This is a genomic window from Microbacterium sp. NPDC007973 (assembly GCF_042958465.1).
Classification (GTDB): Bacteria; Actinomycetota; Actinomycetes; order Actinomycetales; family Microbacteriaceae; genus Microbacterium; species Microbacterium galbum.
This window is the reverse complement of the sequence record NZ_JBIBJJ010000002.1, coordinates 673,422-728,353: the sequence shown is the minus strand read 5'-3', so window position 1 is coordinate 728,353 and position 54,932 is coordinate 673,422. Positions and strand designations below refer to the sequence as shown.

At 71.3% G+C, this 54,932-nt stretch carries 52 protein-coding genes and 1 pseudogene (2 of these 53 cut by a window edge); 22 read left to right on the top strand and 31 right to left on the bottom strand.

Annotated elements, in window-relative coordinates:
• Positions 1-485, top strand: the end of a protein-coding gene (eccB, locus tag ACFZA2_RS08550; protein WP_391403227.1) for a type VII secretion protein EccB. The gene continues 844 nt to the left of window position 1, outside the view; 485 of the gene's 1,329 nt are visible here — the last part of the coding sequence; its start codon lies off the left edge, out of view; its stop codon occupies positions 483-485.
• Complete coding sequence (locus ACFZA2_RS08545) at positions 482-1,813, top strand: S8 family serine peptidase (RefSeq protein WP_391403224.1); 1,332 nt, start codon at positions 482-484, stop codon at positions 1,811-1,813. Before eccB ends, ACFZA2_RS08545 begins: the two co-directional genes overlap by 4 nt.
• Before the next feature lie 108 nt (positions 1,814-1,921).
• Here ACFZA2_RS08545 and ACFZA2_RS08540 read toward each other — a convergent pair whose 3' ends face one another.
• Positions 1,922-3,226, bottom strand: a complete 1,305-nt coding sequence (locus ACFZA2_RS08540; protein ID WP_391403221.1) for an FHA domain-containing protein — start codon at positions 3,224-3,226, stop codon at positions 1,922-1,924.
• A gap of 116 nt (positions 3,227-3,342) precedes the next feature.
• Complete coding sequence (locus ACFZA2_RS08535; RefSeq protein WP_391403218.1) at positions 3,343-3,537, bottom strand: hypothetical protein; 195 nt, start codon at positions 3,535-3,537, stop codon at positions 3,343-3,345.
• 25 nt (positions 3,538-3,562) lie between these two features.
• Here ACFZA2_RS08535 and ACFZA2_RS08530 point away from each other — a divergent pair, with 25 nt between their 5' ends.
• Complete coding sequence (locus tag ACFZA2_RS08530) at positions 3,563-4,078, top strand: CGNR zinc finger domain-containing protein (protein ID WP_391403215.1); 516 nt, start codon at positions 3,563-3,565, stop codon at positions 4,076-4,078.
• A gap of 40 nt (positions 4,079-4,118) precedes the next feature.
• Here the strand turns inward: ACFZA2_RS08530 and ACFZA2_RS08525 are convergent, their stop codons facing one another.
• From ACFZA2_RS08525 to ACFZA2_RS08500, 6 genes are read right to left on the bottom strand one after another with little or no spacing between them, the layout of a single operon-like run.
• The gene (locus ACFZA2_RS08525; protein WP_391403213.1) at positions 4,119-5,573 is read right to left on the bottom strand and encodes a cation acetate symporter; all 1,455 of its coding nucleotides are present in this window, start codon (positions 5,571-5,573) and stop codon (positions 4,119-4,121) included.
• Positions 5,570-5,962 carry a heavy metal transporter gene (locus tag ACFZA2_RS08520; RefSeq protein WP_363387523.1) on the bottom strand — a complete coding sequence of 131 codons (393 nt, stop codon included), beginning with the start codon at positions 5,960-5,962 and terminating at the stop codon, positions 5,570-5,572. The genes ACFZA2_RS08525 and ACFZA2_RS08520 overlap by 4 nt, the downstream gene beginning before the upstream one ends.
• 43 nt (positions 5,963-6,005) lie before the next feature.
• Positions 6,006-6,710, bottom strand: a complete 705-nt coding sequence (locus ACFZA2_RS08515; RefSeq protein WP_391403209.1) for a LytR/AlgR family response regulator transcription factor — start codon at positions 6,708-6,710, stop codon at positions 6,006-6,008.
• Positions 6,707-7,879: a sensor histidine kinase gene (locus tag ACFZA2_RS08510; protein WP_391403206.1), complete on the bottom strand. Its 1,173-nt coding sequence runs from the start codon at positions 7,877-7,879 to the stop codon at positions 6,707-6,709. The genes ACFZA2_RS08515 and ACFZA2_RS08510 overlap by 4 nt, the downstream gene beginning before the upstream one ends.
• 13 nt (positions 7,880-7,892) lie before the next feature.
• A complete protein-coding gene (locus ACFZA2_RS08505) occupies positions 7,893-8,129 on the bottom strand; it encodes a YbdD/YjiX family protein (RefSeq protein WP_391403203.1) in 237 nt (78 codons plus the stop codon).
• An 11-nt stretch (positions 8,130-8,140) separates the two neighbouring features.
• Positions 8,141-10,405, bottom strand: a complete 2,265-nt coding sequence (locus ACFZA2_RS08500) for a carbon starvation CstA family protein (protein WP_391403200.1) — start codon at positions 10,403-10,405, stop codon at positions 8,141-8,143.
• 189 nt (positions 10,406-10,594) lie between these two features.
• On the opposite strand from ACFZA2_RS08500, the gene ACFZA2_RS08495 reads away from it, so the two are divergent.
• A complete protein-coding gene (locus ACFZA2_RS08495) occupies positions 10,595-10,906 on the top strand; it encodes a GNAT family N-acetyltransferase (RefSeq protein WP_315993803.1) in 312 nt (103 codons plus the stop codon).
• On the top strand, positions 10,903-11,925 hold the full coding sequence (locus ACFZA2_RS08490) for a pirin family protein (protein ID WP_391403197.1): 1,023 nt from the start codon (positions 10,903-10,905) through the stop codon (positions 11,923-11,925). The genes ACFZA2_RS08495 and ACFZA2_RS08490 overlap by 4 nt, the downstream gene beginning before the upstream one ends.
• An 88-nt stretch (positions 11,926-12,013) precedes the next feature.
• On the opposite strand, the gene ACFZA2_RS08485 is transcribed toward ACFZA2_RS08490, so the two are convergent.
• Positions 12,014-13,171, bottom strand: coding sequence for a M15 family metallopeptidase (locus ACFZA2_RS08485; protein ID WP_391403194.1), 1,158 nt, complete (start codon positions 13,169-13,171; stop codon positions 12,014-12,016).
• 115 nt (positions 13,172-13,286) lie between these two features.
• On the opposite strand from ACFZA2_RS08485, the gene ACFZA2_RS08480 reads away from it, so the two are divergent.
• The gene (locus ACFZA2_RS08480; RefSeq protein ID WP_391403191.1) at positions 13,287-15,260 is read left to right on the top strand and encodes an AAA family ATPase; all 1,974 of its coding nucleotides are present in this window, start codon (positions 13,287-13,289) and stop codon (positions 15,258-15,260) included.
• A gap of 47 nt (positions 15,261-15,307) precedes the next feature.
• Here the strand turns inward: ACFZA2_RS08480 and ACFZA2_RS08475 are convergent, their stop codons facing one another.
• Positions 15,308-16,000 (bottom strand): hypothetical protein, encoded by a 693-nt coding sequence (locus ACFZA2_RS08475; RefSeq protein WP_391403188.1) that lies wholly within the window; start codon positions 15,998-16,000, stop codon positions 15,308-15,310.
• Between the two features lie 127 nt (positions 16,001-16,127).
• Between ACFZA2_RS08475 and ACFZA2_RS08470 the strand changes: the two genes are divergently transcribed.
• Positions 16,128-17,231, top strand: a complete 1,104-nt coding sequence (locus tag ACFZA2_RS08470; protein ID WP_391403185.1) for an Rv2578c family radical SAM protein — start codon at positions 16,128-16,130, stop codon at positions 17,229-17,231.
• Between the two features lie 148 nt (positions 17,232-17,379).
• A complete protein-coding gene (locus tag ACFZA2_RS08465) occupies positions 17,380-18,558 on the top strand; it encodes a hypothetical protein (RefSeq protein WP_391403182.1) in 1,179 nt (392 codons plus the stop codon).
• A gap of 212 nt (positions 18,559-18,770) precedes the next feature.
• On the opposite strand, the gene ACFZA2_RS08460 is transcribed toward ACFZA2_RS08465, so the two are convergent.
• Positions 18,771-20,879: a DEAD/DEAH box helicase gene (locus ACFZA2_RS08460; protein ID WP_391403179.1), complete on the bottom strand. Its 2,109-nt coding sequence runs from the start codon at positions 20,877-20,879 to the stop codon at positions 18,771-18,773.
• Positions 20,880-21,351: 472 nt separating this feature from the next.
• On the opposite strand from ACFZA2_RS08460, the gene ACFZA2_RS08455 reads away from it, so the two are divergent.
• The 3 genes and pseudogenes from ACFZA2_RS08455 to ACFZA2_RS08445 all read left to right on the top strand — a co-directional run.
• Entirely contained in the window at positions 21,352-21,975 is a 624-nt protein-coding gene (locus ACFZA2_RS08455) for an antibiotic biosynthesis monooxygenase (RefSeq protein WP_391403177.1), read from the top strand.
• On the top strand, positions 21,972-22,877 hold the full coding sequence (locus tag ACFZA2_RS08450; RefSeq protein ID WP_391403174.1) for an aldose 1-epimerase family protein: 906 nt from the start codon (positions 21,972-21,974) through the stop codon (positions 22,875-22,877). Before ACFZA2_RS08455 ends, ACFZA2_RS08450 begins: the two co-directional genes overlap by 4 nt.
• A 241-nt stretch (positions 22,878-23,118) precedes the next feature.
• Positions 23,119-23,745, top strand: a pseudogene (locus tag ACFZA2_RS08445) (DUF998 domain-containing protein); the annotation flags it as partial.
• A 634-nt stretch (positions 23,746-24,379) separates the two neighbouring features.
• Here ACFZA2_RS08445 and ACFZA2_RS08440 read toward each other — a convergent pair.
• The 3 genes from ACFZA2_RS08440 to ACFZA2_RS08430 all read right to left on the bottom strand — a co-directional run bounded on the left by ACFZA2_RS08440 (position 24,380) and on the right by ACFZA2_RS08430 (position 28,369).
• Complete coding sequence (locus ACFZA2_RS08440) at positions 24,380-27,556, bottom strand: efflux RND transporter permease subunit (protein WP_391403171.1); 3,177 nt, start codon at positions 27,554-27,556, stop codon at positions 24,380-24,382.
• Positions 27,557-27,638: 82 nt separating this feature from the next.
• Entirely contained in the window at positions 27,639-28,004 is a 366-nt protein-coding gene (gene crcB / locus ACFZA2_RS08435) for a fluoride efflux transporter CrcB (RefSeq protein ID WP_391403168.1), read from the bottom strand.
• Entirely contained in the window at positions 28,001-28,369 is a 369-nt protein-coding gene (locus ACFZA2_RS08430; RefSeq protein ID WP_391403165.1) for a fluoride efflux transporter FluC, read from the bottom strand. The genes crcB and ACFZA2_RS08430 overlap by 4 nt, the downstream gene beginning before the upstream one ends.
• A gap of 150 nt (positions 28,370-28,519) precedes the next feature.
• Here ACFZA2_RS08430 and ACFZA2_RS08425 point away from each other — a divergent pair, with 150 nt between their 5' ends.
• Both ACFZA2_RS08425 and ACFZA2_RS08420 read left to right on the top strand, forming a co-directional pair.
• On the top strand, positions 28,520-29,014 hold the full coding sequence (locus ACFZA2_RS08425) for a transporter substrate-binding domain-containing protein (protein ID WP_391403162.1): 495 nt from the start codon (positions 28,520-28,522) through the stop codon (positions 29,012-29,014).
• Positions 29,011-30,006 (top strand): cation transporter, encoded by a 996-nt coding sequence (locus ACFZA2_RS08420; protein ID WP_391403159.1) that lies wholly within the window; start codon positions 29,011-29,013, stop codon positions 30,004-30,006. The genes ACFZA2_RS08425 and ACFZA2_RS08420 overlap by 4 nt, the downstream gene beginning before the upstream one ends.
• On the opposite strand, the gene ACFZA2_RS08415 is transcribed toward ACFZA2_RS08420, so the two are convergent.
• Both ACFZA2_RS08415 and ACFZA2_RS08410 read right to left on the bottom strand, forming a co-directional pair.
• Positions 29,981-30,946 carry a DNA topoisomerase IB gene (locus ACFZA2_RS08415; RefSeq protein WP_391403156.1) on the bottom strand — a complete coding sequence of 322 codons (966 nt, stop codon included), beginning with the start codon at positions 30,944-30,946 and terminating at the stop codon, positions 29,981-29,983. The two genes, ACFZA2_RS08420 and ACFZA2_RS08415, sit on opposite strands and share 26 nt — an antisense overlap.
• 5 nt (positions 30,947-30,951) lie before the next feature.
• Positions 30,952-31,221: a Rho termination factor N-terminal domain-containing protein gene (locus ACFZA2_RS08410; RefSeq protein ID WP_391403153.1), complete on the bottom strand. Its 270-nt coding sequence runs from the start codon at positions 31,219-31,221 to the stop codon at positions 30,952-30,954.
• Positions 31,222-31,457: 236 nt separating this feature from the next.
• Here ACFZA2_RS08410 and ACFZA2_RS08405 point away from each other — a divergent pair, with 236 nt between their 5' ends.
• From ACFZA2_RS08405 to ACFZA2_RS08395, 3 genes are all read left to right on the top strand, one after another.
• Positions 31,458-31,622 (top strand): hypothetical protein, encoded by a 165-nt coding sequence (locus ACFZA2_RS08405; protein ID WP_298870623.1) that lies wholly within the window; start codon positions 31,458-31,460, stop codon positions 31,620-31,622.
• Between the two features lie 317 nt (positions 31,623-31,939).
• On the top strand, positions 31,940-32,785 hold the full coding sequence (locus tag ACFZA2_RS08400; protein WP_391403151.1) for a DUF4097 domain-containing protein: 846 nt from the start codon (positions 31,940-31,942) through the stop codon (positions 32,783-32,785).
• Positions 32,785-33,390, top strand: coding sequence for a PadR family transcriptional regulator (locus ACFZA2_RS08395; protein ID WP_391403148.1), 606 nt, complete (start codon positions 32,785-32,787; stop codon positions 33,388-33,390). Before ACFZA2_RS08400 ends, ACFZA2_RS08395 begins: the two co-directional genes overlap by 1 nt.
• Positions 33,391-33,394: 4 nt before the next feature.
• On the opposite strand, the gene ACFZA2_RS08390 is transcribed toward ACFZA2_RS08395, so the two are convergent.
• The gene (locus tag ACFZA2_RS08390) at positions 33,395-33,910 is read right to left on the bottom strand and encodes a universal stress protein (protein ID WP_391403145.1); all 516 of its coding nucleotides are present in this window, start codon (positions 33,908-33,910) and stop codon (positions 33,395-33,397) included.
• Positions 33,911-34,088: 178 nt separating this feature from the next.
• On the opposite strand from ACFZA2_RS08390, the gene ACFZA2_RS08385 reads away from it, so the two are divergent.
• Positions 34,089-34,271 (top strand): DUF3073 family protein, encoded by a 183-nt coding sequence (locus ACFZA2_RS08385; protein ID WP_116537293.1) that lies wholly within the window; start codon positions 34,089-34,091, stop codon positions 34,269-34,271.
• A gap of 150 nt (positions 34,272-34,421) precedes the next feature.
• On the opposite strand, the gene ACFZA2_RS08380 is transcribed toward ACFZA2_RS08385, so the two are convergent.
• From ACFZA2_RS08380 to purM, 3 genes are read right to left on the bottom strand one after another with little or no spacing between them, the layout of a single operon-like run.
• The gene (locus ACFZA2_RS08380) at positions 34,422-35,642 is read right to left on the bottom strand and encodes a CynX/NimT family MFS transporter (protein WP_391403142.1); all 1,221 of its coding nucleotides are present in this window, start codon (positions 35,640-35,642) and stop codon (positions 34,422-34,424) included.
• Complete coding sequence (gene purF / locus ACFZA2_RS08375) at positions 35,639-37,114, bottom strand: amidophosphoribosyltransferase (protein WP_315993820.1); 1,476 nt, start codon at positions 37,112-37,114, stop codon at positions 35,639-35,641. Before purF ends, ACFZA2_RS08380 begins: the two co-directional genes overlap by 4 nt.
• A 6-nt stretch (positions 37,115-37,120) precedes the next feature.
• On the bottom strand, positions 37,121-38,263 hold the full coding sequence (purM, locus tag ACFZA2_RS08370) for a phosphoribosylformylglycinamidine cyclo-ligase (RefSeq protein WP_391403139.1): 1,143 nt from the start codon (positions 38,261-38,263) through the stop codon (positions 37,121-37,123).
• Positions 38,264-38,355: 92 nt separating this feature from the next.
• On the opposite strand from purM, the gene ACFZA2_RS08365 reads away from it, so the two are divergent.
• A complete protein-coding gene (locus ACFZA2_RS08365; protein ID WP_391403136.1) occupies positions 38,356-38,967 on the top strand; it encodes a zinc-binding alcohol dehydrogenase in 612 nt (203 codons plus the stop codon).
• Positions 38,968-38,970: 3 nt separating this feature from the next.
• On the opposite strand, the gene ACFZA2_RS08360 is transcribed toward ACFZA2_RS08365, so the two are convergent.
• Both ACFZA2_RS08360 and ACFZA2_RS08355 read right to left on the bottom strand, forming a co-directional pair.
• Positions 38,971-39,306 carry a potassium transporter Trk gene (locus ACFZA2_RS08360; RefSeq protein ID WP_363387572.1) on the bottom strand — a complete coding sequence of 112 codons (336 nt, stop codon included), beginning with the start codon at positions 39,304-39,306 and terminating at the stop codon, positions 38,971-38,973.
• 305 nt (positions 39,307-39,611) lie between these two features.
• On the bottom strand, positions 39,612-39,968 hold the full coding sequence (locus ACFZA2_RS08355) for a sterol carrier family protein (protein WP_076673345.1): 357 nt from the start codon (positions 39,966-39,968) through the stop codon (positions 39,612-39,614).
• Positions 39,969-40,352: 384 nt separating this feature from the next.
• Between ACFZA2_RS08355 and purD the strand changes: the two genes are divergently transcribed.
• Positions 40,353-41,624: a phosphoribosylamine--glycine ligase gene (gene purD, locus ACFZA2_RS08350; protein ID WP_391403133.1), complete on the top strand. Its 1,272-nt coding sequence runs from the start codon at positions 40,353-40,355 to the stop codon at positions 41,622-41,624.
• Between the two features lie 117 nt (positions 41,625-41,741).
• Here the strand turns inward: purD and ACFZA2_RS08345 are convergent, their stop codons facing one another.
• The 6 genes from ACFZA2_RS08345 to ACFZA2_RS08320 form a co-directional block, all read right to left on the bottom strand.
• Positions 41,742-42,674 (bottom strand): sugar kinase, encoded by a 933-nt coding sequence (locus tag ACFZA2_RS08345; RefSeq protein WP_391403130.1) that lies wholly within the window; start codon positions 42,672-42,674, stop codon positions 41,742-41,744.
• Positions 42,671-43,294: a bifunctional 4-hydroxy-2-oxoglutarate aldolase/2-dehydro-3-deoxy-phosphogluconate aldolase gene (locus ACFZA2_RS08340; protein ID WP_391403127.1), complete on the bottom strand. Its 624-nt coding sequence runs from the start codon at positions 43,292-43,294 to the stop codon at positions 42,671-42,673. Before ACFZA2_RS08340 ends, ACFZA2_RS08345 begins: the two co-directional genes overlap by 4 nt.
• Positions 43,284-44,510 (bottom strand): D-mannonate dehydratase ManD, encoded by a 1,227-nt coding sequence (gene manD, locus ACFZA2_RS08335; RefSeq protein ID WP_391403124.1) that lies wholly within the window; start codon positions 44,508-44,510, stop codon positions 43,284-43,286. The genes ACFZA2_RS08340 and manD overlap by 11 nt, the downstream gene beginning before the upstream one ends.
• Positions 44,511-44,598: 88 nt before the next feature.
• Positions 44,599-45,999 carry an MFS transporter gene (locus tag ACFZA2_RS08330; RefSeq protein ID WP_391403121.1) on the bottom strand — a complete coding sequence of 467 codons (1,401 nt, stop codon included), beginning with the start codon at positions 45,997-45,999 and terminating at the stop codon, positions 44,599-44,601.
• Between the two features lie 44 nt (positions 46,000-46,043).
• A complete protein-coding gene (locus ACFZA2_RS08325; RefSeq protein WP_391403119.1) occupies positions 46,044-47,048 on the bottom strand; it encodes an L-idonate 5-dehydrogenase in 1,005 nt (334 codons plus the stop codon).
• 76 nt (positions 47,049-47,124) lie between these two features.
• Entirely contained in the window at positions 47,125-48,648 is a 1,524-nt protein-coding gene (locus ACFZA2_RS08320) for a mannitol dehydrogenase family protein (protein ID WP_391403116.1), read from the bottom strand.
• An 88-nt stretch (positions 48,649-48,736) separates the two neighbouring features.
• Here ACFZA2_RS08320 and ACFZA2_RS08315 point away from each other — a divergent pair, with 88 nt between their 5' ends.
• Together ACFZA2_RS08315 and ACFZA2_RS08310 are read left to right on the top strand one after the other, a co-directional pair.
• On the top strand, positions 48,737-49,699 hold the full coding sequence (locus ACFZA2_RS08315; protein WP_391403113.1) for a LacI family DNA-binding transcriptional regulator: 963 nt from the start codon (positions 48,737-48,739) through the stop codon (positions 49,697-49,699).
• A gap of 99 nt (positions 49,700-49,798) precedes the next feature.
• Positions 49,799-50,389, top strand: coding sequence for a class I SAM-dependent methyltransferase (locus ACFZA2_RS08310; protein ID WP_391403110.1), 591 nt, complete (start codon positions 49,799-49,801; stop codon positions 50,387-50,389).
• A 67-nt stretch (positions 50,390-50,456) separates the two neighbouring features.
• Here the strand turns inward: ACFZA2_RS08310 and ACFZA2_RS08305 are convergent, their stop codons facing one another.
• The 3 genes from ACFZA2_RS08305 to ACFZA2_RS08295 form a co-directional block, all read right to left on the bottom strand.
• On the bottom strand, positions 50,457-52,034 hold the full coding sequence (locus tag ACFZA2_RS08305) for a DHA2 family efflux MFS transporter permease subunit (protein ID WP_391403107.1): 1,578 nt from the start codon (positions 52,032-52,034) through the stop codon (positions 50,457-50,459).
• Positions 52,031-52,651 carry a PadR family transcriptional regulator gene (locus tag ACFZA2_RS08300; protein WP_391403104.1) on the bottom strand — a complete coding sequence of 207 codons (621 nt, stop codon included), beginning with the start codon at positions 52,649-52,651 and terminating at the stop codon, positions 52,031-52,033. Before ACFZA2_RS08300 ends, ACFZA2_RS08305 begins: the two co-directional genes overlap by 4 nt.
• A gap of 254 nt (positions 52,652-52,905) precedes the next feature.
• Positions 52,906-54,672 (bottom strand): BCCT family transporter, encoded by a 1,767-nt coding sequence (locus ACFZA2_RS08295; RefSeq protein ID WP_391403101.1) that lies wholly within the window; start codon positions 54,670-54,672, stop codon positions 52,906-52,908.
• A 122-nt stretch (positions 54,673-54,794) separates the two neighbouring features.
• Between ACFZA2_RS08295 and ACFZA2_RS08290 the strand changes: the two genes are divergently transcribed.
• Positions 54,795-54,932: the 5' portion of a phosphoribosylaminoimidazolesuccinocarboxamide synthase gene (locus ACFZA2_RS08290; RefSeq protein WP_391403099.1), read on the top strand. Its footprint extends 795 nt past the window's final position; only the first 138 of its 933 coding nucleotides appear in the window; its start codon is at positions 54,795-54,797; its stop codon lies beyond the right edge, outside the window.

The window sequence follows — 54,932 nt, the reverse complement described above, 5'->3', positions numbered from 1 at the left end:
AGCTGTACCAGCTCGGCAGTGGCAGCGCGCTCAAGGGCGAGGTCACGGAAGTGACCGGAAGCGAGATCCGCGGTCTCGCGACGGCTTCGAAGGGCATCGGCGACCAGTGGCCGTCGACGGGCTTCGAGACGGTCCCGAGCGGTCAGCGTCCCTGCGCCGTGCTCGAGGGCGCCGAGGGCCAGGCGGTCACGACCCTGGCCACGCAGCCGACCTCGGCCGCCGTCTCGCCAGGCGTGCGGGTCGACCCGAGCCACGGCGCGCTCGTCCGCGCCGGCGGGCGCGGCGACCAGAACACCAGCGTGCTGACCCTGGTGGATGCCACGGGCACCGCCTACCCGCTCCCGAATGCGAACGACGAGACCATCGCCCGCCTGGGCTACTCGTCCGACGACATCGGTTCGATCCCCGACGGCTGGACGGCCCTGATGGCGACGGGTCCGTCGTTGAGCGAGAGCGCGGCGCAGCGCACCCCGGAGGCGAAGTGATCCGTCGCGCCGGGGCTGCGCGTCTCGGCGCGGTCGCGCTCGTCGCGGGCCTCCTGGCGGCCGCGGTGCCCACGAGTGCCCACGCCGCGCCGCTCGCGCCGCGTCCGGTGCTCTCGGCCTCGGAGGACACGTGCCTCGCCTCGACGCGCGTTCCCGACACACCCCCCGCCCTGGGCGAGCTGCAGAGCGCGGCTGCGTGGGAGATCACCAAGGGCGCCGGGGTGGTGGTCGCCGTCGTCGACTCCGGCGTGGCGCCCAACCCCCACCTCGACGCCTCCGTGCTCCCCGGCATCAACCTCGTCCCCGACGGCACGGACTCCACCGCCCGCACCGACGTCTACGGCCACGGCACGGTGATCGCCGGCCAGATCGCGGCACAGGTCATCTCCAAGTCGGGTGTGCAGGGCCTCGCCCCGGATGCCAAGATCCTCCCCATCCGCGTCTTCGCCGGCACGTCGGACCAGCTGAAGGACGCGGGGTTCGGTCCCAACACCGCGCGCATGGCCGACGGCATCCGGATCGCTGCGGACCTCGGCGCGCAGATCATCAACGTCTCGATGAGCACGACCGCCGAGGACGGCGGCCTCTCCTCCGCCGTCGCCTACGCGCGCGAGAAGGGGAGCCTCGTCGTGGCGAGCGCCGGCAACCGCGACTCGGAGGCCGCGGTCGAGGAGGACGACAAGGACGGCGTGCGCTACCCGGCCGGCTTCCCGGGCGCGATCGGCGTCGCCGCGACCAATACGTCCGGCGCCGTGACCAGCGCCAGCATCCGCGGATCGCACGTCAAGCTGTCGGCCCCTGGTCAGGCGATCGCCTCTTCGTGGCCGCAGGGCGGCGACTGCGTGGTGGCCGGCGACGCCCCCGCGACCAGCTACGCGGCCGCATACGTCTCGGCCGCCGCCGCGCTCGTCGCGTCCGCGCATCCCGACGAGACGCCCGACCAGTGGGCGTACCGCCTCGAGGTGACCGCCGTGCGCGGGCAGCCCGACGCCCGGTCCAACACCTCGGGGTGGGGCGTGGTGCAGCCCTACGACGCCCTCGTGCTCGTCCCGGGATCGGGCCTGCGCGGACCCTCGAACCCCTTCGTGCGGTCGTCCGCCTCACCCGACCCGACGGCGACGCCCGCCCCGGTGAGCATCACGGTGGGCCCGGGTCCGGATGCCGCGGCCATCACGATGGCGACCGGCATCGGTGCGGGGGCGCTGGTGCTGCTGGGCGCGATCGGCGCGATGGCGGTCTTCGTCAGTCGTCGCCGCGATGACACGGGCGCGCGCCGTCCGGCGCCGACCGGGCGCGGACTCTACGGCGACGACACCGCCACGGACTGAGGACGACGGCGCGATCGCGCCAGCGGGTGACGGCGCGGTCGCGCCAGCGGGTGACGCCGCGATCGCGCAGCGGCGCAGACACGCGACGGCGCGGTCGCGCAGCGGCGTTCACGAGACGGCTCGACCGCGCGCCTCCGCAATCGCGAGCGTCGACCCGCGGCCGTCGTCGCGCCGGGCTCCGCCCGCCGCCGGTCGCAATTCGAGACCGGCGTCACCGAGACGGAAGCGGGTCGGCACCGGAGCCGTGGCGCCGCCCGACAGCCGCTCGACGCGTCCGTCGTCGTGGACGAGCGTCACGCCGTTCGTCGAGTCGAGGTCGGTGATCGTCCAGCCGGTGACGGTCCAGTCGAGGCGGGCGTGCTCCTTCGACATCGTGCGGCTGTCGTCGTGCACGGCCACGTACTGCACCGCCTCGTCGGCGTTCGAGGGTTTGCGTCCCAGCACCACCGTGCGACCCGTGAGGGCGACCGCTGCGCCGTCGGGGAGCGCGAGGGTCCACTCCCCCCGCCGGCGCGAACGCGGGCGGGCGGTCTGCGTCGACTCGTCGACGGGAGCGGCGACGTCAGTGCGACCGGCCGAGCGTTCGGCCGTGGAATCCGTGGTCTCCGACACGCGGTCGCCGGTCGGGTCGCCGAGGTGCGCGTCGACCGCCTCCGCCTGAGCTGCGGTGGACGCGTCCGATGGCGTCGCCCCGGCATCCGGAGTCCGCGTCACGGGATCGCCGGAGACCGGCGCGGCGGGTGCAGGCGCCGCGGTCGCCGGAGCCGCTGTCGCCGCCACCCCGCCGTCGAGGGCCGTCGACGCGGCCTGCTCGACGTCGGCCACCGGCCCGTCCGCACCGATCTCGCGGGGCCCCGGCAGCACGGGGAGCGCGTACGGCTCATCGTGCTCCGGGGCGGCGCGGCGTGCTCCGGCTCCGGCGGCGGGAGGCATCGGAGGCGTCGTGGTCGCTCCGGCGGTCGGCATGCCCGGCACCGCCGCGATGGGCCCGTCGGCCTCGTCGGCACGGGCCGACTCGTTGACGGTGATCTGCACGGGGGCCGACGCCCCGGCATCCGCCGTCTGCGGGGTCCGCGCGAGGAGCATCGCCCACGCGGGCGGCAGGACCACCGCGAGCGCCGTCGCTCCGGCCCCGCGACCGCTGCCCTCGCCGATCCGGTTCGCCGCCGTCGCCTTGAGCACGAGCCCGTAGACGTTCACGAACGGCACGATCAGCAGCACGGCACGCACCGGGTCGAGCCGGCCCAGACGGAAGACCTCCGCCTCGTTCACGAGCGGCACCCAGGCACGCCACGGCTCGCCGCCGTGCGCGGCGATCACGCGCGACAGGCCGATCGCGTACCAGACGTGCAGCACGAGCGCGATCGCCAGCACCGCTCCGGCGATCGAGGCGATCAGGGTCAGGGCATCCATGCGTCCTCCGTCGACGGTCTTCATCGACGCTACCGTGCGGACGGCGCCGACGGGTGGCGCCGCACAGCGCCGCGGGACGTCCGACGCCGCGACGGCGCGCGCCGACCCCGTGCGCCTCACACGACGACGCGCGAGACGGCCACGGGCGGCGCCGCCGTCGACGCATCGGCATCCACGCGCCACGCGCCGCACCCCGCGCATCGCACGTAGCGCACGCGACCGACGCTCGTGGCGTGCACCGACGCGGTGACCCAGCCGTGTTCGTGGACGGATGCCGCAGCGGCGGCCGATCGGGTTCGGGAGGCGGTCATGGACCCAGCGTGATGTAATGCCCTTATGCACCTCAACCCTTACGGGGAGTACGCGGTCCTGCTCGCCGCTTCGCTCGCGAACGACTGGCCGGACGACCGCGCGGGGATCGAGGAGCGGACGATCGAGAGGGGGATGACGATGCGCTTCCCCGTGGCATCCGACGACCACGCGCAGACGCGGGCGGTCATCGACGACTGGCTGCGCGTCGTGGACGAGTCCGACCCGGCGGCCCGCGCCGCGATGTTGAACGCGCAGATGGCGGCCGTCGCGGCCTTCCCGCGCCTGACCGACCACGACGGCGAGGGGTGGCACCTGCACTACCGCGACAGCGACGAGGCGCTCCCGCGCGTGCTCGCGGCCGTCATCTCGGTCGGCACCTCACTGCACCTGGTCACCCGCGGAATGGACCGCCTCGGTCGGTGCGCCTCGGAGCCCTGCGATCGGGTCGTGGTCGACGTCACGCGCAACGGCCGTCAGCGCTACTGCTCGGTGCGCTGCGCGAACCGCGCCGCCGTCCGGCGCCATCGCGCCCGCGGCTGAGGATCGCCGCGGTCCCGGCCCGCGGCATCCGCCCTGGGCCTCACGCATCGGGCGTGTGCAACCGGGCGAGGTAGCGCTCCACGCGCACCGGCACGCCCCCGCGGTCGCTCAGCGACACGCCGACGATGACCGCGGTGGTGAGCGGGATCGCCCACGCCGCGGGCTGCGCGAACACCACCGCCCACCCGCCCGCGCCGCGGAGCATCCCGCCCGCCACCAGAGCCGCACCGCACGACACCGCACCCACGATCATGCCCGCGACCGCCCCGCGCGCGGTCAGACGCGACCACCACACCCCGAGCAGCAGCACCGGCGACAACGTCGACGCCGCGAAGACGAACACGAGACCGACGCTCGCGACCAGGCCGGCCGGCTCGGTCAGCAGCGCGACGGCGAGCGGCACCAGGGTGCACAGCACCGCCGACAGACGGAACGACCTCACCCCGCCGCCGAAGAGATCTTGGCTCACCACCCCGGCGAGCGAGACGACGATCCCCGACGAGGTCGCCAGGAACGCCGCGAACGCGCCCGCGACGAGCAGGGCCGTGAGCAGCTCCCCGACGACCCCCGGGAACAGGCGCGAGGGCAGGGCGAGCACGACCGTGTCCGCCAGCCCGGGGAGCGCGAGATCGGGGGCGACGACGCGAGAGATGAGCCCCATGGTCGACGACACCGCGTAGAACGCCCCGATGAGCACGATGACGACCACCGTCGTGCGCCGCGCCGACGCCCCGTCGGGGCTGGTGTAGAACCGCACGAGCACATGCGGCAGGCCGATCGTGCCCAACAGCAGGGCCAGCAGCAGCGACGCGGTGGCGTACACGTCGAGCGCCCCCGGTCCACTCTCGACGGGGAAGACCTGCATCGGGTCGATGTCGCGGCCGCCGCCCGACAGGGCCGCGAGCAGGAATACCGCGGGTACGAGCAGCGCCGTGAGTTTGAGCCAGTACTGGAACGCCTGCACCGCGGTGATCGCCCGCATCCCTCCCGCGGCGACGATCGCCGCCACCAGCACCGCGACGACGACCCCGCCGGTCCACGGGGGGACGTCGGCCACGACGCCCAGCGCGAGCGCCGCCCCGTGCAGCTGCGGCACGATGTAGAGCCACCCGATCACGAGGACGACGATGCTGGTGACCCGTCTGACGGTGCGGGACTCGAGGCGCGCCTCGACGAAGTCGGGGATCGTGTAGGCGCCGCTGCGGCGGAGGGGAGCCGCGACGAACAGCAGCACCAGCAGATAGCCGGCGGCGTAGCCGATGGGGAACCAGAAGCCCTCCGCCCCCGAGAGCAGCACGAGCCCCGCGAGTCCCAGGAACGTGCCCGCCGACAGGTACTCGCCGCTGATGGCCGACGCGTTCCACACGCTCCCGACGCTGCGCGAGGCGACGAAGAAGTCGCTGCGGGTGCGCGAGGTGCGGATTCCGGCGAACCCGAGGACCGCGGTGACCACGACGAGCAGACCGACCGCGGTCAGATCGAACACCGGGTTCATCCGGCCTCCCCGGGGTCGGCGAGCTGCCGATAACGCCGTTCATTGCGCGCTGCGGCGCGCGCATAGATGACGGCGAACACCAGGATCAGCGGATAGAAGCCGTAGGCGTGCAGCAGCCACGACAGGGGGACCGCCCACAGCACCGGGTCTCCGAGCGCGGGTAGAGCCGCGATGACCCCCGTCAGCGCCGCGGCCATCACCACGAACGACGTCGCGCACGCGAGAGCGAGGCGGAGCTGCGCGCGTACGAGACCGCGCGAGAACACCGCGTCGGCCTCGTCGGCCACGCGACCCGGTAGCGCGAACCCGCGCGTGAGCGGCCGGGCGACACGACCGGCGGTGGATGCCGTGACCCGCACGCGCGGCAACGGACGGGGGTCGGGACTCATGGCATCCGCCGTTCCCGTCGCTCCTCCGCGACCGGTTGCGCCCTCATCGCCGCATCGCCTCCCGCACGGCCGCGACGAGGCGGCGGCTGACGGGGAGCTCGATGTCGCCCAGCAGGACCGTGGGGGCCGTTCCCGACAGACGTACCTCCCGCACCGCGTCGCGATGGACGAGGTACGACCGGTGCACGCGCACGAAACCCGCGTCGGCCCAGCGGTCGGCGAGCTCCGAGAGGGTTACGCGCACCAGGTGATCGCCGGTCGGGGTGTACAGCCGCGAGTAATCGCCGTTGGCCTGCACCCAGCGCACCTCGGCCCGTCGCACCCACCGCGTCGCGGAGCCCACCGTGACGGGGATCGTCTCGTCGTCCGCCGCCTCGGCGCCCACCCCGGTGGCGAGGGCTCGCCCGAGCGCGCGGGACAGGCGTTCCACGCGGACGGGCTTGAGCACGTAATCCACCGCTTCGAGGTCGAAGGCCCGCACCGCTCCGGAGTCGTCGGCGGTGACGAACACCACCGCCGGGCGCACGCGCAGCCCCGCGAGGGCTCGCGTGAGGTCGAATCCGGAGATCCCGGGCATGTGGATGTCGAGGAAGGCCACCGCCACTCCTCCCCGCTCGAGCACCTGCAGCGCCTCCGCGCCGCCGCTCGCCGTGTGCACCACGTCGACGCGGGGGTCGGCCGACAGCAGCGCCGCGAGCTCGCGCAGCGCCGGAGCCTCGTCGTCGGCGACGAGCACCTCGACGCTCACGCGTGCGCCGTCTCGTGCAGCGGCTGCGATTTGGGCACGCGCAGACGCACCGAGGTGCCCGAGCCGACGTTCGTCTCGACCACGAGGCCGCCCGCGGGCCCGTACAGCTGGCGCAGACGCGCGTCGACGTTGCGCAGCCCCACGTGCGTCGACGGCGCGTCGAGGTCGAGCAGCGCCGCCAGCTCGTGCGGATCCATCCCCACCCCGTCGTCGTCGACGATCACCTCGGTGTGCGTGCCGTCGTCGATCGAGGTCACGGTGAGCACTCCTCCGCTCTCGCCGGGTTCGAGCCCGTGCCGAACGGCGTTCTCGACGAGGGGCTGCACGGAGAGGAACGGGATGACGGTCGCCAGGGTCTCGGGGGCGATGCGCAGCCGCACGGTGAGCCGCTCGCCGAAGCGCGCCCGTTCCAGTTCCAGGTAGGAGTGGATGCTGCGCAGTTCCTCCGACAGCGTCGTGAACTCCCCCTGCCGACGGAACGAGTACCGCGTGAAGTCGGCGAACTCGAGCACGAGATCGCGCGCCCGCGGCGGATCGGTCGAGATGAACGACGCGATCGCGGTCAGGGCGTTGTAGATGAAATGCGGGCTGATCTGCGCGCGCAGCGCCCGCAGTTCCGCCTCGGCCAACGCCGCCCGCGAGGCGTCGAGGCCGGCGAGCTCGATCTGGGCCGCGCACCAGTCGGCGACGTCACCGGTCGCGCGCACGAGCGGGCCTCGCGCCTGGTCGGCGAACGCGACGACCGCTCCCCACACCCGTCCGTCGACGACGATGGGCGCGCCCACCGCCGACCCGCCCTCCTCGGAGAACACCTGCCGACGTCCCGTGTCGTACACCCGTGCGGCGATGCGGCGCGCGGAGGTCGCCAGCGCCTCGGATCCGTCGAGCGCCACCCGGTCGGCCCCCGATTCGACGATCGCCACGGCATCCGCTCCGAGCAGCGCGCGCAGGTGCGTGGCCGCACGCTCGGCGTCGGGCTCGTCGCGGCCGCCGCGCAGCGCCGCCGCGGCGGCCGCGGCGACGTGCAGGGTGCGGTGCGTGGCGCGGTCGACGTCGCTGCCGAGATCGCGTGAGCCGCGCGCGAAGCGCCGGGCCGACACGAGCGCCAGGGTCAGAACCGCGCCGACCACGACACCCACGGCGCCCGCGAGCAACGGTGCGTCGAGCATCCTGGCAGCCTACTCAGCAGCAGCGGGCGCCGGGGTTGCGGTCCTGCTCGTCGGATCGCTGACGCCAGAACTGCCGCTCCGTGAGCGGCTGCGCCTGAGGGTGGTGCGCTCGGAGATGACGCACGTAGACGTCGTAGGCGCGATCGCCCATGAGGGTCGTCACGTACCACCGGATGCCACGGCCGACCCGCGCGAAGCGGATGCCCATGCTCTCGCGGGGGCCGGGGGCCGTGGCATCCGTGCGGTCCATGATCGACGGCCTCAGTGGTGCGACGACGCGGTCGGACGGTCGGGGTGGTCGGCCGGGAGGGCCTCCCACTGCTTCTCGATGGCGCGCTCCTCCTTCGTGGCGAGGAAGCCCGCCGCGGCGAAGCGGCGCGACGGAACCGGCGCGTCTTCGAGGTTCTCCCCTCCCCCGGCGCGCAGAGCCTTCGCCGTCACGATCACGGCCATGACGATCACGACGATCGCGAGCGTGACGAAGATCACCGACAGCACGCCCTGCACGAAGGTGTTGCGGACGACGGCCTCCATGGCGGCGACGCTCTTGGCGGTGCCGAATTCGGTCTTGCCCTCGGCCAGCGCCCCGCGGAACGCGAAGTGGTTGGCCCAGTACCCGACCGCCGGGACCGGCGAGAAGATCTTGTACATGGATGCCGTGATCGTCACGACCGCGGCGAACGCCAGCGGCACGGCCACGATCCACAGCCAGCGGAAGTACGAGCGGCCGCGCTTTGCGACGATCGCGAGCACCACGGCGAGCGCGATCGCGGCGAGCAACTGGTTGGCGATGCCGAACAGCGGGAAGAACGTGTTGATGCCGCCGAGCGGATCGGTCACGCCGAGGATGAGGATCGAGCCCCAGCCCGCGACCATGATCGCGGTGCAGATCCAGGCTCCGGGCCGCCACGAGAGATCCTTGAACTTCGGGATGACGGTGCCGATCGAGTCCTGGAGCATGAAGCGGGCCACGCGGGTTCCGGCATCCACCGCCGTGAGGATGAACAGCGCCTCGAACATGATGGCGAAGTGGTACCAGAAGGCCATCATCGCCTGACCGCCGAGGGCCTGCTGCATGATGTGCGCGAGACCGAGCGCGAGGGTCGGGGCGCCACCCGTGCGCGAGACGATCGAGGTCTCACCCACCGCTGCGGCGGTGGAGGTGAGCATGTCGGGCGTGAGGTTCACCCCGGCCAGGCCCAGTCCGTTCACGAAGGCGACGGCGCCCTCGACGGTGCCGAGGGTGGCGGCAGGCGAGGAGTTCATGGCGAAGTAGATGCCGCGGTCGATCGAGAGAGCGGCGACGAGCGCCATGATCGCGACGAACGACTCCATGAGCATGCCGCCGTAGCCGATGAAGCGCGTCTGGCGCTCCTTCTCGACGAGCTTCGGGGTCGTTCCCGAAGCGATGAGGGCGTGGAAACCGCTCAGCGCGCCGCAGGCAATCGTGACGAAGAGGAACGGGAAGATCGGGCCGCTGAACACCGGGCCCGTCTGGCCACCGGCGAACTCGCTGAACGCGGGGACCGAGATCTCGGGGCGCACGAGCACGATGGCACCGGCGAGCATCACGATCACGCCGACCTTCATGAAGGTGGAGAGGTAGTCGCGGGGAGCGAGCAGCAGCCAGACCGGCAGCACCGCGGCGACGAAGCCGTAGATGATGATGCCCCACGCGATGACGGAGCGGTCGAGGTGGAAGGCCGCGTAGCCCCACTCGGTCGAGGCCACCCAGCCGCCGGCGACGATCGCCCCGATGAGGAGCACGAAGCCGATGATCGAGATCTCGGTGATGCGGCCCGGGCGGATGTAGCGCAGGTACAGGCCCATGAACAGCGCGATCGGGATCGTCATCGAGACGCTGAACACGCCCCACGGGCTCTCGCCGAGGGCGTTCACGACAACGAGCGCGAGGATCGCGACGATGATCAGCATGATCAGCAGGCTCGCGAGGATCGCGGCGGTCCCGCCGATCTTCCCGAGCTCGTCGCGGGCCATCTGGCCGATCGTGCGGCCGCCCCGGCGCATCGAGAAGAACAGCACGAGGTAGTCCTGCACCGCACCGGCGAGGATCACGCCGACGATGATCCAGATCGTGCCCGGGAGGTAGCCCATCTGGGCCGCGAGCACGGGGCCGACGAGGGGACCGGCGCCCGCGATGGCGGCGAAGTGGTGGCCGTAGAGCACGCGGCGGTCGGTGGGGACGAAGTCCTTGCCGTCGGCCTTCCGCTCGGCGGGGGTCGCGCGGCGGTCGTCGGGGCGCGCGATGTAGCGCTCGATGACCTTCGAGTAGAAGCGATAGCCGATGAGGTACGTGCAGACGGCGGCGAACACGAACCAGATCGCATTGACGGTCTCCCCGCGCACGATCGCGAGCATCGTCCAGCCGAGGCCGCCCAGCAGGGCGATCCCGATCCACAGGGCGATCTTCGCGGGGGTCCACCGGCTCTCGAGCTTGTCGGGCGGGACCGCGACGGGCGGAAGGTTCGGGTCGGTGACGACGTCGTCGTCGACGGATGCGCTCATGATGCCTCCTGTTCGCGGCGCTGCGGACTCGCCGACACTAAGCGGATGCCGTGCCCCGCCGCCCGCGGCATCCGTCGATCGTGCGGTGAGCGGCGCGAACGGTGCGACGAGCGGCGCGGCGTGTCCAGGGATGGCGGAACATCCATGCCAGCGCATACGTTGCTGTGAGCACCGACGACAGGAGACCCCATGGCCGACGAACTGACCGTGACCCGCAACGACGAGGCGCACCGCTACGAGATCCACGTCGGAGACGAGCTCGGGGGGTTCCTGGAGTTCGAGCCCGCCGGTGACCGCGTCGAGCTGCCCCACACCGAGATCGACCCGGCCTTCAAGGGGAAGGGTCTCGGCTCGAAGCTCGCCGGTGAGGCGCTGTCCGACCTCGCGCGCCGCGGCGACACCGTCATCCCCTCGTGCCCGTTCGTCGCGCACTATCTCGGCGAGCACGACGTCGACGGCCTCTCGGTCGAGTGGCCCGAGGGCGCCGACGAGGCGTCGTGACCCGCCTCGACGTCGCCCCGCCCGAGGCGGAGGGCCCGGTCGAGTGCGACGGGCCGCGGGCGCTCGTGGTCGAGGCGCGCGAGGTGCCGCTGGGCGGCGTGCGCGGCATGGAGGTGCATCGCACCCTCCCGCACCGCTCGCTGCCGATGGTCGGCGCGTGGTGCTTCCTCGACCGATTCGGTCCGCAGCAGACCCTCATGCGCGTCGAACCGCACCCCCACATCGGCCTGCAGACGGTCACCTGGCCGATCGTGGGCGAGGTGCGGCACCGGGATGCCGTGGGCAGCGACGTCGTCGTGCGGCCCGGCGCCCTGAACCTCATGACCAGCGGCGCGGGCATCGCGCACTCGGAGTACTCGGTGGGCGAGGGACCGATCCCTCTCGACGCGCTGCAGCTGTGGGTGGCCCTGCCCGAGTCGCGTCGGCACGGCGCTCCCGCCTTCGAGCGCCACGAGGACCTGCCCGTGCTCGATCTGGGCGACGGATCCGACGCGGTCGTCGTGATGGGCGAACTGGGCGGAGTCTCGTCGCCGGCGACCGTGCACACGCCGATCGTCGGCGCGGAGTTGCGCCTGGCCGCCGGCGCCACCGTGCGGATCCCCTTGGACCCCACGTGGGAGTACGCCGTCTCCGGCATGGTCGGCGCCGCCGAAGCGACGACGGGGGTGGATGCCGTCGACGCCGACGCCTCGAGACGACCGGCGCCCGCGATCGAGCCCGGGTCGACGGCATCCGTCGATCACACGCGGCTGGTCTACCTCGGCAACGGACGCGACCACCTGGAGCTGCGCAGCGACGAGGGCGCCCGGGTCTTCCTGCTGGGCGGGGAGCCCTTCGAGGCCGACATCGTGATGTGGTGGAACTTCGTCGGCCGCTCGCACGACGAGATCGCCGAGGCACGCGAGGCGTGGGAGGCCCGCTCTTCCCGGTTCGGCGAGGTCGTCGACCACGGACCCGAGCGCATCCCCGCGCCGCCCCTGCCAGGGGTGCGGCTCACCGCGCGACGACGCCGGGTCTGACGGCCCGCTCGACGGAGGCCGTGCGCAGGGGGCGGGACGGCGGAGCCGCGTGCATCTTGGCAGCGTCGGGACGCCGCCTGCCCGACGCTCAGTACGTCGGCGCCGCCGGGAGCCCGAAGAACTCCTCGAGGGTGGTGTATCCGCCGTCGTGGTACGCCTGGGCGAGCTCCGGCCCGATGAAACGCAGGTGCCACGCCTCGGGCTCGTAGCCGCTGACATCCTCGCGTCCCTCGGCATAACGCGTGATGAAGCCGAACTCCCAGGCATGCTCCCGCACCCAGGCGCCCTGCGCCGACGCCGCCACGTCGTCGAGCGTCGCGCAGGAGCCGTTGCACGGCACGATGTCGACGGCCTTTCCGGTCTGGTGCTCGCTGAACCCCGGGCGTGCGCTCTCGCGATCGGCCTCGGCCACGCCGCCCACGGCGACGCGACCGGCGTACGTGGACTGCTGCGTGGAGTAGGAGCGGAAGGCGCTCAGATAGCCGATCTCGCCCACCCCCGCGTCGGAGGCCGCGCGGACCATCGCGCTGAGGGCTTCGGCGGGAGCGGCGCGCAGGGCCGACTGCTCCAGAGCGCGCACGTTGGACGGCATGACGAGGTCGCCCGGGTAGTAGTCGAGCGGATCGAGCGGGCGCTGCTTGTTGACGACGAGCCACTCGCGATCCGGGTCGCTGAGCGAGACGCAGGGGGCGAGTCCGGATGCCACCGCGGAGCGGAACGCCGCCCCACCGCCCGCGGCGGCGATCGCGGCGGTGTCGTCGCCCTGTGAGAGGGCAGTGGTGAAGGCCGGGTCGTCGCACGGGGTGGCGGTCGCGGCGACGGCGGCGACCTGCGGAACCGGCAGGCCGTCGTCGGGGACGGCGGGGGGCCCGGCGATCGCAGCCGACACCGCGGAGGCGTCCGCCGCGGCTGAGCCCTCGGCATCCGCGCCGCGCCCGAGCGTCGCGCCCCCCACCACCACGGCACCCACCAATACCGCGACCGCCGACCCGGCGACGAGGGCGAGGCGCCGCCGGCGCCGGAGCGGCAGGGCGCCGAGGAGGTCGGGGAGCCGACCTCTCGTCGCGCCCCGCGGCGTCGCGGCCGGTTCGTCGGGCCGCGCCGGGAGCGCGACGGCCCCGGTCGCCGCTTCCCGCAGCTGGCGTCGGGTGGGGGGCGCCGGGGGCACCGCTACAGCCGCCGTCGCGAGACGCTCGGCCTCCGCGCGCGCGGCGCGGCGGGGAGAGAGCTCGGGATCGGGGGACATCACTGCGTCCATTGTCCCCCGGACGCCCGCTGCGGTCGACCCGTGGCGGGCCGGTGGTTGCCCGACTCGCGTCGGACCGGCAGTCTGGGGACACCGTGAGCCGACCGGGGGGACCATGCTCGACGACGACGACCGCGCACTGATGCGCACCATCAGCCGCTACTTCGAGACCGTGAACCGCGTCGTCGCCGACGACCGAGCAGGTGAGCGCACCCCGCTCGGCGAAGAGCTGAGCGCCCATCTTGGCGTGGACGTCACCACACTCCCGGTCACCACCGAGACACTGTCGGCGCACCGCTACGTCGACGCCGACATCGCCCTGGATGAGCTCACCGAACGCGGCGGCGGACGCCTGATCGGCGTGACCGGGGGCGAGCAGCGGTTGCACGTGTCGGCATCCGAGCTGTTCGCGGGCCCCTACTCGCACTTCGCTCCCGGACCGGTGTCGTACGAGTCGCGCGATGTGAGCGCCACCGCCCAGCGGCGGGTCGTCTCGTTCGGCGTGCGGCTGCTCGCCTTCGACGGTCACCCGCTCGCGATCGTGCAGCGCTCGGCGAACCCGCGGTCCATGCCGTCGCAGCCCCAGCTCGAGGTGATCGGCGCGGACCCGGATGCCACGGCGGCGGCGCTCGCGGAGATCCGGCGACTGATGATCGAGCGCAGCGTGCTGCGCGGCCAGGTGCTGTCGTTCGTGCCGACCGAGTACGGGCACGAGGCCGGGGCCACCTTCCTGCCCCGCCCCGAGGTCGGCGCCGACGACATCGTGCTCGGCGAGGGGGTTCTGCAGCGGATCGTCGATCACGTCGTGGGCATCGGCGATCACCGCGAGACCCTGCGCTCCGCCGGACAGCACCTCAAGCGCGGCGTCCTGCTCTACGGTCCTCCCGGTACCGGCAAGACGCTCACGGTGCGCCACCTGCTCGCCCGCACACCGGAGACGACGGCCGTCGTGCTCACCGGGTCGAGCATCCGCTTCATCACCGCGGCGGCCGAGATCGCGCGCACCTTCGCCCCCGCCCTCGTCGTGCTCGAAGACATCGACCTGGTGGCGGCTGATCGCGGCTTCTCGCCCGAGCCCGTGCTGTTCGACGTGCTCGACGCCCTGGACGGGTTGGAACCGGATGCCGACATCGCCTTCGTCATGACCACCAATCACGTGCAGATCCTCGAGGAGGCTCTCGCCGCCCGACCGGGTCGCGTCGACCTCGGCGTCGAGATCCCGCTCCCCGACGACGCCGACCGACGCCGACTGTTCCGTCGCTACGCCCAGGGCCTGCCGCTCTCGGCGGAGGCGATCGAGGCCGCAGCCGACCGCGCGCAGGGCACGACGGGCTCGTTCGCGAAGGAGCTGCTGCGCGGCACCGTGCTCCGCGCCGCCGTCCGGGGCGAGGAGGCACCGACCGATGACGACCTGACCGCGGCCCTCGACGAGCTCCTCGACTCGGGAGCCGCGCTGACGCGCGTGCTGCTGGGGGCTCGGCCCGAAACCCCTCCACCGTCCCCCTCTGCGTACATCGCCACCGAGACCCCCTTTGTTCCGCGCCCCGGCGGCCCCTCGACGCAGGTGTCGCCCTCGGGGGAGATCGGCTACCACGACGAGACCAACGGCCACTGGGTCGCCCTCGACACCGTCGGCGACGACACGGTCGGTTCGATCGCGTTCGACCAGGATGCCGAAGACCCGCTCGTCGACACCTCGGAGCCGACCCACGAGCTGAGCTTCCCGATGCCCGTCTGGCACACCGTCTACGCCGCGCTCGGCAACACCGGCTCCGTCGAACGCGTCGGTGGCGATCCGGTCATCGCGGCCCGCACGGAACGGCTCCAGGCCGCCGGCAGCGCGGCGACCGCGCGGCATTCCGGCCCCCTCGCTCCCAGCGGATGGCCGCTCGACGACGCCGAGCTGGCGGTGTCGCTGGCGGACGGGGACGAGGAGTTCCTCGTGGAGATCCTCGCCGGCTGGCAGCGCGTGATCCGCGGCATTCTGGCGGATCCCGATCTGCCCGACGACGCACGCCGAGATCAAGAGGAGTCCCTCGAGGTGGGCACGGAGGCTCTGCGGTTCCTGGCCGCTCGCTTGTTCGCGTGAGGTGATCGTCCCCCGGTCGAGGGGTCCCACGCGGCAGCGCGGAGGCGTCAGGCGATGCCGCTGGATGCGACCTCGGCCGCCGCGAAGAGGGCGACGACGATGCTCAGCACTCCCGCGACCAACAGGAGCGAGGGGTGCGCGAGTCCGATGACGACACGCCGGGTGTGCGGCAGCTCCGTGAGGAACTCGTCGGGGATCCGATGGCGCTCGGGTACGCCCGCCCACCCGCGCAGGCGCGCGATGTACCCGACGCAGCGGAAGACGAGCACGGCCCAGAGCATCGCGACGATGAACGGCACGACCGCACCGAAGATCTCGAAGGCCTCGACCCATGCCTTCTCGGGATCCGCCCCGGTGTCCTCGGCCAGCTGCACCGCGACCGCCGCGCCGAGGACGACGGAGCCGACCCACAGGATCAGCGCGCCGAGGACCGCGAAGAACCGCGCGAAGAAGTGACCGAGGATGGACTCCTCGTACGCGAGATGCGTGCGCGGCGTCTGCGCGAGAACCAGCAGCGTCGCGCCGAGCGACGGCAGGGCGCCGAGCAGCGAGATGACGACGGCTGCGGTGTCGTCCTCGGCCCAGATCTCGCAGACCACGAGCAGCACCACCGCGACGCCGAGCCAGATCCATCCCGACAGGGTGGGATGCCGCACCACGAAGGAGGGATGCAGCGACTCCACCCGGCGCGCGGACACGTTCACGAGCGTGTGCCCCCACACGTGCCGGTCCGCATCCATGTCCGCCCCCTGTCCACCCGCGCGGGGCGGGCTTGGCAGCCACAGTAGCGGTTCGCGGTTCGTCCATGCGGACGCATGTGAAGAGGTCGGCCTTGCTTCCGGATAGAACATGTGTTCGACTATTCGCATGAGGTGGCAGGGTCAGCAGTTGGGCGTCGACGACACGGCGGCGCTGCCCGGCATGGAGCGCATCGACGGTCTCGTCCGGTCGGTCTCGACCCCCGAGTTCGCGGGGATGACGTTCCACGAGGTGCTGTGCAAGACCGCCCTGAACCGCGTGCCCGGCGCGTCCGCCATGCCGTTCGACTGGACGGTGAATCCGTATCGCGGCTGCAGCCATGCGTGCTCGTACTGCTTCGCCCGCAAGACGCACGAGTATCTCGACCTCGACTCCGGTGCCGATTTCGACTCGCAGATCGTGGTGAAGGTCAACGTCGCCGACGTTCTGCGGACCGAGCTGCAGCGCGGATCCTGGGCGCGCGAACCGGTCATGCTCGGCACGAACACCGACCCCTATCAGCGGGCCGAGGGGCGTTACCGCCTGATGCCCGACATCGTCGGTGCCCTCACCGACACCGGAACACCCTTCTCGATCCTCACGAAGGGCACGCTTCTGCGGCGCGACCTGCCGCTGCTGGCGGACGCCGCCCGGCAGGTGAAGGTCTCGCTCGCGATGTCGATCGCCGTCTTCGACGACGCTCTTCAGCACTCGATCGAGCCGGGAACCCCCAGCGCCGAGGCGCGCCTCGAGACGGTCCGCGCCGCGACGGCGGCGGGATTCCGCGTGACGGTGTTCCTCATGCCGATCCTCCCCCACCTCACCGACTCGATCCCGGCGCTCGACGACGCCCTCGCCCGCCTGCGTGCGGCCGGCGCCGCGAGGGTGGTCTACGGCGCACTGCACCTGCGCCCGGGCGCCAAGCAGTGGTTCTTCGAGTGGCTCGAACGCGAGCATCCGCACCTCGTGTCGTCGTACCGCGGCCTCTATCCCGGCGTCTCGGTCACCGCACCCACGGCGTACCGCACGTGGCTCGGCAAGCGCCTCCGCCCTCTGCTGCGCCTGCACGGACTCGACGGCTGGGACGAAGACGACCACCCACGCGGTCGCCCGCAACCGGGACTCGCGGCCCGCACCCCGGCCACGAGCAGCCTGGGGCCGGTCCGCACGACCCGGGGCCTGGCATCCCCTCGCCCCCGGGTCGCCCCGGCGAGCGAGCCGAGGCTGTTCTGATCGGTGGCCGCATATGTCGTGCCACAGACCGCCACCCCGCACATTCCCACGATCCGATTTATGCCACAGGCTGGGAGGCTCCCTGGATTGAGTCCCAAGCGGTAGCGTCGGGGACGATGCGGTCGCACGAGGGAGAGTTGGCGCGCTGATGGACCTCAATCCGGAGGGGCGAAGCGAGTGGATCGTCGCGGAGTCGGTGCGTGACTTCGTTTCGTGGGACGGCATGACCAATGACCCGGTCGTGCACATCCCCGAAGAATGGCCGGCGGTTGGGCCCGCTGTGCCCGAAATTCGGAGCCTCATCTCGGACGGGTTCGGACTCTACGTTCAAGGCGTCTTTGACCTGGAACAGCTCGGGGAGACAGCCGCGGAACTCGCCGTTTTACACTGCGCCGCTGGCCCAGACGTCAGAGGCGCAGACGCGCTGCCGCGGATGACTTCCCTGCGCTACCTGTACAACGACCCCTACAAGGCCGCCGCCATGCCCACGGTTGATTTGTCGCAACTCGCCGAATTGGAACAGGTCAACATCCACGGCCGCGGTCTCCTGAGTGCTTTGAACGCACCCAATCTGCGCGACGCATGTGTGGAGATTCCATCCCTCACGTCATCGACGCCGCTGTCTCCTTCTCTTCGATCCCTCGTCGTCGTGTCACCGGAGGTTGACTTCGAGCATCTCGCCGGCAGCCTCCCGAATCTGGCACGTCTGTCCCTCCTCGACTGTCGTCAGATCGACCTTTCGCCCATCCGACGACTGCGGGGTCTCGAAGAGCTACATCTCGTAAACGTTCGATGCATCGACCACGCGGAGGCGCTGACGACGCTGCCCGCACTCAAGCGGCTGAGAATCGATGGCACATCGAGAATGACAGGGCTCGCCAGACTCCTCGAGCTGACGGTTGACAGCTTCTCGGCATACGGCACCGCCTTCGACTCGAATTTCGCTGCCGCGGCGAAGCGCAAGAATTGGCACGTCACCCCCGCCCCGAACGCGGCACACAGCCACTTCGATCTCATTAAGAGCGATAGTGGCCCGGTCGAAATACATTTCACTGACTGGGTTTGGCTCGCCGAGGCCCTCGGCGGCGATGAACACGAACTGCCCACGAGCTTCGAGCTCGAAACCGCGCTGGAGCGCGTCATCGCCGAGCAGCCAGAGCATTTCCCTCGGACTCACAGCTTCGATTCCGAAGGCGACGCCTTCATCGCGCAGACGAGCGATGAAGCAAACGCGCTCGAACTACTCAAAATTTGGGACCGCGTCCTATCCGATCCCGCCGAACTACGCCGCCGACTCCGCCGGCGCGACGACATTTCCAGCGTGTGAAGCCGCCCCTCCCGACCGCCCGTTCACCCAAAGGCCAACAGCGTGGGCACGAAGGGAGGCAACCGAGTGACGCTGCATAGACGGCGGGCGTCCAACCGAGAGAGACCGGCGACAAATCCATACAGCTCCGACCCTCGAGATACCGCGGGGTCTTCCGGTACGGAGAAGCCCCCGCCGCGCGAACGCGAGCGGGGGCTTACCGGTGTGACGGATTACGACGTGACGTCGGAGAGCTGACGACCCGAGATCTCCTCGAGCACGTCGTCGCCCAGCTGCGTCGGCTCGAACGGCGCCTCGATCTCCGCACGGTCGAGCAGCTCGGTCATCCGGCGCTGACGCTGACGCGTGATGAGCGTCACCACCGTGCCGCTGCGACCGGCGCGACCGGTGCGGCCCGAGCGGTGCAGGTACGTCTTGTACTCGTCGGGGGCGTCGGCCTGGATGACCAGATCGATGTCGTCGACGTGGATGCCGCGAGCGGCGACGTCGGTGGCCACGAGCACGTTGACGCGACCCGAGGTGAGCTTCTCGAGGTTGCGCGTGCGCTTCTGCTGGTTCAGGTCGCCGTGCAGCGCGACGGCGGCGATACCGGCGTCGTCGAACTGCTCGGCGAGCATCTCGGCGTAGGCCCGGGTGCGGGCGAAGACGAGCGTCTTGCCCTCGCGATCGACGAGCGAGTCGAGGATCTGCGCCTTGTCGCGGTGCTCGATCACGAGCACGCGGTGCTCGATCGTGCTCGAGTCCTGGTCTTCACCGGCGACCTCGTAGACGGCCGGCTCGACGAGGAACTCGTCGACCAGGGCCGCGACCTCGCGGTCGAGCGTGGCCGAGAACAGCAGCTTCTGGCTGCCCTTCGCGGTGGCGCGCAGAATGCGCTGCACGGGCTCGAGGAAGCCGAGCTCGCACATGTGATCGGCCTCGTCGAGCACGGCGACCTGCACCTGCGAGAGGTCGAGCTTGCCCTGGTTGAGCAGGTCTTCGATGCGACCCGGGGTGCCGATGATGATGTCGACGCCCTTCTTCAGCGCACCGACCTGACGCGCCTGGGGGACGCCGCCGTAGATCTGCGTGGTGAAGAGCCCCACGCTGCGGGCGATGACCTGCACCGTGCGGTCGATCTGCAGGGCGAGCTCGCGGGTCGGCGCGAGGATGAGCGCCTTCGGCGCGCGACCGAACTCACGACGCTGACCGGCCTGGGCGCGCAGGATGCTCTCGACGAGCGGCGCACCGAAGGCGATGGTCTTGCCCGAGCCGGTGCGGCCACGGGCCAGAACGTCGCGTCGCTCGAGGATCGGCGCCACGGTCGCGGCCTGGATCGGGAACGGCTTGTCGGCACCGAGGCCCGCGAGAGCGCGGACGATGTTGTCGCCGAGACCCAGCTCGGCGAAGCCGGCGCCGGTCACGGTCGCGGCATCCACCGCTTCGGCCTGCAGTCGCTCGTGCACGACGTCGACGCGCTGCTCGTGCTCGGCGGAGCGCTTCGGGCCGGCGTTCCAGTCCGAGCGGCTCGGGCCGTCGGCGCGACGCGGACGCTCGTCGAACGAACGGGCGGGGCGGTCGCCGAAGTCCCGACGGGGGCGCTCGTCACGGTCGAACGACCGCGCGGGACGATCGTTGCGGTCGAAGGAACGAGCCGGACGCTCACCGCCGTCACGACGGGGACGGTCGTCCCGATTGAACGAACGCGCCGGGCGATCGTTGCGGTCGAACGAACGCGCGGGACGGTCGTCGAAGGAACGCGCCGGACGGTCCTCGCGGTCGAAGGACCGGGCGGGACGGTCGTTCCGATCGAACGAACGCGCCGGACGGTCATTGCGATCGAACGAACGCGCCGGACGGTCGTTCCGGTCGAAGGACCGGGCCGGGCGCTCACCCGCGTCACGACGCGGACGCTCGTCACGATCGAACGAACGCGCCGGGCGCTCGTTCCGGTCGAAGGACCGGGCGGGACGGTCGTTCCGATCGAACGAACGCGCCGCACGGTCGTTCCGGTCGAAGGACCGGGCGGTACGGTCGTTCCGGTCGAACGAACGCGCGGGACGGTCGTCGAACGAACGGGCGGGACGGCCGTCGCGAGCGGACTGGCGGATGCCACGGGCCTCGTCGCGGCCGGCACGATCCGATGCGCTCCACCGGCGCTTGTCGGGGGCGGCCTCGGTCTCGGCGCGGTAGCCGCGGTGGTTGGGGCTCTTGCTGCCGGGCTTGACGGGCCCCTCGACACCGGGACGACGCTTGCGGTCCTGGAAGGAGGTCTTGGCGCCGTAGCGCGGCTCGAAGTTCTTCGCGGCGCGGCCGCCGGCGGGCTTCTTGTTCTTGGGCATGGGGGACTTCCTGGGTTCTGTTCGCGCGAAACAGCGACACCGCTCGTGGCGGTGAGATACCCGGACTGTCGTCGGCCGGGGGCCATTCACTGATGATGGTCGAGGCCGCGATCGCGTCCTGTCCATCGGCCCCTTGGACTCACAAACCCATCCGCGCATCACACGCGGTGTCCAGAGCCGACCGCCCCACGTTACAGCCCGCGCCTGGGAATGGCATCCACGCCCGGCGTCGACACCCCCGCCGCCCCTCGTCCCACTTCTTGCCAGTCCCGCCCGCCCACAGGCACCAGGACTGGGACACGCACCGTCACAAATGGGACACGCCCCACGACCCAGCCGCCCCGCCCGCCCCCCTCGTCCCACTTGTGGTGACTGCCGCCCGTCGCCAGCCACCACAAGTGGGACACGCACCGCCAAAAGTGGGACGAGGATCTACGCCGCGCCTCTACGGCGTCTGGACGAAGATGGACGCATGGCAGACACCGACGCCCACCCCATCACGGTGGCGATCGAGCGGCGCATCGACCCGACGCGCACCGCCGAAGCGACCTCCTGGATGCAGGCCGGCACCGACCTCGCGACCGCGTTCCCGGGCTTCCTCGGCTCGGGCTGGGTGCGCGCGGGCGAGGACAGCGACCTCTGGTACATGCTGTACCGCTTCCGCGACCTCACCACGCTCGAGCAGTGGGAGACCTCCTCGCAGCGTGAATGGTGGCTCGACTCCGGGCGCCCGTTCGCGCGCGAGGAGCGCACCGAGCGGCGCACCGGCATCGAGGGGTGGTTCGACGCCGCGTTCGGCTCGGTCCTCGCCCCGACGGATGCCACGACCTCCCCCGTGCAGCAACCGGTGCCGCCCGCTCCCCCTCGGTGGAAGCAGGCCGTGACGATCTGGGTCGGATTCTTCCCCACGAACCTCCTCGCGTCGTGGTTGCTGGGCTTCGTCCCGGGGTTCGCCGAGATCCCGCTGCCCCTGCGTGTGCTCGCCACCACCCTCATGCTCACCCCCGTCATGACCTACGCCGTCTTGCCGTGGGTCACCCGGCTGCTCCGTCCGTGGTTGCAGCGTCCGCCCCGCTCCCGAAAGGCCTCGTCATGACCGCTGATCCCACCGGCCGGCGCTTCCACCTGCGCGGCGCGCACTCCTCCGCCGAGATCGCCCAGGTCGGCGCCGCTCTGCGCGCGCTCACCGTCGACGGCGTCGATCTCGTGCCCCGCTACCCCGATGACGTGCCGACGCCCGCGGCATCCGGGGTCGTCCTCGTCCCGTGGCCGAACCGCATCCGCGACGGCCGGTACTCCTTCGACGGCGCCGACCTGCAGCTGGCGATCAGCGAGCCGAAGTTCGGCAACGCGAGCCACGGCCTGCTGCGCTTCGGCGCGTACGAGCCGATCGAGCAGTCCGACGAACGTCTCGTGCTCGGGGCCGACGTCGTCCCGCAGACCGGCTATCCGTTCCACCTGCGCACGCGTGTGACCTTCTCCCTTCGGAACGACGGACTCCACGTCGCGAACGACATCGAGAACGTCGGAGCGACGGCCGCTCCCGTCGCGCTGGGCGTGCACCCCTACCTGCAGATCGGCGGGGTTCCCACCGCCGACCTCGTGGTCCGTTCCACCGGCACGACGACGCTCGTCCTCGACGACCGCAACATCCCCGTCGACGAGGTCCCCGTGGGTGCGGGCACCGATTTGCGCGCGGGCGTACGCCTGGGCGACGCCGCTCTCGACAACGGCTATCGAGGCCTGGACAGGGATGCCGAGGGCCTCGCGCACCACACCCTGACCGCCACCGACGGGGCTCGCGTCGAGCTCTGGCAGGACGAGGGGTTCCGTTGGGCGCAGGTGTTCACGACCGACCGCTACCCCGGCCACTCCCTCGCCGTCGCGATCGAGCCGATGACGGCGCCCGCTAACGCTTTCGCCACGGGGGACGATCTCGAACGGCTCGAACCGGGAGACATTCTCCACCGGGAATGGGGAGTTCGCTTCTCGGCATAGATGTCCATGTCCCCCATTTGGGGGACATGGAATCTCGCATATGACCTGGGGAAAGCTGGGACAACCCCGTACCTATTTCGGCGACGCGAACGATACCATTCGTCGTGACGGATTTCCGTCAAGGCCGGGGGCGGCAAAGGGTCACGGTTCGCCCCGGTTCATACCCGAATGAGCCGACGGGGGCCGAGGGTCTCGCGATGTGGGGGGATCCTCGTTCCGTCACGAGGAAAGATCCCCCATCATGAGCAGCGCGCTCCGCTCCGCCGTCCCCTTCTCCCTGTCGACGTCGCACCTGACCGGCCTCACCCGCCGTCTGCGCTCTCTCCCGTCGCTGCACGTCGGGGCCGCCGCCCTGACCGTGCTCGTGACGGGCCTGCTGCTGGCGATCGCGACGACGAGCGACCCGCTGTGGTGGCAGCTGCATTTCAGCCAGCTGGGAATCTTCGGCGACCTCTCGAGCGCGTTCTTCAACACCACGCTGAAGGTCAGCGGGCTCATCGTCGTGGTCTTCGCGTTCTGCGTGCGCCGCGACGTCCGTCGGCTCGGCCGGGGACCGGTGCGCCGAGGTGCTGCGACCGTGGCATTCATCTGCCTGAATGTCGTCGGCGTCAATCTCGCTCTCGTCGGCTGCATTCCGCTGAACACCGACAAAGACCTCCACGATCGCGTCGCGGGCTCGATGGTCCTCGGTTTCCTCGCCCTGCTGATCAGCGCGCCGATCATGTTCAACCGCCTCGGCAAGCGGATGGCGATGAGCACCGCGATCGCCACCGTGTGGCTGGTCGTCTCGATCGCCCTCTTCGTCTCGGCGACGATCAACCTCGCTCTGTTCGAGACCATCTCGTGCACCGCGATGTTCGCCTGGTCGGGAATGTTCACGCATGTGCTGGCCGGCGCCGCCTCACGGACCGTGACTCCCGCGCACTCGGACTCCTCGCGCTCCGGCGCCCACCTCGCGGGTCGCCGCGCACGCAGCCGCCGTCTGGCCGGCTCCTTCGGCGTCGTCTCCTCGACGACCGCCGCCGCGTCCGTGTCGCGCACCCGCTTCCCGCGCGTCAGCGGCCCGGGTCGCACCTCTCGTCGCATGAGCGTCCTCACCCTCCTCGCCGGCCGCCCCGCCTCGTCGCTCGCGGCCGACCCCGAGGGACGCAGTGGCCGCCCCGCCTCGTCGCTCGCGGCCCGCGCCGGAGGACGCATCGACCGCGCCCCGTCGATGCGCACGGTCGGCGCAGACCGGCTCCGCTCCGCTGCCGCGTCCACGGCACGCGGCCCCCGCGCGGGAGCGACCACGACCGACCCCCACTCGACGCGTTGGCTCGCAACCGTCACTCGGACGAACGCCCGCGACGACGCCGCAACGACCTCGGCTCCCCTCGCGGCGCGGGGCCCCGCGGCATCCGCCGCCCGCCCCGCGATCGTCGCTCAGGCGGCCGGGTGCGGACCGCGCCGCGGACGCACCGCCGTGACGAGCGGAGCGAGCCCCGCCGCGGGCCCGCGCGCCGTCAGTGCTTCTCGCGCAGCTCGCGTCGGCTCAGCAGGTGCCCGTCGTCCGCGATCGGGGCAGCGCCCGTGGACGGCGACGACGCCTCGTCGCGCGCGCCACGCCGCGCCCGTCGACGTTCGCTCGCTCCTTCGATGAGGTTGTAGAGGGTCGGCAATACGAGCAGCGTCAGGAACGTCGACGACACGAGGCCGCCGATCACGACGACCGCGAGCGGCTGCGAGATGAACCCACCGTGGCCCGTGATGCCGAGGGCCATCGGCACCAGGGCGAAGATGGCGGCGAGCGCCGTCATGAGGATCGGCCGGAGGCGTCGCGCCCCACCGACGATCGTGGCGTCATGGACGCTCAGCCCGCGCGCACGGTACTGGTTGACGAGGTCGATCAGCACGATGGCGTTCGTCACGACGATGCCCACGAGCATGAGCGCCCCGATCATCCCGGCGACACCGAGCGGCACGCCCGTCACCAGCAGCAGCAGGATGGCGCCGGTGGCGGCGAACGGGACCGACACGAGCAGTTCGAGCGGCTGGCGCAACGACTTGAACGTCGCGACCATCACGACGTACACGATGAGGATCGCCGCGAGCAGCGCGAGACCGAGCTGACCGAAGGCGTCCTGCTGGTCGGTGACGGCCCCGCCGACCTTCGCGGTGGCTCCCTCGGGCAGCTGCACGTCGGCGAGGGCCGCGTTCACGCTCGCGGAGGAGCTGCCGAGGTCGTCGGTCGTGGGGGTGACCGTCACGGATGCCGTGCGGAGTCCCCGCGCGGTGGTGATCGAGGGCGGAGTCTGGCTCTGCTCGACGGTGGCGATCTCATCGAGGCGCACGGCGCCGCGGGCGCTGGGGATCTCGAGGGCGCGCAGATCGTCGATGGTCTGCGGCGGGTTGGCCGTCGCGAGGTACACCGTCACGCCCCGACCGTCGAGCTCGACCGTGCCCGCCTGGCGCGGCTGCTGGGCGCCCGACACGAGGGCGCCGACGGTCTGCTCCGAGAGGCCGCGCTCGGCGGCCGCGTCGCGGTCGACGCGCACCGACACGAACGGCAGCGAGGCCGACAGGCTGCTGGTGACCTGGCCGATGCCGTCGCGTCCGTCGAGACCGGCGACGACCGCGTCGTTCGCCTGCTGCAGCGTCGTCGCGTCGGGCGCGGTCACGTCGACCGTGATGTCGGTCGAGCCGAAACCGCTCCCCTGTGCGGAGACCTCGATCTCACCGGCATCCGTCAGCTTCTCGAGTTCGGTGCGCACGCGCTCGCGCAGCTCCACCTGGTCGGTGCCCGACTGCGAGGTGATCGAGTAGGTGATGCCCGAACCGCCCCCCGAGAAGGCGTCGCGCAGCGCCGAGCCGCTGGAGCCGATCGAGGTCTGCACCGTCTGCACGCCCTCGGTGTCGAGCAGCACCGCCTCGACCTTCTGCGCGGCCGCGTCCTCGGCCTCCAGGCTCGGGGCGGATCCGATCTTCTGCGTCACGGTGAAGGTGTTCTGGCCCGAGTCGCCCAGGAAGTCCGTCTTGAGGAGCGGCACCGAGGCGAGCGTGCCGCCGAGCACCAGCACGGCGAGGCCCAGGGTCACCCACGAGTGCTTCAGCGTCCAGCTGAGCACCGGAACGTAGGCCTTCTGCAGACGCGAGGGGGGCGCGTCGGCCGCTTCGGGGTCGATGGCGTTGCCCTCGGCATCCCGCACGACCTTGCCCGGCTTGAGGAACCACGACGCCAGCACGGGCACGATCGTCAACGAGACCAGCAGCGACGCCGCCATCGCGATCGTCACCGTGAGCGAGAACGGGCGGAACAGCTCCCCCGTGACGTCGCCGACGAACGCGATCGGCAGGAACACCGCGACGGAGGTGATCGTGGATGCCGTGATGGCGGCCGCGACCTCGCGCACGGCCCGGATGATGGTGGGGATCTTCTCCGCATCGCCGACGTAGTGCCGCTTGATGTTCTCGATGACGACGATGGAGTCGTCGACGACGCGGCCGATGGCGATCGTGAGGGCGCCGAGCGTGAGGATGTTCAGCGAGTAGCCGAAGGCCTGGAGCCCGACGAAGGTGATGAGCACGCTCGTGGGGATCGAGATCGCGGTGACGAGCGTCGAGCGCACCGACATGAGGAAGATCAGGATCACGACGACCGCGAAGACGAGACCGAGGAGCCCCTCCTGCGCGAGCGCCTCGATCGACTGCGTCACGAACGGCGCCTGGTCGAAGACCACGGTGAAGGTCGCGCCCTGGCCGAGCTGCGACTCGAGACCCGGCAGGGCGGCGAGCACGCCGCGCGACACGTCGACGGTGTTGGCCGCGGGGAGCTTGGTGACGGCGATGGTCAGCGCGGGTTGGCCGTCGACGCGAGAGAGGGTGGTCACGGGGTCGGTCTGCAGCTCGACGGACGCCACGTCGCCGATGGTCGTCCGCCCCGCCTGGAACTGCGCGGCATCCGTCGGCACGAGCGGAAGGGCGGCGATCTCGTCGACGCTGGTGAGCTTGGTGCCCGTCTGGACGGTGAGCGTCTGATCGCCCTCGGTCAGCGAGCCGCCGGGGAAGAGCACGCCGTTCGCGTCGAGGGCGTCGGTGATCGCCTGCTGGCTGAAGCCGCGGTCGCCGAGCTTCGTCGTGTCGGGGGTGATGGTGACGCGCTGGCCGGTGCCGCCGACGATCTGGGCGCCGTTGACGCCGTCGACGTCTTCGAGGTCGGGGATGACGCTGGTCTGGAGGATCGACTGCGTGGCTCGCGCGTCGGTGAAGCCGGTGACCGCGAGCTGGATCACGGGGAAGTCGTCGATGCTGGCGGAGGCGACCGTGGTGTCGGCCGACTCGGGCAGCTGATCGTTGATGCGCGCGATCGCGGCCAGGATCTTCTGCTGCGCCGCGGCGAGATCGGTGCCGTAGGTGAACGACGCCGACACGATCGAGGAGTTCGTCGTGCTGGTCGCGGTGGTGGACTCGAGACCCTCGACCCCGCGGATCGCGTTCTCGACGGGCGTCGACACGTCGGCCTCGACCACCTCGGGAGAGGCGCCCGGGTACGTCGTGACGATCGCGAGCTGGGGGAACTCGATCGAGGGGATGAGCTCCTGCTTGAGGCTCGTCAGTGCGAGGCCGCCGAAGATCGCCGCGACGATCGTGACGAGGGCGATGAGGGCACGGTTCTTCAGGCTCAGAACGGCCAGGTACGACACGAAGGACCCTCCGGGATCACAATTCGATACAGGGGTGTATCGAAGAGCCAGTATCCCATGCCCCTCCGCGGCCCGGCGCGGCTCAGAGCAGCGAACCCACCGTGAGGCCGAGGGCGGCGGCGAGCACCGACCCGACGAACGACAGCACGGCGTACGACACCGCGGCCCGCGTACGCCCCTCCTCGGCGAGCAGGGCGGTGGTCACCGCGACCGCACTGAAGGTCGTGTACCCCCCGAGCAGCCCTGTGCCGAGGATCCAGCGCCACGCCTCGTCCGCCGGGAGCGGGCTCAGAATGCCGAGCGCCAGCGCCCCGGTCAGATTGACGACCAGGATGCCCCACGGGAACCGTTCGCCCGTGCGGAGGCGGATCGTGACGTCGAGCAGGTATCGCAGCGCCGCGCCGACGCCGCCGGCGAAGGCGACCGCGACGAAGACCAGGGGCGTCATCGTGCGCGCCCCCCGCGCCCGAGCAGCACGCCGCCCCAGGCGGCCGCGGTGCCGACGATCACCGTCGCCACTCCCCACCACAGCAGCGCGAGGTCGGCCGACTCCACGGCGAGCGCACTGTAGGTGGTGAATCCGCCCAGCACCCCCGTGCCGATGAAGAGCTGCACGCGCTGCGCGCGCGAGGACTCCGGCATCCGGGCCCGCCATCCGAACAGGATGCCGATCGCGAACGCCCCCACGACGTTGATGATCGGCACGAGGGCGGAACCCAGGTCGTCACCGAGACCGAGGGTGAGTCCCGCGCGCACGGCCGTGCCGATGGCACCGCCCACCGCGACGAGGACCGCGTCACGCCACAAGCTCACCGCGCCACCCTACGCCCGCACGACCCCGCCTCCTCGCGGCGGACGGGCCGCCATCCGCATACGACCGACGCCGCGGCCCCCGCAACCCCCGCGACAGCGCGAGCGCGACCGGCGCAGGATGCCGAGCGTCGACGCACACGGGAGGTGTCCATGCTCGGACGAAGAGGGGTCGCCGCGCTCGCTCTCGGGGTGTCGGTCCTGCTCACGGCGGGGTGCGGCATCCGCATCCCCGCCGACCCGGACGGGACGCTGGATGCCGTCGAGGGAGGGACGCTGCGGGCGGGCGTCTCACCGAACGGCGACTGGATCCGCCTGGGCGATGAGGAGCCCTCGGGCACCGAGGCCGACGCGCTGCGAGCGTTCGCCCGGGCGCACGACGCCACCGTCGAGTGGACCGTGGGCAGCGAGGAAGCACTCGTGCGCGACCTCGAGAACGGCGATCTCGACGTGGTCGCCGGCGGCCTCACCGACGAGACGCCCTGGACGGACAAGGCCGGAATGACCCGTCCTTACGCCGAGTCCACCCTCGCCGACGGGACGTCCGTGCAACTCGTGATGCTCGTCCCGCTCGGCGAGAACGCCTTCGTGTCGGAACTGGAGACCTTCCTCACCGCGGAGGCCACGCGGAAGGGGACGGCGCCGTGACCGCGTCGACAGCGAGGTTCGGGCGGACGACGCTGCCCCCGCGGCAGGCGCAGGTGCTGCGACGCGCCGTACGGCTGGAGTGGATCACCCTCGCCTTCCTCGTCGTCACGGCCACCGCGGTGTTCCTCGTCCTGGGCAACTCCCAGGCGATGAAGGCCGCCTGGATCGAGGACCTGCTGTCCTTCATCCCTCCGCTGGCGTTCCTCGTCGCGGTGCGCCTGGCCCGGCACCGCCCCACGGTGCGGCATCCCTACGGGCTGCACCGCTCGGTCGCCGTGGGGCACCTCGTCGCCGCCGTCGCCCTCACCGCGATGGGCGGGTTCCTCGTCGTCGACTCCGGCATCGGGTTGCTGACGGCCGAGCACCCGACCATCGGCACCGTGAATCTTTTCGGCGTCACGATCTGGCTCGGCTGGCTGATGATCGTGGTCATGGCGATCACGGGGATCCCGCCGGTCATCGTCGGCCGCATGAAGCTCGGTCTCGCGCGCGAGCTGCACGACAAGGTGCTCTACGCCGACGCCGACATGAACAAGGCCGACTGGATGACCTCTGCCGGCACGATCGTGGGCGTCCTCGGCATCGGCGTCGGACTGTGGTGGATGGATGCCGCGGCCGCCCTCTTCATCGCCGCCAGCATCGTGCACGACGGAGTGAGCAATCTGCGCGCGGCCGTCGTCGACCTGATGGACGCCCGCGCGACGACCTTCGACGACAGCCGGCCGCATCCGCTCGTGGGACGGGTGGACCAGTATCTCTCGGGACTGCCCTGGGTCCGCGCGGCGGGGAGCCGGGTGCGCGACGAGGGCCACGTCTTCCACATCGAGGCCTTCGTCGTCCCGCACCGCGGAAAGGTCGCACTGGCCGACATCGAAAGCGCCCGTGAGGGATGCGTGGGCCTCGATTGGAAGGTGCAGGACGTGGTGGTCGTTCCGGTCCCCGAGCTGCCCGACGTGGTCGACGCCGTCACTCCCCGAGGATCAGGCGCCTGATCGCGGCATCCTTCGATCCGCCCAACTCCATCGTGCGGCCCTTGCGGTACAGCGAGAAGACGCGCGGATCGATGTAGCTCGACCGCGCCACGGCAGGGGTGTTGCCGAGCGCCTCCGCCGTCGCGCGGACAGCGGCGACCTCGGCCTTCTTGCGTTCGTTCTTGCCGCCGACGGCTCCCACCTTCGCGAGCGACTCGGCGGCCATGATCGTGCCGCGGAGCGTGCGGAAGTCCTTCGCGCTGAACGGTCCTCCGGTGAGGGAGCGCACGTACGCGTTGACGTCACCCGGAGTGAGGGGAACGCGTCGCCGACCACGCTTGTAGCTCAGCAGCGCCGCTCGCGGTCGCCCCAGCGCGAGTTCTTCGATGAGGGATGCCAGTTCGGCGTCGTGCACGCGCAGATCGGCGCGCTTCCCGCTCTTCGCCGGGAACGACAGCCGGACGAGATCACCTTCGACCGTGGCATCCCTGCGCTGGAGGGTGGTGAGCCCTCGGCTGCCGTTCGTGACGAAATAGCGCGCGTTGCCGACGCGGGGCGCGACCAGGTCGAGCAGGCGGAACGACACCGCCAGCACGCGCTCCCGGTCGATCTCGCTCCGTCGCAGCGACTGCGTCACGCGAGCGCGAGCGCGCGGGAGGGCTTCGGCGAGTTGCAGGGCCCGGGAGAACTTGCCCTTGTCCTGACGCTTCGACCAGTCGGCGTGGTACGTGTACTGGCGCCGCCCGGCCTCGTCGGTGCCGACCGCCTGGATGTGGGCGTTCGGCTCGCGCGCGATCCACACCTCCCGCCACGCCGGAGGGATGACGAGACCGCGGGCACGCTCGGCATCGCGCTCGGGGACGGCCGCGCCGGTGTGATCGACGAAGCGGAACCCCGACCCCGAGCGCACCCGGCGATACCCCGGATCCTCGTAGGGCCGAACGCGGATCAGTCGGGCCATGCGCGTCAGTGCGAGCGGAGCAGGTCGATCAGCTCCGCCTTCTTCTTGCCGGAGTAGCCGGTGATGCCGAGTTCCTTCGCGCGCTTCTTCAGCTCGTCGACGGTGCGGTCCTCGTAGTTCTCGGCGTGACCGCCCTTCTCACCGATGCTGTCGCGTCCCTGCGCGGCGGCGGCGTTCGAGATGCGGGCCGCCTTCTCCTTCGAGTCGCCCTGCTTGCGCAGCTCCTCGTACAGCTCGGGGTCCTTCAGGCTGTTGGATCCTCGCCCCTGGGGCATGGCCGTCTCCTTCCGTCGAGGATCCGACGCTACGGGCGCGCCCGTCGCGGCGTCCGCGGGGTTGACAATCTCGCGGCTACCAGCCGGTTTCGCGCAGCGTCAACCCCACCGACAGCGACCCTCCCCGGTGGCACGGTGGATACCGATCATCCGTTGCATGCGGCGTCGCCCGGAGCGCAGCGGATGGACCTACTCGCCAGGTCCCGCGCCATCGCGCGGGGAAGAAGGAGCCCCCCATGAACATCTTCCTCATCATCATCATCGTCGCCGCGATCGTCATCGCCATCTTCAGCGGACTGGGCCAGGCGGCGAACTTCCTGCTGTGGATCGCCATCATCGTCGGCCTCATCGCCCTCATCGTGCTGCTGTTCCGCCTCATCAGCGGACGCAAACCCGTTTGACCCCATCGAGCGCGACGCGTTTCGGGTGCGCGTCGCCCTCGACTCCCGGCGGGTCTTCCCGCCCCGGATGCCACGTCCTCACCGAGGGCGTGGCATCCGTCGTTTCCGGGGGTCCCGGTCCCTTGGACAGGCTCAGAGACCTCCGGAGCGGCACGGAGCGGAAAGCGATTCCGCGCGACGCCACGTCCACGCGGAGGTGGCTGAGCCCGTCGAAGCCACCGGCCGCCGCCACCGCCCACGCGGCAAGGGTTGACTCGAACGCGATATATCGCGATACTCTCCTCAACGCGATATATCGCGAGTGAGGAGACCAGACCATGGAGAAATGGATCGTCCACCCGGGCGAGACGCGCGTCATCGACGTCGCGGCCCTGCGCGAGCTGAAGATCGGCCTCGTCGGCGGACAGGTCGACGTGATCGCCCATGACGAGACCGACGCCCGCATCGAGGTGCACGGCGTCACCGTCAAAGACCTCCGTATCGAGATGGTCGACGGCCGTCTCGAGATCGACCACCCCCAGCTGCGGTGGGACAACTTCCTCGAGGTCTTCCGCAACTTCGGTGCCGATGGCCCCAAGGCCGAGATCAGCGTCGCCGTGCCGCGCACCGTCGCCCTCACGCTCGGCGTCGTCAGCGCGAGCGCCCTGGTCGCGGGCCTGCGCAGCGACGTGCGCCTGAACACCGTGTCGGGCGACATCATCGTCGACGGCATCGAGGGCGACGTCGACCTGAACGCCGTCTCCGGCGACCTGCAGGTGCGCGAGCTCGACGGCGCGCTCAGCGCCAACAGCGTCTCGGGCGACGTCGCCGCCACCGGCCGCATCACGAAGGCCTCGATCGACACCGTCTCGGGAGCGATGCTCGTCGACTCGAGCGGTCACACCCAGTCCATCTCGCTCAACTCCGTCAGCGGCACCGCGACCATCCGCCTCGATCGGTCGCTCCCGGCGAACTACGTCTCGCGCTCGGTGAGCGGCCGCGTGCAGATCGACGGCATCGTGCGCTCGGGCAAGGGCCCCACCACCTATTCCGGATCGACCGGCACCCTCGCGGGGAGCTTCGTCGACGTCCGGGCCAACACCGTCTCGGGCGAGATCACGGTGCTGCGCCGCGGCATCTCGGGCCTGCGGCCCGAGGAGCTCGCCGGAGAGGAGGAGTGGTGATGAGCCCCGTCTTCTCCCACGGCGATCTGCGCCTGTACATCCTCAGCCTGCTCGACGAGGCACCCCGCCACGGTTACGACCTCATGCAGGCCCTGTCCGAGCGCACGGGCGGCACCTATTCCCCCTCCGCCGGCACGATCTACCCGCGCCTGTCGAAGCTCGAGGAAGAAGGGCTGGTGACCAAGACCGTCGACGGCCGCAAGACCGTCTACGAGATCACCGATGCCGGACGCGCCGAGGTCGCCGAGCGCTCCGGCGACCTGGAGGGCATCCAGGCCGGACTCGCCGACAGCGTCCGGCTCATCGCCGACGAGGTGCGCGGAAGCGTCCGCGACGCGATGCGCAGCCTGCGCGCCGACCTCGCCGCCGCCTCCCGCGAGGAGCGCGAACAGGCGCGGACGACTCCCGCCGACGACGCCCGCTCACGCAGCCGTGAGCAGCTGTCGCGCGCCGACGCGGCGATCACGGAGTTCCGCGGCCGCGTGCGCTCGGAACTCCGCGCGCACGTCGCCCGGGGTGGCGAGCTCTCGGCATCCGGGGTCGACGGGATCGAGGAGGCGCTGCAACGGGCGTCGGACGCCGTCGCGCACGCCCTGCGGGGCTAGGGCGTCACTCCCACGGCAGCTGATCGTCGGCGCCGGCCGGCTCGCCCACCGGGACCACGAGCACCGGTCGGCGCTGACGATGCGTGAGCCGGGCCGCGACGGATCCGGTGAGGAACTCCCGCAGCGACTCGCCCAGCCCGCGCTTGCGCGTGCCGACGACGAGCAGAGAGGCCTCGAGCTGGTCGGCGAGATGGATCAGCGCGAGCGCGGGGTCGCCGATCTCCTGCTGCACGCTCCAGCTCACATCGTCCCCGGCCAGGGCCTCGGTGGACGCGCGGCGCACCTCCTCGAGCGCCGCCTTCGACGCCGCACCCGCTACGTCGACCGTGGAGGAGTGCACGTAGCCGTCGGGGTCTTCGAACGCGACGAACCGGGTCGTGTCGACGTGCACGACCACGAGGGGCGCTCCCGCGAGCGCCGCGTAGCGGGCCGCCTCCCGCACGACCCGCGGCGACTGCCCGGGAACCACTCCGGCGATCACCGCTCCCGCGGCGACGTGCGAACGGGACTGTTCGGTCATGGCTGCTCCTCTCGCCACACCGGCGCCGAGCCGCCCGCCGCCCGCGCCCTCTCGGGCCGGACGGCTGGGCCGGAATGCGCCGTGATATCCTGGCTGTTACTCTTACCGGCTCGGTCCGGAACCGCAATACGCAGGGCCCGCAATGCGGCCCTCGACGTCGATCGTGAGGGGGTCTCGCATGGGGCGTGGCCGTCAGAAGGCGAAGAACACCAAGATCGCCCGTGAGCTGAAGTACGACACCTACTCGGTGAACTACTCGGCACTCGAGCGCGAGCTCGGCGCACCCGCGGCGGGTGAAGACGCGTACGTCGACAAGTGGGCCGACCAGTACTCCGACGAATACGAAGACGAGAAGGCCTGACGCCTTCCGCTCGTTTCGTTCACGCGCCGACGCCTCAGCGTCGGGTGAGCGACAACGCGATTCGCCGACCCTCGACGCTGAACGGCGGTGACGACATCGTCACCGCCGTTCGCACGTCCACCTCTCGATGACCATGCCCTGTCGCGTCGGTCACCAGGTGCGCCCGGTGCGGCGCTCCCACGAGTCCTCGATGCTCTCGCGCCGCGCGACGACGATGCCCGCCGGCACGGCGCACGCGACCGCCAGCCCGAGCAGCACGAGGGCCGCGGTCCACCCGCCGGTGATCTCGTGGGTCAGGCCGATCGCGAGTGGCATCAGCGCCGCCAGGCCGTAGCCGACGCTCTGCACGAGACCGCTCAGGGCGACCGCCGTCTCGTGCGCACGCGTGCGCAGCCCGAAGAGCACGAGCACCATCGGGAAGAGCAGGGGCGGGATGCCGATCAGCACCACCCACAGCACGGTCGCCGCCGTCGGGGCGAGAAGCAGGCCGCCCGCCCCGAGCAGACCCGAGATCACGGCCGCCGCGTAGAACGGCGTCGTCCGACCGATGCGCTGAACGAGCAGGGGAACGACGAGCGACACCGGCAACCCCATGAAGGAGAACAGCGCCAGCAGACCGCCGGCCGCGGCGGCATCCACTCCCGCCACGTCGATCAGCAGGGGCGGGAGCCAGGCGAACAGGCCGTAGGCGATCGAGGAGTTCACCGCGAACGTGACGACGAGGGCCCACGTCTGCGGCACCCGCACGACGCGCGACAGCACCGAGGTGCGGGGCTCTTCCACCATGTCGGCGCGGGAGGCCCGCGCCCGAAGGCTCATCGCGATCCAGGGCACCACGGCCGCGAGCGCCACGACGGCCCAGACGGCGAACGATCCGCGCCACCCGACAGCGTCGGCCAGCGGGACCGCGACCAGCGGTGGCGTGAAGGTCGCGACCGCCATCGTGGTCGTGTACACGGTGGTCATCAGGCCGATGCGCTCGGGGAAGTACTTCTTCACGACCGCGGGGATCAGCACGTTGGCCACACCGACCGCCGCGAACACCCCCGCCGTGGCGGCGAGGAGCGTCCACGCGTCGACCACGGCCGCCCGAAGGCCCAGCATGACCGCCGCGACGACGGCGGCGATGAGCACGCTGCGCTCGAGACCGAGGCGGCGCTCGATGGCGGGCGCGACCATGCCGGCGAGCGCGAACGCCACGGGAGGGGCCATGCCGATGAGACCGACCACCGCGGCCGGGAGCGCGAAGTCGCGGCCGATGATCAGCAGCAGCGGCGACAACGACGCGACGGCGATGCGCAGCGTCAACGCGAGCAGCACGATGGCCGAAGCGGCCAGCGCGAGCGTTCCCGCCGCTCTCGCCGGGGTCAAGACTCCTGACTGCCCTCGACCCAGGCGAGGTACTCCTCCGACACGGTGCCCGTGACGTAGCGCCCGTCGAAGCAGCTCATGTCGAGGTCGACCAGGTCGGTGCCCTCCATGATGGCCGCCTTCAGGTCCTCGACCTCCTGGTACACCAGGTAGTCGCAGCCGAGCTCCTCGGCGATCTCCGGGATCGTGCGCCCGTGCGCGACGAGCTCGTGACGCGAGGGCATGTTGATGCCGTAGACGTGGGGGTAGCGCACGGGAGGTGCGGCCGAGGCGAACGTGACGCTCTTGGCCCCGGCATCCCGAGCCATCTGGATGATCTCGCGGCTCGTGGTGCCGCGCACGATCGAGTCGTCGACGAGGAGGACGTTCTTGCCCTGGAACTCCGTCGACATCGCGTTGAGCTTCTGGCGCACGCTCTTCTTGCGCACCGCCTGCCCGGGCATGATGAACGTGCGGCCGACGTAGCGGTTCTTGTAGAAGCCCTCGCGGTACTCGATCCCGAGCTTCCGGGCCACCTGCATCGCCGCCGGACGTGCCGAATCGGGGATGGGCATGACCACATCGATGGCGCCCGCGGGAGTGTACTTGGCGACCGTGTCGGCGAGCCGCTCCCCCATGCGCAGGCGGGTCTCGTACACCGAGACGCCGTTCATGACCGAGTCCGGACGCGCGAGGTAGACGTACTCGAACGAGCACGGCGCGAGCATCGTCTTCTCGGCGCACTGCTGGGCGTGCAAGGTGCCGTCGAGGGTGATGAAGACCGCCTCACCCGGCTCGACGTCGCGGACGACCTCGAAGCCGCCGTTCTCGAGCACGAGGGACTCGGATGCCACGATCCATTCGTCGCGCGGCTCACCGCCGGGCACCTGCGCCGCGGGACGCTTGCCGAGGATGAGCGGACGGATGCCGAACGGGTCGCGGAACGCGAGCAGCCCGTAGCCGGCGATGAGGGCGATCGAGGCGTACGAGCCCTCGACGCGCTCGTGCACGCGACCGACCGCGCGGAAGACCTGCGCGGGGTCGAGGTCGGGTCCGGTGATCTCGGACTGCAGCTCGGAGCCGAGGATGTTGACGAGCAGCTCCGTGTCGCTGCTGGTGTTGAGGTGACGACGGTCCTTGTGGAAGAGCTCGGTCGTCAGCTCGCGCGTGTTCGTCAGGTTGCCGTTGTGCACGAGCACGATGCCGTAGGGGGCGTTGACGTAGAAGGGCTGCGCCTCTTCTTCGTTGGATGCCGTGCCCTTGGTCGCGTACCGCACGTGCCCGAGGCCGATGTCGCCGAGGAGGGCGCGCATGTCGCGCGTGCGGAACGCCTCGCGCACCTGGCCGCGGGCCTTGTGGATGTGGAACACGCCGCTGGACTCGGCCGTGGCCATGCCCGTGGAGTCCTGTCCCCGGTGCTGGAGGAGGAGGAGCGCGTCGTAGATCTCCTGGTTGACCGGGCCCTGCCCGGCCATGCCGACGATGCCGCACATGGGGTGTTACTTCGCTCCGTTCGCCGGGTGACCGGCATCCGCGTAGGTTCCGACGAGACGGACGGCGCCGCCGTCGACGCCCTTCGCGCCCTGTTCGTAGTCGCCCTCGGGGCGCTGGTCGTCGCGGACGACGCCCACCTGCCAGGTGGCGATGCCGTCGGCCGTGAGCGCCGCGGTCGCCGCATCCGCGATCTCGGGCGCCACGACGGCGAGGAAGCCGATGCCGAGGTTCCAGGTGCCCTCGGTCGCGGTGAGGTCGAGTCCGCCGATGTCGGCGAGCACGCGGAACACCGGCGACGGGCTCCACGTCGAGCGATCCACGTCGACCCACGTGTTCTGCGGGAGCACGCGCGCGAGGTTCGCGGCGATGCCGCCGCCGGTGACGTGACTGAGCGAGTGGATGCCGGAGCCGACCGCCGCGTCGTCGAGCAGACGCAGCAGCGGCGAGGTGTACAGGCGCGTGGGCTCGAGGAGCGCTTCGCCCCAGGTTGCGCCGAGCTCCGCCGAGGCCGAGCCGTAGGCGATGCCGGCGCCCGTGATGATGTGACGCACGAGCGAGTAGCCGTTGGAGTGCAGGCCGCTGGAGGCGAGGGCCAGGACGACGTCGCCGTTCTTCACGCGGTCGGCGCCGAGGACGCGGTCGGCCTCGACGACGCCGGTCGCCGCTCCCGCGACGTCGTAGTCGTCGACGCCCAGCAGACCCGGGTGCTCGGCGGTCTCGCCGCCGACCAGGGCCGTGCCGGTCATCGCGCAGCCGCGCGCGATGCCCGCGACGATGTCGGCGATGCGCTGCGGCACGACCTTGCCGCACGCGATGTAGTCGGTCATGAACAGCGGACGCGCACCGACCACGACGATGTCGTCGACGACCATGCCGACGAGGTCTTCGCCGATGGTGTCGTGCTTGTCGATCGCCTGCGCGATCGCGACCTTGGTACCGACGCCGTCGGTGCTGGTCGCGAGCAGCGGCTTGGCGTAGTCGCGCAGCGCGGAGGCGTCGAAGAGACCGGCGAAGCCGCCCACGCCCCCGAGCACCTCGGGGCCGTGCGTGCGGCGCACGGCGGACTTCATCAGTTCGACGGCGAGATCTCCGGCGGCGGTATCGACGCCTGCGGCGGAGTACGGGTTTTCGTGGGGAGCGGAGGCCACCGCAACAGACTACCCGGGGTGACACGCGCGGGTGTTCCGGGCTCGACGCAAGGCCCGCCCCACCCGCCGCCGCGCCTCCCTACAATGACGCCATGACGGGCGGCCAGCCGGAATGGGTGATCCGCGAAGACGCGGCTCAGCCGGTGCTCGTCGCGCTCTATCTGCGCCAGGCGCTCGGCATCCGCTCTCCGGAGGAGCTGCCCGCACTCCGGCGCGTTCCGTCGCCGATGATCGACGAGCGGACGGATGCCGCACAGCAGCAGCTCGAGCGCGAGTGGCGCAGCTATTGGGCGCTGACGGTGGAGCCGCAGGCGCACCCCTCGCCGGTGCCGCTCGAACTGGTCGACGGTTTCGACACCCTCGTCGCCCTGCCGGTGGAGGGCGCCGATGTGCTGCGCAAGGCCATCGCCCGGCACGCGGACGACGCCGTCGACTTCGCCCGACTCGCCCACGATCGCTACGCCAGGGAATCCGCGGCTCGCCCCGGGGTGTCGTATCGCGCGTACGCGAGCGCGATCGCGGCGCACGAGCGCGCCGTCGGCCGCCGGGCGCACTCGTTCGAGCTCAACGTGCAGGTGCTGCCGCTGGCTCAGCGGGGCGTGTGGTGGATCGGTTCGCTCACCGTCGCGGTGACCGACGGTCTGCGCAGCGACGTGGTCGCGTTCGACACCGCGATCCACCCGATCATCGCCGAACTGGCGTGAGGGTCAGACCTCGAACTGCTCGTGGTCGACGGTCACCTGGCGGGTGCGTGCGCCGAGGGCGCGCTCGAAGACGAGGGCGACGATCGCGGCGACCGCCACTCCCGCCACGACGCAGATGAGCGCCGTGAAGCCGAAGACCTGCATCTCGGAGTACACGACCTGCGTGTAAGGGCTCACGTCGCTGCCGTCGATGGCGACCGTGAGGATGAGGGCCACGAGGATGCCGAGGAAGGCACCCGCGGCCAAGAAGACGCCGTACTTGGGGGCGCGGCGCACCGTGACGGTCTCGATGTCGTCGCGGACGTACACCGGTCGTTCGGGAGCGGGTTGGTCGGACATAGGCATATTCTCCCACCGCTGCGCCGCGAGCGGGTCGGGTTCTTCGGCGTCGAGGCACCGGCGGCTCCCACGTGGGGGCGGCTCCGCGGGCGGTGGCCTTTCGGCGGGCGACGGCCCGACTACGAGCAGACCGTGATCGCGCGAAATGACCCGCGATTCGCGCGAAGAGCGAGTCATCTCGCGCGTCGATGGTCCGTTGGAGGCCACGGCGGCGGGCGGGGGCGGCCGAGGGGGCGGCGGGCGGGGGCGGGCGCGGCGCAGCGGGTGGCCGGGCGGGGGCACGGCCAGGCGGGCGCGGGGAGCGGCTAGGGGCGCAGGGGAAGCAGCGCGCTCAGATCGGCGCGCACCCCGGATGCCACGATGCGGCCGGCGGTGACGGCATCCGTCCAGTGCTCCTCGCCGGTGGCGACGGCGATCCAGGTCGCGGCGTCGGTCTCGACGACGTTGGGCGGAGTGCCGCGCGTGTGGCGCGGGCCCTCGATCACCTGCACGGCACCGAAGGGCGGCACGCGCATCTCGACGGAGTTGCCCGGCGCCTTCTCCGCCAGCAGCTGCAGCAGGTAGCGCACCGCGGTGGCGGTCGCCGGGCGGGGAGCGTCTCCGGCGGCCACGGCGGCGAGCGCGGCGCGTCCGTCTCCGGTCTCGATACGGCGGGGAGGCATGGCTCCCACGCTACTCGGGGGGCGACGGGGGCGGGCCATGGGCGACGCCTCGGACGGGGGCGACGACCGACCCCGGGGGCACCGCGATCGGGGCGCGGCGGTTCCGGCGAGGTTCCCCACATCACGTCAGCGATCTGCGCAAACTCAGCTCCCCTGGGCCGTTGTCGACTGAGGTTGCGCAGATCACGGTGCCTGCGAAGGCCCCTGCGGCGCGGGCCCGCGCCCGACCGGGAGCCACAACCCCGGGAGCCCCCGGCACACCCTCGGCGATGCGCGCAGCCTCAGCTCCCCCGCGCCCTTGTCGACTGAGGGTGCGCAGATCACGGAGCCTTCGCCCGCGCACCCGCGCCGGAGCCGACGCCCGCCGCTCGGTAGGCTGGCCGCGTGAGAATCCTGGTCCTCGGTTCGGGCGCGCGCGAGCACGCCATCATCCTCGCCCTGCGCTCCGAAGAGGCTTCGCACGCGATCTTCGCCGCGCCGGGCAACGCCGGCATCGCGCGCGAGGCGCACCTGGTCGACCTCGACCCCCTCGACCCCACCGCGGTGCTGACCTTCGCGAAGGACGAGGCGATCGACCTCGTCGTCGTCGGACCCGAGGCCCCGCTCGTCGCGGGCGTGGCGGATCCGCTGCGCGCACACGGCATCCCCGTCTTCGGTCCGGGCAAGGCCGCGGCCCAGCTCGAGGGGTCCAAGACCTACGCCAAGCGCATCATGGATGCCGCGGGCGTGCCCACCGGACGCTCGGCGCGCGCACACGACCTCGCATCCGTCGAGGCCGCCCTCGACGCGTACGGGGCGCCCTACGTGGTCAAGGCCGACGGCCTCGCCGCGGGCAAGGGCGTGATCGTGACGAGTGACCGCGCCGCCGCGATCGCCCACGCCGAGACGTACCTGCCCACCGGTGCCGTGCTCATCGAGGAATTCCTCTCCGGGCCCGAGGTCTCGCTCTTCTTCCTCAGCGACGGCGACCACGTCGCCCCCCTCAGCCCCGCCCAGGACTTCAAGCGCCTGCGCGACGGCGATGAGGGCCCGAACACCGGCGGCATGGGTGCCTATTCGCCGCTGCCCTGGCTCTCGGACCGCTTCGGCGACGAGGACTCCTTCGTCGACCACGTCACGCGCGTGATCGCCGAGCCCGTGATCCGGCAGATGGATGCCGAGGGCACCCCGTTCATCGGACTCCTCTACGCCGGACTCATCCTCACCGAGCAGGGCGTCAAGGTCATCGAGTTCAACGCCCGCTTCGGCGACCCCGAGACGCAGGTCGTGCTGCCGCGCCTCGTCGACCCGCTGTCGCGGCTGCTGCTGGCCGCGGCATCCGGCACGCTCGAGGACGAGCCCCGCCCGGCGTTCGCCGAGGCCACCGCCGTCACCGTCGTGCTCGCGAGCGAGGGCTACCCCGAGGCGCCGATCACCGGCCGCGTGCTGACCGGGATCGACGAGGCCGAAGAGGTCGACGGCGTGCACGTCGCGCACGCGGCCACGACCGACCGCGACGGCGAACTGATCGCGACGGGCGGACGCGTGCTCTCCGTCGTCGCGACCGGCACGACCTTCTCCGAGGCGCGCGAGGCCGCCTATGCGGGACTCGAGCGCATCGGCCTGGAGGGCGGGCAGTTCCGCACCGACATCGCGGCGAGGGTCGCTCAGGACTGACGGCGGGCGAGGAGGCCACGCCTCCGCCACCCCGATCGCATCCCGACACGACGGTATCCCGGCGCCGCGCCCGCACCGATCGGCCTCGGACCGCTCAGCTCTGCGCCGCTGTCACCCTCAGCGCCGCACCGGATCCCCGCCGCCGGCGAGGAAGCGCTCGAGGTCGCGCCGCGTCGGGGCCGCCTCCCAGTCGCCGGGCACGAGACAGGCCATCGCCCCGCAGGCATTGCCCCGGACGAGGGCGTCCGCGCCCGACCGCTCCTCGAGCCAGGCGCTGAGATAGCCGGCCACGAAGGCGTCCCCCGCGCCGACGGTGTCGAGCGGCTCGATCACGAAGCCGAGCGCCTCTGTAACGCCGTCCCGTGTGAAGACGGCGGCACCCTCGGGGCCGCGCTTGACGATCACCTGCGCGACGCCCGCCGCGAGGAGCGAGACCGTGGCGTCCGGCCCCAGCAGCTCGAGCTCTTCGACACCACCGAAGACGAGGGTCGTGCGCTCCGCGATCTCGCGCAGCAGCGGTCCCGCGACCTCAGGGGCGGCGAGCGCCGAGCGGTAGTTGATGTCGAAGCTCACCGGCACGCCCGCGTCGCGGGCCCGCTCGACGACCGCGAGCACGGTGGCGCGGGCGGTGTCGGAGAGCAGGGGCGTGATGCCCGTCACGTGCAGCAGCGCCGCCTCCTCGACCCACCCGTCGGGCACATCGGCGGCACTCACGCGGGATCCCGCCGAGCCGCGGCGGTAGTAGTGCACGGCGGTGGATGCCGCGGACGGACGCTCCTTGATCATCAGGCCCGTGGGGGCTCCGGCATCGACGAGAGCGTGGACGTCGACGCCCTCCCCGCGCAGCTCGCGCGCGATCCGCTCGCCCAGGGGGTCGTCACCGACCCGACCGAGCCACGACGCAGCGACGCCGAGGCGCCGCAGCCCGACCGCGACGTTGCTCTCGGCCCCACCGATGCCGAGCGCGAGCCCCGACGCGTGCCGGAGCGAGCCGATCTCGGTCGTGCGGGCGAGCGCCATGGTCTCGCCGAGGGTGACGACGCGCGTCACGACGTGCACACCTCCACGAACCGCCGCGCCCGCTCGCGCAGCGCGCCGAGGTCGCCGCCTCGGAACGCATCGCCGAGGAGCGGGCCGCCGACGCTGACGGCCACGGCGCCGGCGGCGAGCCACGCGGCCGCGGAGTCGGCATCCACTCCCCCGGAGGGGACGACGGCGATGTCGGGGAACGGTCCGCGCAGGTCCTTCAGGTACCCCGGGCCGACCTGTCCGGCCGGGAAGACCTTCACCGCCGAGGCGCCCGCCGACCACGAGGCGAACAGCTCGGTGGGCGTGAGACCACCCGGGACGATCGGCATGCCGGCGGCGACCGCGCGCTCGACGAGGGCGGTCGAGGTGATCGGGGTGACGACGTAGTCGGCGCCGACGGCGATCGCGCGCTCGAGCTGATCGAGGTTCGTGACCGTGCCGATTCCGAGGTCGCCGTCGAACGACGAGCGCAGGTCGGCGAAGGCGTCGAAGGTGCCCGGCGTCGTGAGCGTCAGCTCGACGCTCTGCACGCCCGCCTCGGCGAGAGCGGCGAGCACCGGCGCGTAATCCGACGCGGCGGACGCCCGGGCGACGACGACGAGCTTCGAGGCGACGGTGCGGGAGGGGAGCTCACCAGTCATGGACGGTCCCGTCGAGGAGGCGGTTCACGGGCAGATAGGCCTTCGTGTACTCGAACGCGCCCGCGGCCTCTTCGTCGAGCTCGACACCGAGACCCGGCTGATCGCCGGGGTGCAGGAAGCCCTGGTCGAACGTGAAGCTCGTCCGGAACACCTCGAGCGTCTGCTCGTTGTGCGGCATGTACTCCTGGATGCCGAAGTTGTGGATCGTGAGGTCCAGGTGCAGGGCCGCGGCCATCCCGACGGGCGAGATGTCGGTGGGCCCGTGGATGCCGGAGCGGATGCCGTAGATCGCGGCGAAGTCGAGCAGCTTCTTCATCGCGGTGATGCCGCCGGTGTGGGTCACGGCCGAGCGGACGTAGTCGATCAGGCGCTCGGTGATGAGCGTCTGATAGTCGTACACGGTGTTGAAGACCTCGCCGATCGCGAGCGGGGTCGTCGAGTGCTGACGGATGAGGCGCAGCGCCGTCTGATCCTCGCCGGGGGTGGCATCCTCGAGCCAGAAGAGGTCGTAGGGCTCGACGTCCTTCGCGAAGCGGGCGGCCTCGATCGGCGACATGCGGTGGTGACCGTCGTGGAGGATCCGCAGGTCGGTGCCGAACTCCTCGCGGATCTTCGCGAACACCCCGGGCATGTGGTTGAGGTACTGGCGGGTGTCCCAGGTCTCCTCGGCGGGCCGGTCGCCGGAGCGCTTGGCCGGCTCGTAGTCGTAGCGCACGCCCGGACCCGCGGCCGAGACGCCGTAGATCTGGCCGAGGCCGGGGACGCCCGTCTGCACGCGCACGGCGGTGAAGCCCAGCTCGCGGTAGCCGGTGATCGCGTTCGAAAGCGCGGCGAAGTCGGTGCCCGAGGCGTGGGCGTAGACGCGCACGCCGTCGCGGCTGGCCCCTCCCAGCAGCTGGTACAGCGGCATCCCGGCCTTCTTGGCCTTGATGTCCCACAGCGCCATGTCGACGGCGGCGATCGCGGCCATGGTCACGGGTCCGCGGCGCCAGTACGCGCCGCGGTAGAGGTACTGCCAGGTGTCCTCGATGCGGTCCTCGTGGCGGCCGATGAGCATCGAGGCGAGGTGGTCGGAGAGGTACGACGCCACCGACAGCTCGCGGCCGTTGAGGGTGGCATCCCCCCATCCGACGACGCCGTCGCTGGTGGTGACCTTCAGGGTGACGAAGTTGCGGCCGGGGCTGGTGACGATGACGTCGACGGATTCGATGCTCATGCGGGGTCTTTCTCGAGGAGGGAAGAGGGATGCCGGGCGGGCTCGCCGTCACGAGCCCGCCCGGGGTGCGGGGCGTCGCGCCCCGCGGTCACATCGCGGCGCGCGGGTCGGTCAGGTCGCGACCGGTCCACTCGGGGGCGACGATCGCGGCGACCAGGGCCGAGGCGGTGAAGACGCCCATGAGCACCATGATCGGGACGATGCTTCCGGTCGCGGCAGCCACCCACGCGGCGGCGACGACCGGGCCGATGCCCGTGGCGATGATCGCCGCGATCTCGCGAACGACGGCGGTGAGGGTGTAGCGGTTGCGGGCGCCGAAGATCTCGGGGATCGAGATGTTCTCCATGGATGCCAGACCCAGCACCGAGATGTTGTGGATCAGCGCGTAGCCGACGAAGATCCAGGCGACCTCGCGGGAGTTGATCAGCAGCAGGGTCGGGACGATCAGCAGCAGCGACAGCGCCGACATGACGATGTACATGCGGCGGCGGCCGAACCTGTCACCGAGGAAGCCGACCACGGGGATGGTGATGAAGCCGATCAGCGACGAGACGATGACGATCTCGGGGCCGACCTCCTTCGAGATGGCGAGGGTGATCGTGATGAACGAGATCAGGTAGGTCTGCACGATGCCGGAGTTGCCGGCCTGACCGAAACGCAGGAAGAACGACACGAGCACGGCCTTCAGGGGCTTCTTCTGCAGCGACTCGAGCGTGCGGATGTCGTTGGTCTCGGTGGCGACCTTCTGCAGCTCGGCGCGCGAGAGCGCCTTGCCGTCGACGACGTCGGTGCGCTCCTCGAAGACCGGGCTCTCCTTGAGGTTGAAGCGCACCCAGAGGGCGAAGAGCATGATGATCGCGCTGCCGATGAAGGGGATGCGCCAGCCCCACGCGATGACGTCGCTCTCCATCATCACGGCGAGCAGAATCGCCCAGATGCCCGAGGCGAACAGGGTTCCGCAGTTCGTGCCGAGGGCGACCAGCGAGGCGACGATGCCTCGACGGTTGTCGGGCGCGTACTCGGCGAGCATGACGCCGGCACCGGAGATCTCCGCTCCCGCGCCGAAGCCCTGGGCCAGGCGGAGGATCACGAGAAGGATCGGAGCCAGGATGCCGACCTGCTCGTACGTGGGCAGGACACCGATCAGGGTCGTCGCGGCCCCCATGAGCAGGATCGTGTAGAACAGCACCTGCTTGCGACCGATCTTGTCGCCGATTCGGGCGAAGAAGAACGCGCCGACCGGGCGGGCGACGTAGCCCACGCCGTAGGTGGCCATCGCCAGCACGACCGCCATCGCGGCATCCCCTCCGGCGAAGAAGATCTGGCTGAAGACGAGGGCGGCGGCCAGCGAGTAGAGCTGGAAGTCCATGAACTCCAGCGCGGTGCCGAGCCAGCCCGAGACGGCCGCGCGGGCGAGGTCGCCCACGGACCTCTTGGCGACGGGCGTCGACGACGACGCGTCGACGCCGGGGGCGGAAGAGCTGCTCATCGGATTACTCCTTCGTAGTGATGATGATCGTTCGGTGAAGCGGGTCAGAGGGAGAGGAGGACCTTGGCGGATGCCGAGGAGTCGCGCGCCGTGGCGAACGCGGCCACCGCGTCGGTCGCGGGGAGGACATGCGAGACGACCGCGTCGAGCGCATCGGTGGAGGCCAGCAGGGCGATCGCGTCGTCGATCTCGGTCGAGAAGCGGAACGCGCCGCGCAGAGTGACCTCCTTCGCGAGCATCGGGGCGAGGTTCACCCCGATCTCGGCGTCGGGGAGCATTCCGACCTGCACGACGGTGCCGGCGCGGCGGGTCGCGCGAACGGCCTGCGTGAGGGCGACGCCGACTCCCGAGCACTCGAAGACGATGTCGAACGACTCGGAGTCGATCGCGTCGGTGCCCACGAGGAAGGTCTCGGTCGCGCCGAGAGCGCGCGCCCGATCCAGAGGCTCGGGCCGGACATCGCTCGCGCCCACGACCGCGGCGCCCGCGTTCACGGCCGCGGCGACGACGAGCAGGCCGATGGGCCCGGCGCCGATGACGAGAGCGCGCTTACCGGTCAGATCTTCCGCGAGGCCCACGGCGTGGATGGCGACGGCGAGGGGCTCGGCGAGCGCGGCGCGCTCGAGGGAGAGCCCTGCGGGGAGGACGCGGATCATGTGCTCCTCGACGACCAGCAGCTCGGCGGCTCCGCCCTGTCGGTGCGGGAAACCAGCCGCGCTGCCGAGGTAGTCGCCTCCGGCGCGCAGGTGCGGGCGGTCCTCGAGACCGGCGACGGAGGGGCCGAAGCGGGCCGGGTGGACCGTGACCGGGGTCCCCGGCGCGAGGCGCCCGGAGGGGTCGAGGTCGACCTCGGCGGAGAGCTCGTGGCCCGGGGTGAGGGGCTCGCGCACGGCGTACTCGCCGTTCTTGCCGTGGAAGTAGTAGTGCAGGTCCGACCCGCAGATGCCGACGTAGCGCACCCGCAGGCGTACTTCGCCCTCGCCCGGCTCGGGCGTCGGGCGATCTTCCCAGCGGATGTCTTCCGCGCCGTGGATCGCGAGGAGCTTCATCGCGTCTCTTTCCTGTCGTCTCGCGCTTCAAAAGCGCCGGGGTGGTGGGGCGCTCGGGGAGCGCCGGGGTCGGGGGTCAGGTCGCGGGGTGCGCCAGGCTGCCGGCCGCCGCGAGGCTGTCGGCGATCGCGCTCTCGACGCCGCGCTGCACGATGGTGTCGACGAGGTCGCCGACCCGGTCGACGAAGGCCGTCCGATGGGCGACGTCGTCGCCGAACAGCCGCAGGTCGACGACGGCGCGGTGCGCGAGGTCGCGCCCGTCGCGCGTCGGCACGGCGGTGAGCCGTTCGCGCGCGGGGTCGGTCATGGCCTCGGCGTGCGGGCCGGGGTCGAAGCCGGCCGGCGGGGCGATGCAGGCGAGGTAGGCGGCGACCGTGAGCGCGATGAGGTGCGGGAACTCGCCGCGGTCGAGGGCGTGGGCGATCGGCCCCGGGATGCGCTGGCCGAGCTTCACCGACCCGTCGGAGCCCACCTGACTCGTGCGGTGCCCCAGCGCGCTGTTGCCCCACCGGGCGAAGAGCTCCCGCTCGTACTGCTCGATGTCCACACCGGCCGGGGCGGTGATCGAGGGCTCGTACTCGCCGCGCAGGACCGCCGCGGCGGCGGCTTCGATGTCGGCCAGGGCGATGGCATCCGGGATCGTCGGAACACCCCGCAGAGCGCCGAGGTAGGCGATGAGCGAGTGTGTGCCGTTGAGCAGGCGCACCTTGAGCTGCTCGTAGGCGCCGACCTCGTCGGTGAACACGGCGCCTCCGGCCTCCCACGCCGGGCGACCGCCGGCGAAGCGGTCCTCGATGGCCCACATGGTGAAGGGCTCGGCCGGCACGGGGACCTCATCGCGCACGCCGAGGAGCCCTGCGACGCGGTCGGTCAGCTCGGCCGTGGTCGAGGGGACGATGCGGTCGACCATGCTCGAGGGGAATGTCACGGCACGGTCGAGGTAGGCCAGGACGTCGCTGCCCTCGGCATCCGGGAGCTCCTGGAGGAACTCGCGGACGAGCTTCTCGGTGTGCGAGCCGTTCGAGAGCAGGTTGTCGCAGCTCAGGATCGAGAGGGGCGCACCGCCGGCGGAGGCCCGCGCCTGCAGGCCTCGGGCGAGCTGGCCGATGGTGGACGTGGGGGCGCCGCCGCGGAGGTCGGCCTGCACGCGCGGATCGGTCACGTCGAGGCGCTGCGTCGAGGGCGAGAAGCTGTAGCCGTTCTCGGTCACCGTCAGCGTCACGACGCGGATGGCGGGGTCGGCGAGGTCGGCGACGACACGGGCAGGATCGTCGGCGGCGACGTACGAATCGGTGTGGACACCGGGGATGGCGAGCGTCGTCGCCTCGGGCGAGACCGTCGCGACGGCGTAGAGGTGGTCCTGGGCGTGCAGCGCGTCGACGACCCGGCGCGAGCGGGAGGCCACGCCGACGATGCCCCAGTCCCCGCCCTCGGCGCGGAGGGCCGCAGCGGTGTAGACCGCCTGGTGGGCCCGGTGGAAGCTGCCGAGACCGAGGTGCAGGATGCCGGCGGCTCCCGGAGCGGATGAAGAGGCGACGGACGTCCGCGCGCCGCGGTGGAGGCTCGCGGTCGGTCCGGAGGGATCGTCGATGATCGGCATACAAGCAGTGTGCGCGTTTTGTACAAACTTGTCAATAGTTTTCATCACGGCATGCACGATGATGGGAGGACAGCACGAAGGAGCACGGATGGCGGCGAATCTGACCGAGGTGGCGCGGCACGCGGGCGTCTCCATCGCCACGGCCTCCCGCGCCTTCGGTGAACCCGACCGCCTCGCCCCCGCGACGCTCGAGCGGGTGCGCGTCGCCGCCGCCGAGCTGGGCTACGCGGCCCCCCAGGCTCCGGTGGGGACGCGCACGATCGCGGTCGTGGTCCCGGATGCGGCGAACCCGGTCTACGCGACCCTCCTCAAGGCCATCCAGGGACAGGCGTGGCACGGGCGCCATCGCATCGTGCTCTACGACGCCGACGAAGATCTTCGCCGCGAGCGGGAGTCGATCGAACTCGCGATGAAGGCCGACGGCCTCGTGCTGTGCTCCCCGCGCCTGCCCGAAGAGGAAGTGCTCGCGCTGATCGACGAGACCCCCCACGTCGTGATCAACCGACTGATCCCCGGCGCCTCGTGCGTGATCATGGACGCCGAACGCGGCCCCAGCCAGGCCGTCGAGCACCTCGCCGCCCTCGGGCACGCGCACATCGCCTACGCCTCGGGCCCCCACGGTTCCTGGGCCGACGATCAGCGCGCGCACACCGTCGCGCGCGCGTGCGAGCGGTTCGGCATCCGCCTCACCCGCCTGAGCAATCACGCCGCGTCGATCCAGGGTGGCCGAGCGAGCGCTGCCGCGGCCATCGCGAGCGGGGCCACCGCCGTGATCGCCTACAACGACCTCGTCGCGCTCGGCCTGGAGGCCGGCATGGGCGAGCTCGGCCGGGTATGCCCCGACGACGTGAGCATCGTCGGGATCGACGACATCGAACTCGCCGGTGCCGTCACCCCCAGCCTGACCACCGTGCGCATGCCGATCGGCCGGTCCGGCGCCCTCGCCGTCGACCTGCTGCTGCAGTCGATGAGCGGCACCACCCCCGACGCTGCGGCGGTCCTGCCCTCGGAGTTGATCGTCCGCGGGTCGACCGCGCCGCCGCCCGCCTGACGGCGAGGCGTTCCGACGGGGTTACAGGCCTCCCGCGTGCTCGGTGGCCGACCAAACCCCCGCCTGCGCGGCCCCCGCCCCGCACCGTAACCTCGACGGATGAGCGCGATCGCGTATGAGGCCCGAGCCGACGAATACATCACCGCGCTCGGATCGATGGATGCCGTGCACCCGATCGACCGCGCGATCGTCGACGCGTGGGCCGGGGGGCTCTCGGGCGCGGTCCTCGATGCGGGCTGCGGCCCCGGCCACTGGACGCGACACCTGGCCGACCTCGGCCTCGATGTGCGCGGGGTCGACCTCGCGCCGCGGTTCGTGGAGCACGCACGGGTGGCGCATCCCGGCATCCCATTCGACATCGGTTCGATCGACGGACTCGGCGCGGCGGACGGCGCCTTCGGCGGCATCCTGTCGTGGTTCTCGACCATCCACCACGAGCCCGACGAGATCTCGACGCCGCTGCGCGAGTTCGCGCGCGTGACCCGCCCGGGTGGTGGTCTGCTCGTCGGCTTCTTCGTCGGCACGCCGCTGGAGCCCTTCGACCACGCCGTCACGCGCGCCTGGCGATGGCCGGCCGGAGAGCTGGCTCGTCGAGTGGATGCCGCCGGCTTCGACGTGATCGAGACGCACACGCGTGAGGCACGGGGCGAGCGCGCGGTCGGAGCGCTGCGCTGCGAGCGGCGCGCGTGAGGTCGCCGTCCCCACGAACGTCGGACGCCGCCACCCGCACGGGGTGACGGCGTCCGACGTCCGGGTCTTACTCCCCCGCCGAGGCGGGGGCGGCCTGCGCGGTCTGCTGCGCGGAGCCCGCGTCGCGCGGAGCACCGTGCGGGCGGATCATCCCGGGACGGCGCATGAACAGCACCGCGACCAGGCCGACGGCGATCACGACGATCGGCAGCAGGAGCGACTGGCCCATCGCCTGCGAGAACCCACCGACCACCTGCTCCGGGAGCGGACCCGATCCGAAGCTGGCCCCGGCATCCGCTGCCCCCGGCAGGTTGGCCTCGAGGCGGGCCTGCATGAAGGCGGCGATGGATGCCGAGCCGATCACCGAGCCGACGGTACGGGTCGTGTTGTAGATGCCCGCACCGGCGCCCGCCTGCCGCGGCGGCAGGTTGCGCGTCGCGGTGGTCGCCAGCGGGCCCCACATCCCGGCGTTGCCGATGCCCATGAACGCCGCGGGGATGAGGAAGGCCCAGATCGGGGCGTCGTTCAGGATGAGCGCCGTGTACAGCCCCAGCGACCCGCCGACCAGCAGCAGACCGGGCACGAGCAGGAAGCGCGGGTCGGTGCGATCGAGCAGCTTGCCGGCGAAGGGGGCCAACACGCCCGAGAGGATCGCGAGCGGCACCAGCAGCAGCGCCGATTCGGTGGGCGTGAGACCCCGGGCCAGCTGCAGGTAGAACATCTGCGGCAGCGCCATGCTCGTCACCGTGAAACCGACGGCGGCGATGGCCAGGTTGGCGATCGAGAAGTTGCGGTCTTTGAACAGATCGAGCGGCACGAGGGGCTCGCCCGTGCTGCGCGCCTGGGTCCAGATGAACACCGCCATGACGGCGACGCCGGCGATGACCATGCCCCAGATCCAGGCCGCCCACGCGTAGTGCTCACCCTCCTGCAGCCCGAACACGATGAGGAAGAGCCCGACGGCGCTCAGGACGACACCGAGGATGTCGAACTTGTGCGCGGTGCGCGGGAGCTGCGGGACCAGGATCACGGCGGCGATGAAGCCGATGACGCCGACGGGGATGTTGATGAAGAAGATCCACTCCCAGCCGAGGCCGTCGACCAGCAGGCCGCCCGCGAGGGGACCGACGAGCGTCGCCACGCCGGCGGTGGCGCCCCACAGACCCATGGCCGCACCGCGATTCTGGGGCGGGAAGGTGCGGGTGATGACCGCCATCGTCTGCGGCGTCATGAGGGCGGCGCCGAGGCCTTGCACGGCGCGGGCGACGATCAGCACCTCGAGAGTGGGGGCGAGACCGCACGCGAGCGAGGCGAGGGTGAAGATCGCGAGGCCCGCGAGGTAGATGTTCTTGGGGCCGAAGCGGTCGCCGAGGCGGCCGGTGATCAGCAGCGGCACCGCGTACGTGAGCAGGTAGGCGCTGGTGACCCACACGACGTTGTCGAGGTTGTTGGTGTTCGGATCGAGGGCCGCCTTGATGGCCGGGTTGGCCACCGAGACGATCGTGGTGTCGACCAGGATCATGAAGAAGCCGATGACCAGGGCCCACAGGGCGGGCCAGGGGCTGCGGGCAGGGGTGCCGTGCGACCCGGTGCGGGCCGATCCGGTGGAAGAGGATGCCGCGGATGCGGCGCGGGAATCGGTCATGGGGTGGTCTCCTTCGAGACGCGTGCTTTCGTGAAGTGTTCCGGGATCTCGTCGGGGCCCCAGGCGAGGGAGCCGTCGGCGAGGCGCGCGCGCAGGGCGTCCTGCCACGCGAGTTCGGCGTCGAGGAGTGCGGCCTGCCGCTGGACCTCGACCATGAACTGGTCGGGGACTCCGCGATGGGCGGCCCCGTCCAGGCCGGTGCGGTGCTCGTGCGCCGAGGCGACGAGCAGGGCACGGCGTCGATCGAGCAGGGCGACCACTTCGTCGCGCTCGAGATTGTGCGCCTCGGAGAGCGCGACGCGGAAGTCGGTCGAGCGCTCGATCTGCGGCAGTTCGGTGCGCACCCACTCCTCGACCGCGCGGCGACCGGCGTCGAGCAGCGTATAGGTGGTGCGTTCGGGACGGTTCCCCTCGCGGTCGACGCCCGCTTCGGCGAGCAGACCGTCGCGTTCGAGCCGGGCGACCGTGTGGTAGATCGTGCCCTTCTGCAGGGGCACGAGCCGGTCGTCCTTGCGCTCGCGCAACAGGCGAACGAGTTCGTAGGTGTGCATGTCCGCCTCGCGGAGGGTGGCGAGGATCATGACCGCGACGGGCGTGAGGCGAGTGCTATCCGGCATCCGTCATCTCCTCCGCTCGTGTGGTCCGTCTCGACTAGTCCACATGGACTATACGCCTCACGCGCCCGCCGCGCGAGTCCGCACGAGTGAACGTCGAGTGTCCAGAACACGCCGACCTCGCACGCGCGGTGCGGCGTGTCGGGGACAGTCAACGCCCGGCGGATGCCGTGGCCGGTGGGCTTGCGCTGCGCTCACACACGACGAAGACGCCGCGCCGGCGGACCGGGGCGGCGTCTTCGTGTCGAACAGTCGATTCAGCCTGACGAGGGCGGACCGGACACCGTCTCGGGGGCGTCCGTGTCGGCGACGGGCGCGCCGGCGGCGCCCTCGACCGGCGCCGCGGCGGACCGGCGGTGGCGCCAGCGCGCGGGCAGGCCGAAGATGCCCCGCTGGTTGGGCTCCTCGACTTCGAGGCCGTAGTGCTGCCCGATCGCGTCGCGCAGCTGCGCGCGCTCGGCCCGGTCGTACGCCTTCATCTCCCGGCGGAAGGCGACGACCGTCGCCCAGCAGATCGCGAGGAGCACGACGCTGAAGGGCAGTGCGATACTGATCGCCGCCGTCTGCAGGGCGGTGAGTCCGCCCGCGATGAGGAGGGCGAAGGCGATCACGGCGGTGGCGAGGGCGAAGAACACGCGCACCCAGTTCTTGGGCTCCTCCTCGCCGCCGGTGGCGATCATGCTCATCACCAGAGCGCCCGAGTCCGCCGAGGTCACGAAGAACACGGCGATGAGGATGAGGAAGCCGATGATCAGCACGGCCGAACCCGGAACCCCCTCGAGCATCTGGAACAGCGCCGTCGAGACGTCGACCGACCCGTCCGCACCGGTGTACGAGGCCGTGCCGGTCAGCTCGCCGTAGATCGCGGTCCCGCCGAGCACGGTGAACCACAGGATGCCGACGAGCGTGGGCACGAGGATCACGCCGACCACGAACTCGCGCACCGTTCGGCCGCGCGAGATGCGCGCGATGAAGATGCCCACGAAGGGAGCCCACGAGATCCACCAGCCCCAGTAGAACGCCGTCCACGCGCCCTGCCAAGCCACGCCGTCGTCGCCCGCGTAGGCGCTGACGGTGAACGACAGGCCGACGAAGCTCTGGATGTAGTTGCCGATGGACTGCACGACGTCGCGGAGCAGGAACTCGGTGGGGCCGACGAAGAGGAGGAAGAGCATCAGGACCCCGGCGAGCACGAGGTTGATGTTGGAGAGCCACTTCATGCCCTTGCCGACGCCCGACAGCACCGAGAAGAGCACCAGTCCGGTGATGATGCCGATGATGACGGCCTGGCTGATGATGGTGGGCGGTACGACCCCGAGGAAGTCGAGACCGGCACTGATCTGAATGACGCCGAGACCGAGGGAGGTCGCCACACCGAAGAGCGTGCCGACGAGGGCGGCGACGTCGACCGCGTTGCCCCAGCCGCCCTGCACGAGGCGGGCGCCGAGGATCGGTTCGAGCGCCCACCGGATGGTGCGGGGACGCTTGCGACGGTGGAAGGCGTAGGCGAGCGCGAGGCCCAGCACGACGTAGATCGACCACGCGTGCACGCCCCAGTGCAGGAAGGTCTGCGACATCGCCTGCTGCGCGAGCTCCGCGGGGGTGCCCGTGACGCCGGGGCGGGGCGAGACGAAGTGGCTGAGCGGCTCGCTCACGCCGTAGAAGACGAGGCCGATCCCCATGCCGGCGGCGAAGAGGAGCGCGAACCACGACATCGTCGAGAATTCGGGCTCGTCGTCATCCTGCCCGAGCTTGATGTTGCCGAAGCGGCTGAACCCCATTGCCAGGGCGAAGACGACGAAGAACGCCGCGATCAGCACGTAGTACCAGTTGAAAGTCGAGACGATGGTCGTCTGCACGGTGTCGAACGTGGCCTCGGCCGCGGCGGGGAAGAACAGCGCGAAGGCGATGAACGCGAGCGCGATGGCGGCGGCGGGCCAGAACACCCAGCCGCGGATCGTCTTGTGCCGGCTGCCCGCGTGGGGATCGATGGCTACCGCGGGTCCGGAGGTGTCATCGGTCATTCCTCCGAGGGTAGTGAGCCGACCCTCCTCGCCCGGGGGGCGGGCGCCGCGAGCGGCGTTGTGCGAGAATCCGCGCGAGTGCGCCGCGTGGACGCGACGCGCGTACCCGCGATAATGAGCGGGTGACCTCCGCCTCCCCCCTCGAGCTCGCCGGCTGGCGCCACGTCTACTCCGGCAAGGTGCGCGACCTCTACGTGCCCGCCGAGACGGCCCCCGACGCCACTCCCGCACACCTCCTCGTCGTCGCGAGTGACCGCGTG

What these genes read in the sequence shown, in the direction of transcription:
- ACFZA2_RS08400 (WP_391403151.1), top strand. Translation starts at nt 31,940, where the DNA reads ATGGAGAAATGGATCGTCCACCCGGGCGAGACGCGCGTCATCGACGTC.
- ACFZA2_RS08530 (WP_391403215.1), top strand. Translation starts at nt 3,563, where the DNA reads ATGCACCTCAACCCTTACGGGGAGTACGCGGTCCTGCTCGCCGCTTCG.
- ACFZA2_RS08340 (WP_391403127.1), bottom strand. Translation starts at nt 43,294, where the DNA reads ATGACTGGTGAGCTCCCCTCCCGCACCGTCGCCTCGAAGCTCGTCGTC.
- ACFZA2_RS08395 (WP_391403148.1), top strand. Translation starts at nt 32,785, where the DNA reads ATGAGCCCCGTCTTCTCCCACGGCGATCTGCGCCTGTACATCCTCAGC.
- ACFZA2_RS08465 (WP_391403182.1), top strand. Translation starts at nt 17,380, where the DNA reads ATGGACCTCAATCCGGAGGGGCGAAGCGAGTGGATCGTCGCGGAGTCG.
- ACFZA2_RS08315 (WP_391403113.1), top strand. Translation starts at nt 48,737, where the DNA reads ATGGCGGCGAATCTGACCGAGGTGGCGCGGCACGCGGGCGTCTCCATC.
- ACFZA2_RS08360 (WP_363387572.1), bottom strand. Translation starts at nt 39,306, where the DNA reads ATGTCCGACCAACCCGCTCCCGAACGACCGGTGTACGTCCGCGACGAC.
- ACFZA2_RS08385 (WP_116537293.1), top strand. Translation starts at nt 34,089, where the DNA reads ATGGGGCGTGGCCGTCAGAAGGCGAAGAACACCAAGATCGCCCGTGAG.
- ACFZA2_RS08540 (WP_391403221.1), bottom strand. Translation starts at nt 3,226, where the DNA reads ATGGATGCCCTGACCCTGATCGCCTCGATCGCCGGAGCGGTGCTGGCG.
- ACFZA2_RS08500 (WP_391403200.1), bottom strand. Translation starts at nt 10,405, where the DNA reads ATGAGCGCATCCGTCGACGACGACGTCGTCACCGACCCGAACCTTCCG.
- ACFZA2_RS08300 (WP_391403104.1), bottom strand. Translation starts at nt 52,651, where the DNA reads ATGCCGGATAGCACTCGCCTCACGCCCGTCGCGGTCATGATCCTCGCC.
- ACFZA2_RS08355 (WP_076673345.1), bottom strand. Translation starts at nt 39,968, where the DNA reads ATGCCTCCCCGCCGTATCGAGACCGGAGACGGACGCGCCGCGCTCGCC.
- ACFZA2_RS08320 (WP_391403116.1), bottom strand. Translation starts at nt 48,648, where the DNA reads ATGCCGATCATCGACGATCCCTCCGGACCGACCGCGAGCCTCCACCGC.
- ACFZA2_RS08305 (WP_391403107.1), bottom strand. Translation starts at nt 52,034, where the DNA reads ATGACCGATTCCCGCGCCGCATCCGCGGCATCCTCTTCCACCGGATCG.
- ACFZA2_RS08455 (WP_391403177.1), top strand. Translation starts at nt 21,352, where the DNA reads ATGGCAGACACCGACGCCCACCCCATCACGGTGGCGATCGAGCGGCGC.
- ACFZA2_RS08450 (WP_391403174.1), top strand. Translation starts at nt 21,972, where the DNA reads ATGACCGCTGATCCCACCGGCCGGCGCTTCCACCTGCGCGGCGCGCAC.
- ACFZA2_RS08485 (WP_391403194.1), bottom strand. Translation starts at nt 13,171, where the DNA reads ATGTCCCCCGATCCCGAGCTCTCTCCCCGCCGCGCCGCGCGCGCGGAG.
- ACFZA2_RS08505 (WP_391403203.1), bottom strand. Translation starts at nt 8,129, where the DNA reads ATGGACCGCACGGATGCCACGGCCCCCGGCCCCCGCGAGAGCATGGGC.
- purF (WP_315993820.1), bottom strand. Translation starts at nt 37,114, where the DNA reads ATGTGCGGCATCGTCGGCATGGCCGGGCAGGGCCCGGTCAACCAGGAG.
- ACFZA2_RS08330 (WP_391403121.1), bottom strand. Translation starts at nt 45,999, where the DNA reads ATGAGCAGCTCTTCCGCCCCCGGCGTCGACGCGTCGTCGTCGACGCCC.
- ACFZA2_RS08510 (WP_391403206.1), bottom strand. Translation starts at nt 7,879, where the DNA reads ATGCTCGACGCACCGTTGCTCGCGGGCGCCGTGGGTGTCGTGGTCGGC.
- ACFZA2_RS08310 (WP_391403110.1), top strand. Translation starts at nt 49,799, where the DNA reads ATGAGCGCGATCGCGTATGAGGCCCGAGCCGACGAATACATCACCGCG.
- ACFZA2_RS08480 (WP_391403191.1), top strand. Translation starts at nt 13,287, where the DNA reads ATGCTCGACGACGACGACCGCGCACTGATGCGCACCATCAGCCGCTAC.
- ACFZA2_RS08475 (WP_391403188.1), bottom strand. Translation starts at nt 16,000, where the DNA reads ATGGATGCGGACCGGCACGTGTGGGGGCACACGCTCGTGAACGTGTCC.
- ACFZA2_RS08495 (WP_315993803.1), top strand. Translation starts at nt 10,595, where the DNA reads ATGGCCGACGAACTGACCGTGACCCGCAACGACGAGGCGCACCGCTAC.
- ACFZA2_RS08415 (WP_391403156.1), bottom strand. Translation starts at nt 30,946, where the DNA reads ATGGCCCGACTGATCCGCGTTCGGCCCTACGAGGATCCGGGGTATCGC.
- ACFZA2_RS08365 (WP_391403136.1), top strand. Translation starts at nt 38,356, where the DNA reads ATGACGGGCGGCCAGCCGGAATGGGTGATCCGCGAAGACGCGGCTCAG.
- ACFZA2_RS08390 (WP_391403145.1), bottom strand. Translation starts at nt 33,910, where the DNA reads ATGACCGAACAGTCCCGTTCGCACGTCGCCGCGGGAGCGGTGATCGCC.
- ACFZA2_RS08460 (WP_391403179.1), bottom strand. Translation starts at nt 20,879, where the DNA reads ATGCCCAAGAACAAGAAGCCCGCCGGCGGCCGCGCCGCGAAGAACTTC.
- ACFZA2_RS08470 (WP_391403185.1), top strand. Translation starts at nt 16,128, where the DNA reads ATGAGGTGGCAGGGTCAGCAGTTGGGCGTCGACGACACGGCGGCGCTG.
- manD (WP_391403124.1), bottom strand. Translation starts at nt 44,510, where the DNA reads ATGAGCATCGAATCCGTCGACGTCATCGTCACCAGCCCCGGCCGCAAC.
- ACFZA2_RS08295 (WP_391403101.1), bottom strand. Translation starts at nt 54,672, where the DNA reads ATGACCGATGACACCTCCGGACCCGCGGTAGCCATCGATCCCCACGCG.
- crcB (WP_391403168.1), bottom strand. Translation starts at nt 28,004, where the DNA reads ATGACGCCCCTGGTCTTCGTCGCGGTCGCCTTCGCCGGCGGCGTCGGC.
- ACFZA2_RS08410 (WP_391403153.1), bottom strand. Translation starts at nt 31,221, where the DNA reads ATGCCCCAGGGGCGAGGATCCAACAGCCTGAAGGACCCCGAGCTGTAC.
- ACFZA2_RS08520 (WP_363387523.1), bottom strand. Translation starts at nt 5,962, where the DNA reads ATGAGTCCCGACCCCCGTCCGTTGCCGCGCGTGCGGGTCACGGCATCC.
- ACFZA2_RS08535 (WP_391403218.1), bottom strand. Translation starts at nt 3,537, where the DNA reads ATGACCGCCTCCCGAACCCGATCGGCCGCCGCTGCGGCATCCGTCCAC.
- ACFZA2_RS08325 (WP_391403119.1), bottom strand. Translation starts at nt 47,048, where the DNA reads ATGAAGCTCCTCGCGATCCACGGCGCGGAAGACATCCGCTGGGAAGAT.
- ACFZA2_RS08425 (WP_391403162.1), top strand. Translation starts at nt 28,520, where the DNA reads ATGCTCGGACGAAGAGGGGTCGCCGCGCTCGCTCTCGGGGTGTCGGTC.
- ACFZA2_RS08405 (WP_298870623.1), top strand. Translation starts at nt 31,458, where the DNA reads ATGAACATCTTCCTCATCATCATCATCGTCGCCGCGATCGTCATCGCC.
- ACFZA2_RS08525 (WP_391403213.1), bottom strand. Translation starts at nt 5,573, where the DNA reads ATGAACCCGGTGTTCGATCTGACCGCGGTCGGTCTGCTCGTCGTGGTC.